The sequence below is a fragment of the Arthrobacter sp. Soil_C_60 genome (assembly GCF_057656375.1).
In genome coordinates this window covers 110,678-166,891 of the sequence record NZ_JBDGKM010000008.1, presented here as the reverse complement: position 1 = coordinate 166,891, position 56,214 = coordinate 110,678, and the positions used below count along the sequence as shown (strand labels likewise).

Here is a 56,214-nt window from a genome sequence, read left to right as displayed (position 1 = left end):
GCACCGCCCGGAGACCACCTTCGGCAACGTCAACGCCGATGTGCTTGAGCACTTCAGCCCCGGTTTCCGCCGCACGGACTTCGTGGAGATCATCCAGAACTCCGCCTGGCCCGAATAGGTAGCGCCTTCCGTTCCGATCCGTCTTAGTGCCAGCGGCCACCCGCCGGCACTAGGATCGGACGAGAAGATGGAGGGCCAGCAATCAGGGAGGAGCGTGCCATGGCATCGTCACCAGTGGCCGCTGGCCTCCCCGGCCCAAAATCCGCTGGTCTCGCCCTCGCCCGGGTCAGCCTTGAACCGGGCGGCGTTGCCCTTGTCCCCCACCGGCCCCGCGCTCCGCGGCCTGAGGAGGTGGAACTCAAGGTGACGCTGTGCGGACTCTCAGGCGCCGACGTCGTTGTTTACCATGCCGATCCGGCGTTTGACTGGGTCCGTTCCGGCACGGTGCTCGGGCACGAAGCCGTGGGAGTGGTATCCGCCGTCGGCCTGCTGGTGCCGGAATGGCCGGCCCCGGGGACGCGCGTTGTTCCGGTATCCATGCTCAGCTGCGGCGACTGTGAAGAATGCCTGGCCGACCGGCCGCAACAGTGCGTCCGCCCCAGCACCCTAGGGCTCAACCGTGACGGAACGGCAGCGCGGACCGCCCTGGTTCCATGGCAGAATCTGCTGGCGGTGCCGGAGGGCCTCCCGGATACGACGGCGGTGCTCGCCGAGCCCACGTCCGTCGCCTGGCGTGCCGCCGCCACCGTAGGACAGATCCGTCCCGGTGACCGCGTGGCGGTTTCAACTACGCGGGCCGTTGGGCTGCTTGCTGCCCTGATTGCCCGGAGCCTGGGCGCCGACGTCGTGATGGTGGGGCGGCCCGGTCCCCACCATGAGCAGCGCCAGGAACTTGCCGCGAGCCTCGGCCTGCGCAGCACCACCGAACCCGAGCCGGAGAGCGTTGATGTCTGGATCGAGGCATCCGGTTCGGGCAAACAGTTGGCTTCCGCGGTGGAGGTGCTGCGGCCGGGCGGAAAACTTGTGCTCGTGGCCATGTATGCCACGGGTGCCCGGCAGACGGTGAACACGGTGGTCGGCAAGGAGCTCACCGTGCTGACGAGTTATGCTTCCACCCGCTCGGACTTTGACGACGCGCTCGCGTTCCTGTCCACCATGCCGGACCTCGGCGACCGCCTGGTCACCGTCTATCCGCTGGGGCAGGCCGTGGAGGCCCTGCGCCTGACGGCAGAAGGGGCGCCTGACGATCACGGCCGTCCGTTGGTCAAAGCGGTGCTCCGGATGAACGGCTGATGCCAAACCGCCTGGTCAAGCCGATGTCCGCCGGACGAAATTGACACGCGCATGTGACCCGTGACATATTTCTCTGCGTGAACCTGTCAGACAGCTGGACAGCAGGACAGCCCATTGTCCGAGTCGGTGCCGCCGAGGCCGTACTGCGCTCCCTCCGCGCCGCCATCGAAGAAGGCAAGCTTCCGGTGGGCACCAAGCTCAGCTCCGAGGCCGCGCTGGCCCAGCAGTACGCCGTCAGCCGCTCCGTGATCCGCGAGGCGCTGCGGTCCTGCGCGTCTCTGGGCCTGACTGTGACGCGGACCGGCAAGGGCACCTTCGTGATCTCGGACCGCGTGGCCTCGGACCTCACCCTCGGCCAGTACTCCGCCCGGGAACTGACCGAGGCCCGCCCGCACATCGAAGTTCCGGCCGCAGGGCTGGCCGCCGAACGCCGGAGCGACGAGGAGCTCGCGTTCCTGCGGGACGTCGTCCAGGCGATGTGCACCGAGGACGACCCGGAAGCCTGGGTCAGCCTCGATGCCAGCTTCCATTCCGCCATCGCCCGCGCCAGCGGCAACCGCGTATTCGAGTCGGTGGTGGCGGACATCCGCGATGCGCTGGCCCACCAGTCCGAGACGCTGAACATGGTGGCCGGCCGCCAGCAGAAATCCGATGTGGAGCACCGCCGCATCCTCGATGCCATCGAAGCCGGTTCCGCCGAGGAAGCCAGCGCCGCCATGCGCGAGCATCTGGCCGCGGTGGGTGTGGCACTGGACCGCCTGCTGAACGCCAGCTGATTCACCCAGGCGGTTCCCGCCTCGCTTATTTTCACCCCCCATCCCAACAGAAAGCCGCCATGCTGCCCTTGATGTCCCAGGTTGAACCCGGCCAGCCCTGCTCGGTGCCCCGGCCAAACCATGTCCCGCTCGCGGAGCAGACCCGCGACGGACTGGTGGAAAGCGTCCACTACGGTTCCGTCATCGCCCTGGACTACGACGGCGGCACCCGTCTTTCCGCCGGGGACCCCCTGGCCCTGTTCTACCCGCGCTCCTCGCTCAAGCCGCTGCAGGCCATGGCCATGGTCCGCGCCGGCCTGGACCTGCCGCCGGAACTGCTGGCGCTGGCCGCGGCGAGCCACTCCGGCTCCCGGGAGCACCAGGACGGGGCAATGCGCATCCTCCAACTGCACGGCCTCACCGACGCGGCGCTTGAGAATACGGTTGATCTGCCCTACGGGGATGCGGAACGGCAGAGCTGGCTCCGCGCCGGCGGCGAAGCGACGCAGCTGGCCCAGAACTGCTCGGGCAAACACGCCGCTATGGCGGCTACCTGCGTGATCAACGGCTGGCCGGTAGCCGGGTATCTCGATCCGGAACATCCGCTGCAGATGGCGATTGCCGCCGTCGTTCTTGAGCTGACCGGCGAGGAATCCCCGCTGACCAGCACGGACGGTTGCGGCACGCCGCTCTTTGCCCTGAGCCTGCGGGGAATGGCCCGCGCGTTTGGCCGGATTGCCTCCGCGGCGCCGGGCACGGCCGAGGCCGCCGTGGCCAACGCGATGATGGCGCACCCGGAACAGGTCGCGGGTGCCGGCCGGGATGTGACCGCGCTGATGCGGCTGGTTCCCGGCTTGCTGGCCAAGGACGGTTTTGAGGGCCTGCAGTTGGTGGGGCTCCGCGATGGCCGCGCCGTCGCCGTCAAAATCTCGGATGGCTCCGACCGCGCCCGCATGCCGGTCACCCTCCAGGCGCTGGCGGCCCTGGATCTCGACGCCGGCCTGCTGCAAACTCTTGCCCCCGCGCCCGTCCTTGGCGGCGGGCGTCCGGTGGGAGAGCTCCGCGCCATTGATTTCAGCATCTCGAACTAAGGAAAAAGGAAAACAGTGACAGCTTCGTCATTCCGTACCGACCACGATCTGCTGGGCTACCGGGACATTCCCGCGGACGCCTACTGGGGCGTCCACACCCTGCGGGCGCTGGAGAACTTCCCCATCACAGGCCAGCCGCTCTCCAGCAACGCCCACCTGGTCAAGGGCCTTGCGGCCGTCAAGCTCGCGGCAGCGCGCACCAACGAAGAACTGGGACTGCTCGATAGCGTCCGTGCCAACGCCATTGCCCAGGCCTGCCAGGAAATCATCGACGGCAAGCTGCACGAGCAGTTCGTCGTCGACGTTGTGCAGGGCGGTGCCGGCACCTCCTCGAACATGAACGCCAACGAGGTCATCGCCAACCGCTCGCTGGAAATCCTCGGCCAGGCCAAGGGCGACTACTCGCAGCTGCACCCGAACGACCACGTGAACCTGAGCCAGTCCACCAACGACGTGTACCCCACCGCGGTCCGGGTGGCCACCATCAACAGCGTGCGCAGCCTGCTGGACGCCCTGGCCACGATGGAAGAAGCCTTCGCCGACAAGGCCGCGGAGTTCCGCACTGTGGTCAAGATGGGGCGTACCCAGCTGCAGGACGCCGTCCCCATGACCCTGGGCCAGGAATTCGGCACCTACGCGGTCACCGTCGGCGAAGACCGGGAACGCCTCGCCGAAGCCACGCTGCTGATCCACGAGATCAACCTCGGCGCTACCGCCATCGGCACCGGGCTGAACGCCCCGGCCGGCTACAGCGAAGCGGCCTGCCGCCACCTGGCAGAAGTGACCGGCCTGCCCCTGGTCACCTCGGTGGACCTGATCGAGGCAACGCAGGACGTGGGCGCCTTCGTCCATCTCTCCGGCGTGCTCAAGCGGGTTGCCGTGAAGCTTTCCAAGATCTGCAACGACCTGCGGCTGCTCTCTTCCGGCCCGCGCGCCGGGTTCGGCGAGATCAATCTGCCGGCGGTGCAGTCCGGCTCCTCCATCATGCCCGGCAAGATCAACCCGGTGATTCCCGAGGTGGTCAGCCAGGTGGCGTACGAGGTGGTCGGCAACGACGTCACCATCACGATGGCCGCCGAATCCGGCCAGCTGCAGCTCAACGCGTTCGAGCCAATCATCGTGCACAGCCTGGACAAGAGCATTTCCCACCTCGAGGCCGCCTGCCGGACCCTGACCGAGCGTTGCATCCGCGGCATCACGGCCAATACCGAACGGCTCCGGCTCACCGTGCAGCAGTCCATCGGCCTGGTCACCGCCCTGAACCCGCGGCTCGGCTATGCCGCCGCCACGGCCATTGCCCAGGAAGCGCAGGCCACCGGCCGCGGCGTGGCCGAACTGGTCCTCGAGCACCAGCTGCTCACCGGCGCCGAACTCGACGAGCTGCTCTCGCCCGAGCGGCTCGCCAACCTCAGCAACTAAGTCCCCTCCCCCGCAGTATCCGCAACAGCAACCCGTCCCCCATCCAGAAGGACAACTATGACTCCCCCACCCCAGGGACTCCAGAACGCCAAACCCGTTCAGACCGACCACGCCTCCGACACTGCACTGCATGCCGAGGACCAGGGTTACCACAAGGGCCTCAAACCCCGGCAGATCCAGATGATCGCCATCGGCGGCGCCATCGGCACCGGCCTGTTCATGGGCGCCGGCGGCCGGCTGGCCGACGCCGGCCCCGCCCTGGTACTGATCTACGCCATCTGCGGCTTCTTCGCCTTCCTGATCCTGCGTGCCCTGGGCGAACTGATCATGCACCGGCCGTCGTCGGGCTCCTTTGTCTCTTACGCCCGCGAATTCTTCGGCGAAAAGGCCGCCTTCGCCACCGGCTGGCTGTACTGGCTCAACTGGGTCATGACGGCCATCGTCGACGTCACGGCCGTGGCCCTGTACATGAACTTCTTCGCCAAATACTGGGCGCCCATCGGCGACGTGCCGCAGTGGGTCTTCGCGCTCGGCGCCCTGGTGCTGGTGCTGGGCCTGAACCTGGTCTCCGTCAAGGTCTTCGGCGAGCTGGAATTCTGGTTCGCGCTGATCAAGGTCGTCTCCCTGGTCGCCTTCCTGCTGGTGGGCATCTACTTCGTCATCTTCGGCACTCCGCTGGAAGGCCATGAGGTCGGCTTCAGCCTGATCTCCGGCAACGGGGGCATCTTCCCCAACGGCCTGATGCCGGCCATCGTGGTCATCCAGGGCGTGGTTTTCGCCTACGCCTCTATCGAGCTCATCGGCACTGCCGCCGGCGAGACCAAGAACCCCGAAAAGGTCATCCCGCGGGCCATCAACACCGTAATCCTGCGCATCGCGGTGTTCTATGTCGGCTCGCTCGTGCTGCTCTCCCTGCTGCTGCCGTACACCGCCTACAAGGCCGGCGAAAGCCCGTTCGTGACGTTCTTCGGCACCATCGGCGTGGCCGGCGTCGACGCCATCATGAACCTCGTGGTGCTCACCGCCGCGCTCTCCTCGCTGAACGCCGGCCTCTACTCCACCGGCCGCATCATGCGCTCCATGTCCGTCTCCGGCTCGGCTCCCAAGTTCGCCGGCCGGATGAACAAGTCCGGCGTACCGTACGGCGGCATCGCCCTCACCGCCGTGGTCGCGCTGCTGGGTGTCGCGCTCAATGCGATCGTGCCGGCGAAGGCCTTCGAGATCGTCCTCAACGCTGCCGCCATCGGCATCATCAGCGCCTGGGGCATGATCATCCTGTGCCAGCTGAAGCTGGGCCACTGGGCGAATAAGGGCCTGCTCTCCCGGCCAGCCTTCCGGCTCCCCGGCGCGCCGTTCACCGGCTACCTGACACTGGCGTTCCTCGCCGCCGTGCTGGTGCTGATGGCGTTCGACTCCCCGGTAGGAACCTGGACGGTGGCCTCGCTGGTCATCATCATCCCGGCGCTCATCTTGGGCTGGTACCGCTGCCGCGACAACATCTACGCCATTGCCGCACGGCGCGAAGAGGAAGAGGCGCGGTCGCGGGCCGGCTCCGTTCCCTCCGACGTCTGACGTCTGTTCCACACGCGGATCCAAGGTCCGGTAGCAGTACCCACCCGGGTATCGCTGCCGGACCTTCGCCTTGCGTGCCTGGCTAAGAAATCCTCCGAGGGCATCTGCTGGCGTCCATTGTGCGGGCCGGCAGTCTAGGGTCGTTCCGGTCCGGCCGGCACGGGAGTGAGGGCAATGTAATCGACGCCCGGCAGCCCTTGGTGCAGTGCGGCTATCAGCCGGCGCTCGAGTTGGTGGTAGCCGTCGATCGTCATCGCTGCATCCAGTTGGACGGCTGCGCTGACATTCAGCCGGTGTCCGTTCCAGCGCAGGCGCAGGTCGGGCAGTTTCTGCACGGCATCGTCCGCCAGCAAAATTCTTTCGGCTCGGTCCACGAGATCAGGATCTATACCGTCGAGCAGCCGGCGGCCGATGTCGCGGGCCGTGCCCCAGAGCAGGATGACAATCGCGATCGTGATGATGAGCCCAACGATCGGATCCGCCAGCGGGAAGCCGAGCCAGACCGCGATCACGCCCACGACCACGGCCAGCGAGGTAAAGCCGTCCGTTCTGGCATGGATTCCGTCCGCTACAAGGGCAGCCGACCCGATGTTGCGGCCGACTTTGATCCGGTACATCGCCACCAGTTCATTGCCTGCGAAACCGACCAGTCCGGCGGCAAGCACCCAACCAAGATTCTGCAGCGGTTGCGGATTCAATAACCGGTCGACGGACTGCCAGCCCGCACCGAGGGCGGACAGTGCAATCATGGCCACGATGAACAGTCCCGCAAGATCCTCGGCCCGGCCGTAGCCGAAGGTATAGCGGCGGGTCGCCTTGCGGCGCCCCAGGATGAACGCGATCCACAACGGGATGGCGGTCAGCGCATCCGAGAAGTTATGGATGGTGTCGGCCAGCAGTGCCACGGAACCGCTGATGACGACGACGGCCAGTTGCAGCAGGGCTGTGACGCCCAGCCCCGCCAAGCTGACCTTGACCGCCCGGATGCCCCGCGCGCTGGACTCCAGTGCGTCGTCGATGGAATCGGCGGCGTCATGGCTGTGCGGCACAAAGAGGTCGTGAAAGAAGTCCCGGATACCGGTCGGATGATGATGGCCTTGGTCTGGCTGCCCATGTTGATGGCTGGCAGCATGGCCCCGGGCGGTGCGAGTCATGACGCCTCCGCCGGCCTGATCCGGTGATGGCGGGGCGCATCGCCCAATGCATGCTCGGCCTGGAAAATTGCATCCGCGACGAGCTGCCGGGCGTGTTCGTTCGCGAGGCGGTAGAACACTCGGGTCCCGTCCTGGCGGGCAGCCACGATCCGGGCCATCCGAAGTTTCGCCAGATGCTGGGAAACGGCTGCCGGTGACTTGCTGACGGTCTCCGCCAGCTCATTGACGGACAGTTCCTTGTCGCGGAGGGCAAGGATGATCCGAACCCTCGTAGCATCCGCCAGCATGGAGAACACCTCCACAGCCAGCTCAACATACTGGCTGTCCACACCAAGCCCGCACATCTGCTTATCTTCATTCATACGCAGATACTTACACATAGCCGGGGTAACAGCAACGCCCCTTCATGCCGGCAGTCGTTCTTCAAGGGGCATAATCGAAAGGTGCGGCCGGAGACCGGCCGGTGAGCCGGCTGGAATCTGCGGGAGGGCCTTTGCGCGAGAAACTGTGGACCAGGAATTTCGTGCTGGCCATCGGTACCAACCTGTTCATCTACATGGTCTTCTACCTGCTGATGACCTCGATGGCGCTGTATGCGCTGGAACGGTTCCAGGCGGCGGACAGCGCGGCCGGCTTCGCCTCCAGCGCGTTCATCGTCGGGGCCATGGTGTCGCGGTTCTTCGCCGGCATGCTGCTGGACAGGGTGGGCCGGCGCCGGATCCTGCTGCTTGCCCTGCTGGTGTTCGTTGCGGTGTCAGTACTGTACATCCCCGCAGGATCGCTCCAGTTGCTGCTCGTGCTGCGCCTGGTACACGGCGCCGCCTTCGGGCTGGCGCACACTGCCGTGACCACCGGAGCGCAGGCGCTGATTCCGCAGGCCCGGCGCAGCGAGGGCACCGGCTACTTCGCTTCCTCGACAACCATCGCTACCGCCCTGGGTCCGTTCCTGGCCGTGCTGCTCGCCGACGGCGCGGACTTCCAGTCCGTGTTCTGGTTCAGCGCCGGCTGCTCGGCGGCCGCCTTCGCCGTCGCCCTGGCCCTGCGCCTGCCCGAGAACGACGACGACGGCGACTCCATGGATACAGAACCGGACTCGGAGGGCCGAGCGGCCCGTGTGCTGGCCGCCGTCATCGAACCACGGGCGCTGCCGGTGGCCAGCATCGTGCTGGTGGCTGGGCTGGCCTACTCGGGCGTGCTGTCCTTCCTGACCTCGTACGCGGCAGCGAGCGGCGACCCCTCAGCCGCTGGCCTGTATTTCCTGGTCTTCGCCGCGGCGGTGCTGGTCTCGCGGCTGTCCGTGGGGCGGCTCCATGACCGCAGAGGCGACAACATTGTCATGTATCCGTCGCTGCTGATCTTCGCGATCGGGCTGGCAGTGCTGGCGGCCGGGTCCTCGCCGGCGACGGTTACCGCGGCCGGGATCCTGACCGGATTCGGCTTCGGCACCCTGGTCCCGTGCAGCCAGGCGATCGTGGTCAACTCCGTGCCGGCACGGCGGCTGGGCACCGCCATCGCCACCTATTACCTGATGTTCGACGTCGGCACCGGCTTCGGCCCGGTCCTGCTGGGCCTGCTGATTCCTCTCGCCGGATACCAGGGCATGTACGTGGCCACGGGTGTCATCATGGTCGCCTGCATCGGGCTGTACTTCGCAGTGCACGGCCGCCGGACTCCGAGCGAAGCGACGCGTGTGTAGGCAACGTCTCTGTTCGCTGGTTGCAAGAGGCGTTCTCCCTGACGGTGGCCCGGCGTAAAGTCTGAAGACATGAGCGAACATGTTGGCCATAACCATGGCGAAACGGAAGTACCGGACGATTTTTGGGAATCCTTCTACGCCGAACGGGACCAGATCTGGAGCGGCAACCCGAACGCGATGCTGGTCCGCGAGGCGGCGGACCTGCAGCCGGGCAACGCCTTGGAATTGGGCTGCGGAGAAGGTGCGGATGCCATTTGGCTGGCAGCCCAGGGCTGGCAGGTTACCGGCATCGACGTCTCCGGTCTCGCCCTGGAGCGGGCGGCAAAGCATGCCGAGGACGCCGGCGTGGCGGAGAAGATCCAATGGCTGAAGCGGGATCTGTCCAGTTGGGAGCCGGAGGCCCAGTACGATCTGGTTTCGGCCCAGTTCCTGCACTCACCGGTCGAGCTGCCCCGTAACACCATCCTCGCGGCGGCGGCCCGCGCGGTCGCGCCCGGCGGCGCCTTGCTGGTGGTCGGGCACGAGTCCTTCCCGTCTTGGTCCAAGCATCCCGAACCCCACGAACCGCTGCCCACCGCCGCGGAGCTTGCGGTGGAACTCGGGCTCAACGCCCCGGATTGGTCGTTGGAAACGGTCGACTCGGTGGTCCGCGATATCACCGGGCCGGAAGGACAGATCGGCACGCTGACGGACAGCGTGCTGCTGGCTCGCCGCGCTGTATAAACATCTGCCCGCCGAATAGAACACGCTTAACGACGGCGGCACCCGGCCACGTTCTACCCTTGGCCGGGTGCCGCTCATCAGGAGCTGAGATTTAGCCCCAGGGGATGGCGCCGAGCAGGATGCCCACGGCGAGCATCACCAGCGAGACCACTGCGGCACGCCAGAGCACCTTCTTGTGGTGGTCGCCCAGCTCAACGCTTGCCAGCGAAACCAGCAGCAGGATCGCCGGAACCAGCGGGCTCTGCATGTGCACCGGCTGCCCGGTGATGGAAGCGCGGGCCATCTCCGCCGGGGTGATGCCGAAGTGGCTGGCAGTTTCACTCAGCACCGGCAGCACACCGAAGTAGAACGCGTCATTGCTCATGAAGAAGGTCATCGGGATGCTGAGCAGTCCGGTGATCACGGCCATGAACGGGCCCATCGAGTCGGGGATAATGTCGACCAGCCAGGCAGCCATGGCATCTACCATGCCGGTACCGTTCAGCACGCCGGTCAGCACGCCGGCGGCCATGACCATGGACACCACGGCCAGCACGCTCTGGGCATGGGCCACCAGTTGTGTCGCCTGGTCCTTGACCTTGGGGAAGTTCACCAGCAGGGCGATCGCGGCGCCAACCATGAAGACAAAGGCCAGCGGCACGATGTCCAGCACGAGCACCACCATGACAGCGGTGGTCAGGGCCAGGTTGAACCAGAACAGCTTGGGGCGCAGCGTGGCTCGGTTAGGATCCAGCGCGGAACCGGTCAGCGACGCGTCCGCAGTATCTACCTGTTCCGGCGCGTCCAGCACGGCAACGGAACCGCCGCCACCCTGACCGCTTGAAGAACCAACGACGGCGCTGCCACCGTTGCCGCCGAAACCGCCGCGTCCGTTGCCGGCACCCGTGCCGGCCGAAGCGGAACCGCCGCCGGCAGAACCGGCCGGAGCGCCGCCGTCGTTGTTTGCACTGCCCTTGGCATTGCCGCCGGCGTTCCAGAACTCCGGCTTGGCGTCGGCCAGGCGCTTGCGCTCGTGCAGGCCGAGCGTCCAGGCGAAGACCATGACTACCAGGATGCCGGCGATCAGGGACGGGATCATGGGGACAAAAACATCGGTAGGCGAGACGTCCAAGGCGGCGGCGGCGCGTGCCGTGGGACCGCCCCAGGGGACGATGTTCATGGTGCCGTTGGCCAGGCCGGCCACACAGGTGAGCACAACCGGGCTCAGGCCTAGTCGCAGGTAGATCGGCAGCATCGCCGCGGTGGTGAGGATGAAGGTGGTGGAACCGTCGCCGTCCAGCGACACGACGGCGGCCAGCACGGCCGTGCCCAGGACCACCTTGGCCGGGTCATTGCCCAGCGTGCGCAGGATGAAGCGCACCAGCGGATCGAACAGGCCGACGTCGATCATCAATCCGAAGAAGATGATGGCGAACATCAGCAGGGCGGCCGTGGAAGTCAGGGACTTCATCGACTCCAGGACCATCTCGCCGATGCCGAGCCCGGCGCCGGCGAAGAGGCCAAAGATGGTGGGGACCAGGATGAGCGCCAACACCGGTGTCAGCTTCTTGGTCATGATCAGTGCCATAAAGACCGCGATCATCGCGAATCCGAGGAATACCAGCACAACAACTCCTTAAAACAGCAGGCCGGGGTGCGTGTGACCGGCCTTACAAACTGTAGGGTGGGCCGGATCACGGATGGCGGTTTAGCCCACTTGAGGTGCATACTGCTTATTGCGCACGTTTTGCTCATTTAGCTCACAGGCCTGCCGATCTGCCGGATCCGCGGGCGCTACATCCGCCGGATCCACAGGAGGAATGATGGAATCCTCCCCCACACGCACCCTGCGGCCGGGCTTTTCGGCCCGCATGCTGCTGATGCAGCTGGCCGTGGTGGCGCTGGTGGTGCTGCTCTCGGCCGTGGTCTACGGCTGGCTGACGTATGAGCGGCTCGGCGACGAAGCCGAAGACCAGGCGCTGGCCGTCGCGCGCACCGTGGCGGCCTCGGGCGATGTGCGCTCGGGCGTCTCCGCCCTGGCCGATGCCGGCCCGGAAGAACTCGCCGCCGAGGTGCTGGCCGACGGGGAGCTGCAGCCGCTGGCCGAGGACGTACGGCTGCGGACCGGCGCGCTGTTCGTGGTGATTACCGACGACGCCGGGCTGCGGCTCTCACACCCGGATCCGGATCTGCTGGGACAGCGGGTCAGCACCGATCCGAGCGAAGCGCTGAGCGGGCGCGAGGTCACGGTGCAGGAGCAGGGCACGCTGGGCCATTCCGCCCGGGCCAAGGTGCCGGTCTACGCGCCTGGATCCGACGGGGTGGTCGGGGAGGTCAGCGTGGGCTTCTCCAGCAAGGACATTCTCGAAGGCCTCGGCGGCAGCATCCTGCCCATCGCCCTCACCGCCGCCGGGGCACTGGGCCTGGGTACGCTGGCTTCGCTGGTCCTGGGGCGGCGGCTGAAGCGGCTGACCCTCGGCCTGGAGCCTGAGGAGATCGCGGCCCTGACCCAGGACCAGGAGGCGGTGCTGCGCGGCGTGGACGAAGGCGTTATCGGCGTCTCCGCGGACCGCCGCATCACGGTGTTCAACCGCGAGGCCAAGCGGCTTCTCGGGTTGGATATCGGTACCGAAATCGTTGGCTTGCCGCTGGATGAAGCCAGCCTTCCGCCGTCGTTCTCCACGCTGTTGGCGGCAGCGATGCCGCAGTCCCCCACGGTGGAACAGGTGGTCGGGTCCCGGGTGCTGATCCTGACCGCCCGCGCCGTGCAGCCCAGCCGCAAACCGGGCCGCCGCGGCTACCGCCCGTGGGCCGCCGCAGAAGGGGGCGCAGCCCAGGGGTCCGCCGCGCCGGAGCTCGGTTGGGTGATCATGCTGCGCGACCGGACCGAGCTGCAGTCCCTCACCCGCCAGCTCGACGCCGTCGGCGCGCTCACCACGGCCCTGCGTGCGCAGCGGCACGAATTCGCCAACCGGCTGCACACGGTCTCGGGCCTGCTGGGCATCGGCGACTATGCCGCGGCGCAGAACTACATGGGCTCGATCATGAAAACCGGTCCGCTGAACTACCCGGCCGAGCAGTCCGAGCTGCTGCGCGACCCGTACCTGCAGGCGTTCATCGGCGCCAAGAGCGTGGAAGCTGCCGAACGCGGCGTCACGCTGCGGATCGGACCCGAAACCCTGATCCGCGGCCGCATCACCGACCCGCAGGACGTCACCACGGTGATCGGCAACCTGATCGACAACGCGGTGCGGGCGGCGGTGCACGGCAGCAACCCCGAGCGCTGGGCAGAGGTCGAACTGCTGGATGAGCTCACCGAGGACGGCGGCGTGCTGCACCTGGTGGTCGCGGACTCGGGCGACGGCCTGGCGGAGCCGGCGCAGGAAACCGCGTCAAAGAACGACGGCGGCGGCGCAGCCTTCGAGCGCATCTTCACCGAGGGCTTCTCCACCGCCGAAACCGCCGGAGACAGCCTGCAGGATGTGCACGGCCAGGGCTTCGGCCTGCCGCTGAGCAGGCAGTTGGCCCGTCGCCGCGGCGGCGACGTCTGGGTGGCCGAACCCGGCCAGCCCGGCGGCCCCGGCGCGGTCTTCTGCGCCAGACTGCCCGGAACAGTTGCCCCGAAGGAACCAGGAGAGATGCATGACGAATGACCTGCAGGTGCTCATTGTCGACGACGACTTCCACGTTGGCCGCCTGCACGCCAGCTACGTCGAGGCGGTCCCCGGCTTCACCGCACTGCCGCCGGCCGGCACCGCGGAGCAGGCGCTGCGCGTGGTGCACGCCCGGGAACCGGACCTCATCCTGCTGGATGTGTACCTGCCCGATGCCCTCGGCCTGGACCTGCTGCGGACCCTGGACGTTGACGTCATCATGCTGACGGCCGCTGCCGATGCCGCCTCGGTTCGCAAGGCGCTGCGCCGCGGCGCGCTCGGCTACCTGATCAAGCCCTTCACCGCCGACCAGCTGACCCGGAAGCTGCGCGCCTATGCCCGCTACCGCCGGCTGCTCGCCAACCAAAGCGCCGTGGACCAAGACACGGTGGAACGCGCCCTGCATGCCCTCCATCCCGGCGAGGCCCCGGGGTCGGGCCGGGCCCGCTCGGCCACGGAGACGTCGGTGCTGGAAGCACTGGAGCCCGGAACGCAGAAATCCGCCACGGACGTGGCCCGGCAGGTAGGCATCTCGCGCGCTACCGCCCAACGCTACCTTTCCGCGCTGGCCGACGACGGCGCCGTCGAAATCCATCTTCGCTATGGCAGCACCGGACGCCCCGAACACCGCTATGGGCCGGTGGGACCATAACCCGAACCGCCGGGCGGCGCTTTATGGGCGCGGAGCCTTCTGGTTCCCCGCGCACAGCGAGGCCCCCTGCCGTTGGTGGCAGGAGGCCTCGCTGTTCTTTTGTTTGGTCAGATCCGGATCAGAGGATGTTGTTCATCATGTTCCAGCCCCAGCCGATCTTCTTCCTCGGTGCCATGCTGCCCTGACCCTCGCCTGCGTAGAGGAACAAGTCCCCTGCGCGGTCCCGGGTCACCAGATCAGCCTTGCCGTCACCGTTGAAGTCACCGGGTCCGACGATCATGGTCATGTTGTTCCAACCACCCCAGCCGATCTTCTTCTTCGGCTCGTAGCTGCCCTTCCCATCGCCAATGTAGAGGTACAGGTCTCCTCGGCGGTCCCGGGTCACCAGGTCAGCCTTGTCGTCGCCGCTGAAGTCACCCGGCCCGACGATCTTGGTCATGCTATTCCAGCCCCAGCCGATCTTCTGCTTCGAGGCATACCAGCCGTTACCGTGGCCGGCGTAGAGCCACAGATCGCCTGCCTTGTCGCGGGCAATCAAGTCGTTCTCGTTGTCGCCGTTGAAGTCGCCCGGTCCGACGATGCTGGTCATGATGTTCCAGCCCCATCCGATCTGCTTCTTCGGTTCGAACCAGCCGGTTCCCTTGCCGGCGTAGTGCCAGAGCTTGCCGGCCTTGTCGCGGGCCACCATGTCAGCCTTGCCATCACCATCGGTATCGCCGGTACTGATCAGGCTGGTCATGCTGTTCCAACCCCATCCGACCTGCTTCCGCGCTTCGTAGCCGCCGTTGTTCTTGCCCACGTAGAGCCAGAGCTTGCCGGAGCGGTCCGTGGTGATCAGATCGGCCTTGCCGTCAGAGGTGAAATCGTTGCTCGACGACTCCTGAGCGGGAGTCTCCTCGCCCGGCTCCTCACCCGGCGTCTCGTCGACAGGCTCCTCACCCGGTGTCTCGTCGACTGGCTCCTCACCCGGCTCCTCAATCGGCGGTTCCTCGGTCGCGGCAGTGGTCCAGGTTCCGATCGCGCTGGTGTTGCCTGCATCATCGATCGCTACGGCCCGCAGCGTCTGGCCTGCGGAGAGCTGCACCGGTGCCGCATAGAGGGTGCTGGCCTTGCTCGGCTCAGTTCCATCGAGGGTGTAGAAGATGGCCGCATTCCCATCCGCAGCCAAGGTAACTGCGGTACCCGCAGCCATCTCACCCTCCGGGGTGCCGGTGAGTGCCGGTGCCGTCTTGTCCAGCGTGAAGGTTTCCGTCACGACCTCGGACGGAATGCCGAAGTTGAAAGCAATGAACTTCAGCGTGGTCACTCCCTCATTCGTGATGGCGATCGGCTCCGTGTACAAGGTGCTGTCCTCGGTCGGATCCGTGCCGTCGGTGGTGAAGAAGATCTCCGCGGTGTCCGGGGTCGCCGACAGCGTTACCAGTTGGTCGGCGGCGAACAGTCCTCCGGCCGTCGCGGCGGTTGCCGTCGGCGCCTCCGGCGGAGTTGCATCAGTCATCTTGCCCTGGACCACGAACTCGTCGGTCTCGCCCAGTACCTCCGGGGTCGACAGCTCGCCGCCGTCGGCCTCGGTCACCTGCTCGACCTTGAAGAAGTTCGTATCGTACGGGCTGCCGACGACGGCGTGCGGCGTGTTGCCGTCGCCGAGGTAGCCTGCCGGAGCACCCTCGTCCCACCGCAGGAACGGCCCGATCTTGGCCTCCAGCAGATGGGAGAAGTCGCCCGTGCCGTTCAGCGCGCCGAGGTCCTCGGTGTAGTTGATGTTGCCATCGACGTCCGCCACGAGTTCCAGTACACCGTACGGATGCGTGAACTTGTAGGTGGCGCCGGGCTCGAAGACGCCGTCACCGCGGACCCGGATCCGGCCGAAGGCCACCTGGTCCCCGTCCCGCACCATGTCGGCTCCGAAGGCTGCTTCCGATGCCAGCGTCAGCTGGACCTCTTCGCCCCCGACATCGAGCACGGACTCCGAAGCGAACCAGAAGGCCTCGCCCGGGAAGTTGTCCGGGAAGGAGGCCGGTGACGCCGGATCAGGCCGCTCTTCGACGACCGGGCACAGCGGGTCTTCCAGGCACAGGTCCAGCTGGACCGGTTCCTGGCCTTCCCAGCCGTTGTCCCGCAGCCATTCAGGGAAGCCATGCTCTTCGCTCGTCGGGCCAACTTCCTGCAGGTTGTGGATCTTGAACGGGAAGGACCGGATTTCGCCCGCGGTCCCCGTAGCGGGGTCCACGGCAACGGCGCGGATATTGGTGGAATTCCCGATCTGCATCGGTTCCGTGTATTCCCAGGTGTTGCCGAGCGGCTCCCCGTCCGCAGAGAACGACGGCGTGGAGCCGTCCGTGGTGTAGTAGATTTCCGGGGCTACAGCGGGATTGTTGGTGTTTCCGCTCAACGTCACCATCTGCGGCCCGGCCAGCGGGCCGGCTGCGGCATCGGGTGTTGCGTCCAGCCACGGCCGGGTGGCGTCCAGCTCGTACACCTCGGTGTAGATCTCCGTGGTCTCATTAGTCGCCGGATCGATCGAGATGTACTTCAGTGTGTTGGTCCCGGGGGTAGCCAATTCTACGGCTACTTCCGAGACAGCGGCTCCGGCTTCCGGCACATACTCGGTACCGTTGACCGTCCCGTCCGCGTTGACGGCGGGATCCGAACCATCCGTGGTGTAGATGATCTTCCCTTCGGGGAAGGACGAATGGATCTTCACGGTCTGGGCGGAGTTGTAAAGGCCGCCTGGCTTGTCCACGCCCGCTTCGATCGTCGCGATCTTGCCCTGGACGGCGAAGAGGTTGGTCTCTGCTGTGCCGCCGGACGGCCCTGAAACCCGGAAGAAGTTCGTATCGTGGGGGCTGCCCACCACCTCGTGTTCCACGTTCGGGTCGCCGATGAATCCCTCCGGGGCAGGCAGCCCCACCTCCGGGTCCCAACGCAGGAACGGGCCGATGCGGCCTTCCGAGGGCTCATCCCAGGAACACGGTTGCTGCAGGCAGCCGATGTCTTCGGTGAAGCGGATCCGGCCGCGGTCATCGGCTGTCAGGACGTCCACACCGTACGGGTGCGTGAAAGTGTACTGCTGGCCGGGTTCGCCGTCTTCGAGCCGGATGCGCAGCCGGGCGAAGCCGTTCTGCTGGCCGTCCGCGACGTCACCGGCTCCACTGAAGGCCGCTTCCTGGGCCATGATCAGCCGGGCCTCGGCCCCATCGGGCATGGTCAGGGACGCTTCACCCGACCACCAGAAGGATTCTTCCGGGAAGTTCCCCGGGACGGTCAGCGGCTGTGTCGGGTCGTAGTCGGTACCGATGACCGGGCAGTCCGCGGCGTCCACGCACAGTTCCAGCCGGATGGGAGCGAGTCCGCGCTCCGGATCGCCGCCGTCGCCGTACCAGTACGGATAGCCATTGTCAGGATTAACCGGCCCTACCCCGGCCGGGCCTTTCGGCAAGGCTGCCGGCAGCATGCCCGCGAGCGCGGACTGCGAAAGCCCTGCACCGCCCGCGGGAAGAGAGGCCGCCGACGCCGGCGGCAGAACGGACAGGCCCGAGAGCAGGACGGCGCCTGCCGCTGCCATCCCCACCGCCCGCCGTCGTTGTTTTCGGCCGTTTGGCGGCCTCAGCTTGATTTCAGGATCGGATGTCATGAGTTCCCCCTCGTGCACAGTTTCCTCGTCCAAGGCGCGATATCAGTGCGTGCCCCGCAACCAGCTTCCTGATTGGGCGTTGGGAAAAACCTATGAACGGTTAACCGACGGACTCGCGCAAGGCCAGGGCGGCCTGGACCAGCGCGGCATGGGTCAGGGCCTGCGGGAAGTTCCCCAGCTGGGCGTGGGTCTGCGGATCCATCTCCTCGGCGAAGAGGCCCACGTCATTCGCCAGCCCGAGCATTTCTTCGAACAGTTGCGCAGCTTCGGCGCGGCGGCCCGTTTCGGCGAGCGCCTGGACCAGCCAGAAGGAGCAGGGCAGGAAGGCACCCTCCGTCCCGGGCAGGCCGTCGCGTCCGGGCGGGTAGCGGTAAAGCAGGGGTCCGCCGGCGGACAGCTTGCGGCGGATGGCGTCCACGGTGCCGCGGGTCCGCTCCGAGCCCGGCTCCTCGATGCCCAGCAGCGGCAGGATCAGCACGGCCGCGTCGAGGTCGGTGGATCCGTAGCTGCGGGTATAGGTGTTCCCCTCCGGGTCGAAACCCCTGAGCCTGATCTCGGCGGCAAGCGCTTCCCGCGCTGCGTGCCACCGTTGCTGCTGCCGCTGCGAGACGCGGTGCGTCCGCCCGATATTCAGCGCGCGGTCGAGGGCGAGCCAGCCCATCATCTTGGAGTGCACGTGGTGCGCGGCGTCGTCGCGGATCTCCCAGATGCCCGCATCGGGTTCCTGCCACCGGCGCGCCACCAGATCAGCGAATCCGCGCATTGCCCGCCAGGTCTCGGAGTAGAGCTTGTGCCCTGCTTCCACCAGCACCCAGGCCCCATCAAGGACCCAGCCGTAACCGTCGAGCTGATGCTGAGTCGCGGCGCCGTTGCCTACGCGGACCGGCGTGCTTGCGGCGTAGCCCGGCCATCCTGCCAGGGTGCGTTCCGGCGGGACATGCCTGCCGGTCAGCGTGAGCATCGCGGGCAGCCGGGGCCGCTCCAGTCGGCTGGCATGCAGCAGCCAGCGCAGGAAACTGCGGGCTTCGCCGGCCTTCCCGACGCCCAGGAACGCACCAACCCCGATGCTGGCGTCCCGGGGCCAGGCGTAGCGGTAGTCCCAGTTGCGGATCCCGCCCGGAAACTCGGGCAGGGAGGTTGTCGGCGCGGCCACGGGAGCCCCGGAGGGCGAATAGGTCAGCAGCCGCAGCGTCAGCAGACTGCGCACCACCGCATCCCGGTACGGGGTTCCGCCGTCGATCTCCGCCGCCCACGCCCGCCACAGCTCCTCGTCCGCCGCCAGCAACTCCGCTGCCGCATCCGGTTCCACGTGCACCAGCGGTTCCCCGTACGCCACGGCCAGCACCAGAGTGACCGGATGGCCCGGGGTTACTAAGAACGACTCCGGGGTGCCGGGTTCGATCGATAGTTCCGGACCGCTGCCCAGACTCAGGGCCAGCTGGCCCCATTCGCAGACCAGGCTCGGGCCGGAACGGACCCGCGGCCGAACATGCCCTTCACCGAGGCGTGGATCAAACTCCACCACGGCTTGCACCGGCTGGCCCACAGCTGTCAGCCGCCGCACCAGCAGCGTGGCGGGCAGCAACCGGCCGCGCACTTCGGCCACCATGGCATCGGTGAGGATCAGCGTGCCCTCGCCCATCGCCCAGGTTGTTTCCAGCGTCGCCGTCTCCGGGCGGTAGCGGCGCTGGGTGGGGGCGACAGACGTGGCCGGGCCCAGCCGGAAAGTTCCTGCTTCGGGCCCGCCCACCAAACGCCCGAAGACGGGTTCGCCGTCGAAACTTGGAACGCACATCCAGTCGATCGCGCCGGCGCCGGACACGAGCGCGGCGGTCCGGGTATCGCCGATCAGCCCGTAGTCTCCAATGCCCGGTTGCCGGGCGTTCTCTGTGCCCCGCTCTCCCGTATCCATCAGCGGACCTGGAAGAGCAGCCCGAGCATGACGCCGTAGACCAGGTGCGCGGCCACCGCCACGGCCGGGGTCTGGATGCCGTAGTTGAGAGCCAACAGGCCCGGCGGTTCCAGGGCCGCCCGGCTAGACGGTCCTGCCCGGTGCGAGGCCATCCGCGGGTGGACGCCGGGCAGCAGCGGAAGCACTATTGTCAGGGCGACTGCTACGTGCAGCAGGCCCAGCAGTCCCCCGAGCCACCAGGTCGCCTGGCCCAGCAGCGCGAACGTGGCCGCGTAGCCCAACGCGAAGATCTGGCCGGCGGCGAGATGGATAAAGAAGCCTGCAACCCGCGCGTGGTCCGGATCCGGGGTGATCAGAGTCCCCAGCACCAAAGGCAGGTCGAGCCGGGTCAGGCCGGCCATCTGCGCGGCGATCATGACCATGGTGAGTGCACCCGTTGCGAGCAGTCCGAACACCGCCCAGCCTGCCCAGTCCATCCCGTCTCCGCCTCCCGACGCCGCCCGGCTGCCCGACGGCGTCCTGCCGACACGCCTGTTTCCCCGCCGGCATTCACCGAAGAGGATCTGGGTGGAAGTATGCGCGGCGAGGCTTATGGAAAGACTATGGCTCCCGGTCAGCCCCGGCAACGGCCGACGGCGGAACCTCCATCCAGGAAGTCCCGCCGGAGAGTCCGCAACACGGAAGCCGCTATTGCCCGCTGTCTAAAACGCGGACAGGAACACCGTCCCGGCGGATAGGTGAAGCGACCTTCCGCCGGTTGCGCAGTGCCTTGAAAGCGGGCAGGGCCACGGCGGCAGCAGCGGCAATGAACACCAATTGCATCAGCGTTCGCGGCAGCAGCGCGGTGGCAGGTTCCCCGCCGAAGTCGATTCCGGCAACAGCCGCATAGACGTTGGCCGGGAACATGACCACCAGCAGCAGCGTCAACCCCGCTCCCGCCCAGGGAGCAGTCCTTCGGTGCAGTAGTCCAAGGGCCGCAGCCAGCTCCAGCATGCCGGTCAGCGTAACCAGAAACCCGGGGTAAGGAAGCACCGGAGGCACCATCTCGATGAGGTCCGCGCGCATTCCGTTGAAGTGGGCCGTTCCGGTCAGGACCAGCATGGCGGCCAAGCCACCGCGCAGGCTCACCCGCCAGGATCGGAGGGGCTTGACGCCGAGAGTCCCGGCCAGCCGCAGCAGCAGTGTGACTGCCAACAGGGTGATGAGGGGTGCCATGGGAAGTCCTTCCATCGGACATCGTATCTATCTTGACACTGACTAGATTACTCGGATGATCGAACTTGTCAATGGCTAGATAGCAGCTAATCTAAGAGGATGGAAACCTCGAGCTACCACCATGGAGATTTGCGCCGTGCCATCATCGATGCCGCGCTGGAGGTGATCCGCGAGTCCAGCCCGGCCGCGGTCAGCCTCCGCGATCTGGCCCGGCGCGCCGGCGTCTCCCATGCCGCCCCGGCACACCATTTCGGCGACAAAGCCGGCCTCTTGACCGCCGTCGCCGTGCAAGGGTTCGGCCTGCTCGGCGACGTCCTGCATAAGGCTGCGGACCAGCCCGACGGATATCTGGCTGTTGGCGTCGCCTACGTGGGGTTCGCCGTCGAGCACCGCGCGCACTTCGAGGTAATGTTCCGGCCTGAGCTCTACCATACGGACGATCCGGAACTGCTCGAGGCCCAGGCCAGGGCATCGCTGATGCTTTACGAGGGTGCCGCGCCGTACGCGCAGGACGGCAGCACCACGCCTCGGGACGCTGCACTGGCGGCCTGGTCGCTGGTGCACGGATTCGCATCCCTGTGGCTCAGCGGAAACCTGCCTGCGGATCTGCCCGACGATCCACAGGACGCAGCGCGGAGAGTGGCGCGCGTCCTCTTCCCTCACAAACCCGGCGATAACGCCTGACGTACGGTCCGGCGGCATACTTTGGCACTAGTCTGGGCAGCATGGAATTCAGATACCTGGGCAACAGCGGCCTGAAAATATCCGAGATCACCTACGGTAACTGGCTTACCCACGGCTCGCAGGTGGAAAACGACACGGCCACCCGATGCGTTCGCGCGGCGTTGGACGCCGGCATCACCACCTTCGACACCGCGGACGTCTATGCCAACACCGCCGCGGAGGAAGTCCTCGGCGGCGCATTGAAGGGCGAGCGGCGGCAGTCGCTGGAGATCTTCACCAAGGTCTACTTCCCCACCGGGCCCAAGGGCCACAATGACACCGGACTGTCGCGCAAGCACATCATGGAGTCGATCGACGGCTCGCTGCGTCGGCTGCAGACGGACTACGTGGACCTCTACCAGGCCCACCGGTACGATGTCGAAACCCCGCTCGAGGAGACCATGCAGGCCTTCGCCGACGTGGTCCGCGCGGGCAAGACTCTGTATATCGGTGTCAGCGAGTGGAACGCCGAGCAGCTGCGCGCCGGGCACGCGCTCGCGAAGGACCTGGGCATCCAGCTGATCTCCAACCAGCCGCAGTACTCCATGCTGTGGCGGGTCATCGAGGGCGAAGTCATTCCCGCCTCCGAGGAGCTGGGCATCTCGCAGATCGTCTGGTCACCGATGGCCCAGGGAGTACTCAGCGGCAAGTACAAGCCCGGCGCCGAACCGCCCGCCGGCAGCCGCGCAACGGATGAGAAGGGCGGAGCGCAGATGATCGAGCGCTGGATGTCCGATGACGTACTCGAAGGCGTCCAGCAACTGGCGCCGCTGGCGGAGGAAGCCGGACTGACCATGGCCCAGCTGGCCATCGCCTGGGTCCTGCAGAATCCTAACGTCGCCTCGGCAATCATCGGAGCGTCCCGGCCGGAGCAGGTCGTCTCCAATGTCGCCGCTGCCGGCGTGCGTCTGGACGAAGCAGTGATGGGCAAGATCGACGACGTTATTGGCGGCCTCGCCGAGCGTGACCCGGCCAAGACCCGGTCCCCGAAGGAGCGGCTGGCCTGACTGCCCCTAGCGCGACTGGTTCTGCCGGTGGACCTCCTCAATAATCCTGACGACGGCGAGTGACTCCGCCGGGTCCACCGGCACCGGCGCGCCGGCGGTGATGCTGGCCGCCAGCTGCCGGTAGAACTCCGGATACGCCCCGCGCACCGCCTTGACCGGCCGCACGTCGCCGGGCACGCCGGTGGTACCCCAGGTCTCTTCCGGCTCCTCGCCGTACCCTGCCGCGGAAGGCAACATACCGCCGTCGAGCGCTGCCTCCTGCCCGTCCATCCCCCACTTCGTGAAGGCGGCCTTGGACCCGAGCACGTGGAAGCGTGGCGCAGGCAGCCCGGAGATCAGATTCATGGACAGCCGCGAGCGCACCCCGGATTCGTGCAGCAGTGAAACAAACGCGTCCTCGTCCGCTTCCGAGGCACTCGTGCCGGTATGCCGGGCCGTCTCGCCGTAGACCGTGGCCACGGGACCGAAGAGTTGCAGCGCCTGGTCGATCAGGTGCGAGCCGAGATCGGAGAGGATGCCGCCGCCCTCGGCGATCGCGGCCGTCGCCTTCCAAGCCCGCAGGCCCGCCGGCTTCCACCGCTCAAAACGCGACTCAAAGAGATGCACCTGGCCGAGTCCGCCGTCGTCGATCAGCTTTTTGAGGGTGAGGAAATCCGAGTCCCAGCGCCGGTTCTGGAAGACCGAAAGTACGATGCCGGCCTGCCGCGCCTTCTCGATCAGCGCCTCGCCTTCGGTGGAGGTGGGGACGAACGGTTTGTCCACCACCACGTTCAGCCCGAGTTCCAGCGCCGTGCCTGCGAGCGCGAAGTGGCTGGCCGGCGGGGTACCGATGACCACCAGGTCCAGGTCGGCGGCGCGGTCGAACAGCTCCGGCGTGCCGGCGAGGACTTCCGCACCCGGGTAGGTTGCCTGGGCAAGGGCGGCGCGCTCGGGGTTGCCGGTGACAATGAAGTCCAGCGAGTAGTTACCGCTCGCTTCAAGGAACGGCGTATGGAAGACCCGGCCGGAGAGGCCGAAGCCGATGACGGCGGTGCGGAGTGGTTTAGCGTCGGTCACGAGCGCCATCTTACGGGGAAAGGCCCTCCGTTAGCGCGGCTCGCGGGCCGTTGTGTAGGACGGCTCGCGCAGGGATCGGGTCCACCGGTAGGTGCCGGCGCCGGGCAGCGGATGCAGCAGCGGGTCGAACCGCCGGTCCGTGTCCTGCTGGGTTCGATCAAGCGCCAAGGACATGGTGGCGAACCGGGCCCATGGCCCGCGGAGTGCCGAATGGTAAAGCCCAAGCGTCCAGACGCGGTCACCGAGTGCCTGCCGGAAGGCCTCCGGTTTTGCGGGGAGCCTGAGCGCTGAGTCCAGCGTACGGGCCGCCAGCAGGACCGGCCCGCGGCTGCCTTGGTACGGCATCAAGGTGGTGAAGGCTGGCTCCGACGCGAATCTGTGCGGCGTTAGGATGAAACGGCTGGCTCCGAACATCCCCGTGGACGCGAGCAGCACATCGAAGGACCCTGAGTCTGCCGGCATCCTCAGGGCCAGCCCCACGATGTCCGGCAGCGGTCCGGGCAGGCCGATCGACCGCGACAGCCGGGCTTGGACCTGAACCGTACCGGGAGTATCAAGCCACGAAATACCGCTTCTCCGCCCGGGCGGAAGCCTGTCGACCGACCCGGTGAGGCTGATGCCTTCCGGGTGGATCGGGCGCCGCGGGCGAACGGCTTTGATTCCGCGGAACAGAAGCGCAAAGCCACGTCCCGCCGTCGTCGTTAGCTGTTCCATCTCCGGCTCCTTCCCATACCGCCGGCTGGCGCGTCGGATCCACCCTGTCGGGGTGAGTGAATCGAAATGTCCGTTGTGAGGAATATACGCGGCAAGTGCCCGGAGCGGCAGCTGGAACCGAAACCGGCCCCTTGCCAAATGCAGGCGGCTGGCTAGGCTGAAGGTCAGGGGGAAGCGCAGCGAGGCGTTCCCCGCTCCGGCCGATCGGATCTGTCTGCGGCCTAAGCCGCACGGTCCAGGAAGGTGGCTTGCTGGTGGATTCCCATGCCCCGGTAACCGCACGCGACATCATGACTACGCCGGTCATCAGCGTTGTCGCCGAAGCACTGATCGAAGACGTCGCCCAGATGCTGGGCCAACACCGCATCAGCGCCGTGCCGGTAGTGGACGATGAGCAGCATGTGGTCGGGCTGGTCAGCGAGTACGACCTGCTGGCAACGCCGGGCGTCACCGCGGCCCAGGTCATGACCAGCTCCGTGATCAGCGTGACCACGGATACCGCCATCTCGGACATCCGGCAGTTGCTGGTCAACCAGTGGATCGCGCGCGTTCCGGTGCTGGAGAACGGGCGCCTGGTCGGGATCGTCAGCCGCGCGGACATCGTGGCGCTGCTGGCGACCGAGTGGGTTTGCGGTGCCTGCGGCGAACCGGTCCGGGGCGAACACCCGCCCAAGGCCTGCCCCAAATGCGGGGCGGACAGCGAGAGGTTCGTCCTGCACGAGCAGCCGCCGGGCCCCTGAACCCGTCCCTGAGCTGACCAGATCCAGTAGATGGAGGTAAGCGATGACTGACCAGGCAGCCGCGGCAACAGCAGGGTCCCAGGCGGCAGGATCATTCCCCGGGGCTGAACCGCCCGAGGTGCTCATCGGGTACTACCGGGAAATGGTCCTGATCCGGAAGTTCGAGCTCACCGCGGACCAGATGTACAAGCGGGCCAAAATCGGCGGTTACTGCCACCTCAACCTCGGCGAGGAGGCCACCGTCGTCGGGCTCATGGCGGCACTGCAGGAGAAGGACTACCTCTTCACGAACTACCGGGACCACGGCTATGCCCTCTCCCGCGGAATGGATCCCGGGCGCGTCATGGCCGAACTCTTCGGTAAGTCCACTGGGGTGGCCAAGGGCCGCGGTGGTTCGATGCACTTGTTCGACACTCAGACGCGGCTGCTGGGCGGTTACGGCATTGTCGGCGGTCAACTCCCCCCGGCCACGGGCGCCGCGCTGGCGCTGACCTACCGTGGCAAGCCCGGGCCGGAGGCCGAAGCGGTGATGTGCCAGATGGGCGACGGCACTACCAACATCGGCGCCTTCCACGAGTCTCTCAACCTCGCTGCTGTCTGGCATCTGCCCATTGTCTACGTGGTGGTGAACAACCGGCTGGGCATGGGCACCACGGTGGAGGCGGCCTCGGGCGAGCCCCTGCTCTACAAACGCGGTGCTTCCTACCGGATCCCCGGCGAACGTGTGGACGGCAACGACGTCGTCGCGGTGCGGGAGGCGGCGAACACCGCGCTGGACCGCGCCCGGGTCGATCGCCAGCCGGGGCTGCTGGAGGTCATGAGCTACCGGTTGCGCGGCCACTCCGTGGTGGACCCGGCGCGCTACCGCTCGGCCGCCGAGGTCGAGGAGGCCCAGGCCGCGGATCCGGTGCCCGCGTTCCGGGCGCAGCTGCTCGCCGCGGACCTGTTGACCGAGGAGCAGGCGGTCCAGATCGAGGACGACTCCGCGGAGAAGGTTGCGTCCGCCGTCGCCTTTGCCGAATCCAGCCCGGCGCCCACACCCGACGAGCTTTTCGACTTCGCCTACGCCACCCCGGTGGCCAACGCGCCGCAGGCCTTGCCTGGCCAGCCGGCCGCGGCCCGGGAGCCGTTGCTATGACCATCAGCGGAGCCAGCACAGGAGACGGAATGCCCACCACCAGCTACCGGCAGGCCCTCAATGACACGCTCCGCGCGGAACTGACGCGGGACGAGAACGTGATCCTGCTTGGCGAGGAGATCGGCATCTTCGAAGGGTCCTACAAAATTACAGCCGGCCTCCTGAAGGAATTCGGTCCGGAACGGGTGAAAGACACTCCGATCGCCGAAGAGGGTTTTGTGGGAGCGGCCATCGGTGCCGCGATGCTGGGTATGCGCCCGGTGGTCGAGATCATGACGCTGAACTTCAGCCTGATCGCCATCGATCAGATCGTGAACCACGCCGCCAAAATCTACGGCATGTTCGGTGGCCAGACTCCGGTGCCCATGGTGATCCGGTTCCCGGGCGGCGGCGGCCAGCAGCTGGCGGCCACGCATTCGCAGAACCTGGAGGTCTGGTACGCGCATGTGCCGGGGCTGAAAGTGGTGGCCCCGGCCACTCCCGCCGATGCGAAGGCACTGCTCACCGCAGCCATCCGCGACGACGACCCGGTCATCTTCCTGGAGAACCTCTCCCTCTACAACACCAAGGGCGAAGTGCCCGACGGCGAGCAAATCGCCGAAATCGGCAAGGCGGCCGTGGTCAAGGAGGGCACCGATCTGACCGTCATCACCTACTCCCGCGGCACGGTCATCGCGTTGGAAACCGCCCGCCAGCTGGAGGACGAAGGCATCTCTGCCGAGGTGGTGGATCTGCGGAGTCTGCGGCCCCTGGATCGGGAAACATTCTGTGCCTCGGTGCGCAAGACCAGCCGGGCCGTCGTGCTGGAGGACGATTGGTTGAGCTACGGAATCGGCGCAGAGATCTCCGCTTCCCTTATGGAGGGCGCGTTCGATTATTTGGACGCCCCGGTCAGACGCGTGGCAGCCGCCGAAGTTCCGTTGCCGTACGCCAAAGCCCTGGAACTGGCGGCGCTGCCGGACGCCAGCGACCTGGTCCGGGTCATCCGCGAAGTCCTCGACGACACGAGTTTCTCCCGATAGGAGCCAGCCATGCCGGAAGTTTTCATGCCGCGCCTGTCCGACACCATGGAAGAAGGTGTTATCAGCCGCTGGCTCAAGAAGGAGGGCGACACGGTCCATCAGGGCGACGTGATCGGCGAGATCGACACGGACAAGGCCACCATGGACTTGGAGGTGTTCGAGGACGGCGTCCTGGAGAAGCTCCTCGTTCCCGAAGGCACCACCGTGGCCATCGGCGAACCGGTCGCCATCATCGGCGACGGGAGCGGAACCGGAGGCGGAACGGCTCCCGGCACTTCAACAACACAAAGTACGACGGCGGCCGAGGCACCGGCAGCACCCAGCGAACCTGCACCGCTCGCACCCGGCGCGCCCGTGGCGGGGCCAGAGCCGGCCAAACCCACACCGGCCGGCCGGGTCCTGACATCTCCCCTGGCCCGCCGGATCGCCGCCGAGCACGGCCTTGACCCAGCCACCATCACGGGCACCGGGCCAGGCGGCCGGATAGTCCGCGCCGACGTTGAGGCCGCTGTGGCTGCGGGCGAGGGGCGAACCGAGAAGGCGGACCAGGGCGCCCCGGCAGGACAACCTGGACAACCCGGCCCGGCAGGAGCGCCGCGGCCAGCAGCAGCGGCTGGCCAGACGGATACCGGTGCGGACTCCGTTGATGTGCCCCTGACACAGATGCGCAAGGCAACGGCCCGCCGACTGACCGAAAGCGCCAGCGCGCCTCACTTCTTCTTGACCAACGTGGTGGGCGTAGACCGACTGTTCGCTTTCCGGCAGGAAGTAAACCAGCGCTATGCGGACTCCGGAATCAAGGTCAGCGTGACCGATCTGCTGGTGCGGGCCTGCGCCGTCACCCTGCATGCGCACCCGCAGGTCAACTCGTCCTGGGCCGGAGATAAGATCCTGCAGCACCGCCGCACGCACATCGGCGTCGCCGTCGCCATCGACAACGGCCTCATTGTCCCCGTGGTGAGGGACGCGGATGCCAAACCCCTGGACGAACTCGCCGCCGAGACTCGTGAACTGGCGGAGAAGGCCCGTGCCGGCAAGCTCAAGCCCGATGAATTCAGCGGCGGCACGTTCACCATCAGCAACCTGGGCATGTTCGGAATCGATAACTTCACCGCAGTGATCAACCCGCCCGAGGCAGCCATCCTGGCAGTAGGTGCGGCTACCGAAGAACCCTTTGTGCAGGACGGGATGCTGCAGAGCAGACGGATCATGAAGCTGACCATGACCGCGGACCACCGCGTGCTGGACGGCGCCACCGCGGCGGCCTTCCTGCGGGACCTCAAACAGACGCTGGAGGAACCCCTGCGCATCGTCCTTTAGCAGTTATCCACAGTCTGGAAGTGCGGGATAGCGGTGCATTGTCGTAGAGGGGGAAGGTGGACGAACCAGACCACCCTTCACGACGAAAGGCACCAACGTGGGACGAAGCAAGAAGCGCCGCTCCAAAAACACCCGTCCGAATAAGCCTCGCCGCCAGATCCCAAGCCGCGAAGCCGAGATTGATGCGTTGACCCCGGCATATACCGATTGGATAGGTAAGGACGCAACGGATCAAGAGAGCCATTACGTTTTGGAGTTCGTCAAGATGGTTCTGGGTTTCCACCGGAAGCTCCAGCCAGGCTCCAGCTGCACTTCGTTCCGCGCGCTCCCGCTTGAAGCCGCCATTTGCTTGTGTGTTGATGAGATCGCCGAGGGAGATGATTTCCTCTTCATGCCGTTTGTGAGCTCGATGTCGCTGTATACCAACTTCTTGGAGCAGACTGGTCGTTGGACAGGAACCACCCGACAGTTGGAGGACCTGCGAAACTACTATCACCGGGCGCATATCGCATTCGAGGCCGTCGGACCGAGCCGCGGTTTCGAATGGTCCGAGCTGGACCCAACAGAACAGTTGGAGTTCCTCGAAGAAACGCCTCTCGCGGAGAAGGCACGAAACTTGCTCGCAGCCGTGGATGCACAATTGCACAGTGATTCCGTCCCCACTTGGCGCCAGGCATTTTGGGCATCAGTCACAGTGTTCGGTCAGGACGCTCCCGACGAAAACTCAGCACAAGTCAGGTTCAATATCCTTGCAAATCTGGGCCTCACCCCAACTCAAGGCTCAGCAGAACGATTGGCAGATATTCGGAATACCTTCAGCAACGGGGAAAATCCCGACCGTCTGGCTCTTCTCGAAACTCTCGTTTACGCATGCTTTGAAAATGAGTTCGGTCGCGACAGCTCTCCTTACAGCGACGAGCTTTCCGTAGGTCAGACTATCGGCCGCATCCTTGCACATGCGGCCGAAACGACAGGGTCGGTGTCCGGGCTGATTCTCACTAATCCGGGTGCGCTGATGCCGGGCGGTGCAACTCCGGAAACAGCGGAGTTCTACGCCGAGGTGGGACGGCGTCTGAAGTACCTCCAAGAGTTGGGTCTGGTCGTCATCGCACAGGACATCACCGTTCCAACCGCACTGCGGCGCTGCGTCCTCGACGTTTGGGAAGACACAGAACCTGACCGGCTGGCCGCCTGATGCCAACGCAAGAGCTTTCAGGTCTGTACCGACCTCGAGCATCAAACGCTCAGCGCGCACTGACGTGCTCGCCCAGTTGCTGGGTGATCTTGTGCGCCTCCTCAAGCAGAAGTTTCCCGAGGAATTCCTGCCGTTCCGGGCGGAACCGCTGCTCGATGCCGGTGAGGGACAGAGCCCACGCCGGGTTGCCTTGGCGGTCGAAAACGGCGGCGCCCATACCCCAACTGCCCTCAAGGATGAGTCCGGGATTCACCGTGTAGCCGTTGCGACGGGTCACTTCCAGGTTCGCCCGGATCCGTTCTGCGGTATGGGCCGGGCCGAAGCGCTCGACGCGCGCACCGCCGTCGTCAAGCAACCGATCCACCTCCTCTTCCCGGAGGAAGGCCATGATGGCCAGTCCGGCGGAAGCAACTCCCAGCGGGAAGCGGACGCCCTCATGCAAAACGAACGAACGCACCGGAAAGCTGCCTTCGACCCGGAGCAGACACACTGTCTCGTCGCCGCGCCTAATGGAAAGGAATGCACTCTCCCCGGTTTCGTCTGCCAACCGCTGCAGACTCTGCCGCGCCAGGTCCTCGATGGCGTACCGGTTGGCGGCGACAGCTCCGAGGACATAGACCTCGGGGCCCAAGTGCCAGGTGCCCGTCTCGGCATGATGATCCAGCAGCCCCTCGGCCGCCAATGAGTTGAGCAGCCGGTAGACCGTGGGCCGCGTCAGACCCGATGCCTCGACGATAGCCGGAAGCGCCGCACCTTCCTCAGGGGAGCGCCCGACAATGCGCAGCAGCTGGGCCACCCGCCCGACCACCTGTGCCCCTTGGACCGTTTTCTCTGTCATTTCACTCCTTGAATCCACAATATGGACACTCTACTGCAGCATGTCCACACTGTGAATACACCGAGAATACCCCTCTTGACGCCTCCACGCGCGCACCGCTAGCCTGCAGGTAAACCACCTGTCCACAACATGGACAGCAAGGCGTGCGAACGTCAGACACTCAACGAGGAGGAAGCATGTCCAAAGTGGCAGCAGGACCCACGGCGGCACTGGAAAGTGTGCTGCATGACGGAATGACCATCGCTGTGGGCGGTTTCGGGCTCAGCGGCATCCCGGCCGACCTGATCGACGCCGTCCGCGACTCCGGCGTCAAGGACCTCACCGTTGTCTCCAACAACATGGGCATCGACGGCAAGGGGCTGGGTGTGCTGATCGAGTCCGGCCAGGTCCGTAAAGTCCTCGCCTCCTACGTGGGTGAAAATAAGCTCTTCGCCGAGCAGTTCCTCGCCGGGACCCTGGAAGTGGAGTTCAACCCCCAGGGCACGCTGGCCGAGCGACTGCGCGCCGGCGGCGCCGGCATCCCCGCGTTCTACACCAAGACCGGTGTCGGCACCCAGATCGCCGAGGGCAAGCCGCACGAAGAGTTCGACGGCGAACTGTACGTCCAGGAACGCGGCATCGTCGCGGACCTGGCCCTGGTCCACGCGCACACCGCGGACACCGACGGCAACCTGATCTACCGCTACACCGCCCGCAACTTCAACCCGGTGGTAGCCACCGCCGGCCGCGTCACCATCGCCGAGGCCGAGGTCATCGTCGAACCCGGCCAGCTGGACCCCAACCACATCGTCACACCGGGCGTTTACGTCCAGCACCTCGTCCAGGCCAGCGGACGCAGCAAGGACATCGAAAAGCTCACCGTCCGCCCGCGGCCCGCCGCCGTCGGCGCCTGAGCAGACCACCGGACACGAACCTGAAGGAGAGAACCATGGCTTGGACACGAGACGAGATGGCCGCCATCGCTGCCACCGAACTGAACGACGGCGACTACGTCAACCTCGGAATCGGCATCCCCACCCTGGTGGCGAACAACCTGCCGGAAGGCGTGCGGGTGGTGCTGCAAAGCGAGAACGGCCTGCTCGGCATGGGTCCGTTCCCCTACGAGGGCGAGGAAGACGCGGACCTGATCAACGCCGGCAAGCAAACCGTCACCGTGTTGCCCGGCGGGTCGATCTTCGACTCGGCCACGTCCTTCGGCATGATCCGCGGCGGGCATGTGAAGGTCGCCATCCTCGGCGCCATGGAGGTCTCCGGCGCCGGCGACCTCGCCAACTGGACCATTCCGGGCAAGATGGTCAAGGGCATGGGCGGCGCCATGGATCTGGTGGCCGGCACTCCCCGCGTGGTGGTGCTGACCGACCACGTGGCCAAGGACGGCAAGCCCAAGATCGTCAAGGAATGCTCGCTGCCGCTCACCGGCGTCCGCGTAGTCAACCGCATCATCACCGACCTGGCCGATTTCGATATCAACAACGACGGCGGCAGCCCGGCACTGGTACTGACGCAACTGGCGCCCGGAATCACTCTCGACGAGGTCCGGGACAAGACCGAGGCACCCTTCAGGGTAGCCCCCGAGCTCGAGGCCGAACTGGCTGCAACCTTGGAAGGAGCACAGCGATGAGCCTGCACGAACAATTCGGCAAAGACATTCTGCTCACCGGCTGGGGGCACTCCCGGTTCGGCAAACTGACCGACGAGACACTGGAATCCCTGATCGTCCAAGTCTCCCGCGAAGCCATCGCTAACGCCGGGCTGGAACCGGGACAGATCGACGAGATCTACCTGGGCCAGTTTAACTCCGGCATGCTGCCGTTGGGCTTCGCCTCGTCGCTGGCCTTGCAGGTCTCCGACGAGCTGGCCAACGTCCCGGCAACACGTGTGGAAAACGCCTGCGCCTCCGGCTCCGCGGCCGTCCAGCAGGGCGCCAAGTCGCTGCTCGCCGGCACCGCGAAGAACGTGCTGGTCATCGGGGCCGAAAAGATGACCCAGGCCGGGCCCGACGTCGTCGGAGCGGCGCTGCTCGGCGCCGACTACGACATGGCCGGCAAGTCCTCCACCACCGGCTTCGCCGGGCTCTTCGCCGAGACCGCCAAGCACTACGAGAAACGCTACGGCCCGGCGGGGGACGTGCTCGGCTCGATCGCCGCGAAGAACCACCGCAACGGCGTGCTGAACCCCTACGCCCAGCTGCGCAAGGACCTCGGCGAAGAGTTCTGCCGGACCGTTTCGGATAAGAACCCGATGGTCGCCGACCCGCTACGCCGCACGGATTGCTCCCCAGTATCCGACGGCGCTGCCACCCTCGTTCTCACCAGCGGCCCCGCGCCGTCGTCGTCGGCCACTGCACCGGTCCGGCTCACCGGATTCGGCCAGGCCAATGACTTCATGCCCGTGGAAAAGCGCGATCCCACCGCGTTCGCCGGCAGCGTCGCAGCCTGGCAGCGCGCGCTGGCGATGGCCGGCACCGGATTGGACGGGCTGGACTTCGCCGAAGTACACGACTGCTTCACCATCGCCGAACTGATCATGTACGAAGTCATGGGCCTCACCCCGGCCGGCGAAGGCCGGCGCGCCATCGAAGAAGGCTGGGTTTACCGGGACGGCAAACTGCCCGTGAACCTCTCCGGCGGGCTCAAGGCGAAGGGCCACCCCGTCGGAGCCACCGGCGTCTCCCAGCACGTGGTCACGGCCATGCAGCTCAGCGGTACGGCCGGCGAAATGCAACTGCCCGGTGCGCGCCGCGCCGCCGTACACAACATGGGCGGCCTCGCCATCGCCAACTACGTCAGCGTGCTCGAAGCAGTCTAGTACCCGGCGCCGACCGGCTCTACATGCCGCGGCGAAGAGCCCGCCATCTCCAGCGCTGTGCGGGATGGCGGGCTCTTCGCTTCTCGTCGCTACTTGGAGACCTTGCCCATCCGGGCGGCGATGGGTGTGGTGAAGAGCGGTTTCGTCAGGAACCACGCGGCCGCGATAACCAGCAGGGAGAGCACGAAGATGATCAGCCCCCACCAGTCCACGACGTCCCGCGAGGTGTACATGTGGTTCAGGTTGCGCAGCGCCCCGGTAAAGAAGACCAGGAACACGTGCACGATGGTGAAGGCGACGAAGTAGAGCATCACGGGAAAATGGATCGCCCGGGCCCACTCCACCGGGTACGCCTTGTTGAGCCCGGTGGCCTGATCCGGCCACCAGGTGGAGATCCGGATACCGGAAATGATCGCCAGCGGCGCAGCAATGAACACGGTGATGAAGTACGTCATGACCTGCAGCGCATTGTAGTGCACCCACCCGTTCTCCGTGGGCCAGTCCAGGGAAACGTACTGGATGCCGGCCGAGAGCATGTTCGGGAAGATGTCCCAGCTGGTTGGCACAATGCGCATCCACTGCCCGGTGGCCAGCAGAAGGACGATGAAGACCAGCCCGTTGACCACCCAGAGCACGTCCAGGCTCTGGTGCAGCCACTGGGACAAAGAGACCTTCTTCGGGGTGTTGCCCTTCGGTGAGAAGAACGAGTCCTTCTTCGCCGTCCAGTAACCGGGAGGCTTGCGCTCGGTGCGCACCTGCAGGCCCGTCCGGACGATAAGCACGATAAAGAACATGTTGAAGAAGTGCTGCCAGCCCAACCACGCCGGCAACCCGACCGGGGCACTGTCCGGCTGGGACGCGTGGCCGTCGTAGGTCGCAATGAACTCCTGCACCGGCTCCATACTCCGCAGCCACCGGGCACAGAGCACCGCTACCACAGCTAACACCAGCACGACGGCGGTCACCAGCACCGGCTTCAGCCACGCCGGGCGTTCGCTCGCCTTGGTGGTTCCGCTGGACGGGGCGGGCCGGCCGGAGGTTGTAGGCGGAGTCGATCCGGAGCCGCTCCGGGCGGCGGCATCGGCGGTCGGTGTGGAAGTCGGTGTCGCGGGCGGCGTCGGTGCCGGTGATCCCATCCGCGAGCGATTCGGCACGGCAGCGTCACCTTGGACAGGAGCCGGGCTCTTGGCCGCTGCGGTTCCCTGCCCTTGGGTAGCGCCCATGCGCTGGCGGGTGCCGCCAGCAGCGACGGGTTTGGCTTCAGGGGATCCGGCCGGTGCCGGGGCTGCTCCCATCCGGGTCTTGCCCGCTGCCGTCGGAGCCGATTCCTGCCCGGCTGTCGATGGCACTGCACCCATACGCTGCTTCCGCACTGGAGCAACAGGCGGTGCATCGGTGGAGGCGGCCGGCTGGACGCCCATGCGCTGCTTGCGCACGGGAGCGGCACGTGGTTCATCGGCGGGTGCCGCATCCAGAGGTGCTGCAGTGGTGGAAGCGGCCGGTTGTGCACCCATGCGCTGCTTGCGCACCGGGGCCGGTGGCTGGGGCGTCTTCGGCGGCTCCGAGGCCTTGGCAGCCGGTCCCACGCCGCTGTCGATCTGCTTTTCCTGCGGCAAGGGCCGATAGCCGCCCATCCGCTGCTTCTTCGCTGGAGCGGCCGGTGCGGATTGCGTTCCCGGCGACGGCGCGGCAGCCGCATCCTGTGCAGGCGACGCCGCGCGCGGTGCCGCCTGCATTTCCGCGGCCGAGGCCTGGGCTGGTGTCTGACTCGCGCCCTGTTCCGGTGCCTGCGAGACTGGCGCCTTCGGTTCCGTCGAACTCTCAGTCGAGGCCGGCATCGTGCCCGCGGCGTCGACGTCGTTCGCCACCCCATCCTGCTGAACCTGCGGTGTCAGCGGCCGGTATCCGGCCATGCGCTGACGACGCGGAGCGCGGTCAGCCGCACTGTTCTCGTTGGTCATCGTGTCTCTCGCCTCCGGGACGGTCAATCAGGTGCAGCAGATCCGCGAGGACTCAGCCGCGGCGCGCGTTGATCTCGTCGATCAACTGGGGCACCACGGTGAAGACGTCGCCGACCACGCCGAAGTCGGCGATCTCGAAGATCGGTGCGTCCCCGTCCTTGTTAATGGCCACAATCGTCTTCGCGGTCTGCATGCCGGAGCGGTGCTGGATGGCGCCGGAGATCCCCAAGGCCACATATAGGTCCGGCGTCACCGAGACGCCGGTCTGCCCCACCTGGAACGACTGGGGCACGTAGCCCGAGTCCACGGCCGCACGGGATGCGCCGACCGCGGCGCCGAGACTGTCCGCGAGCTGCTCGACCAGGGCGAAGTTCTCCTTCGAGCCAAGTCCGCGCCCGCCGGAGACCACGGCCTGGGCGCCCCGCAGCGCCGGCCGGTCGGTCTGGGCCGGGGCGTCCAGGACCTGGTCGATCCGCGCTCCCGGGGCAGCGGCGGTGGACACCGGAACGGTCTTGACCTGCGGATCGGCTACTGCCTCGGCCCGCGCATCAATTGATCCCGGTCGAACTGTGACGATCATGAGACCGCCCTCGATCGTCGACTGTGTGGTGAAGTCACCGCCGAACACCGAGTGCTCTACGATGACCTCCTGCCCCTCTTCGTCGTAGCGCACCCCTACGGCGTCGGCGGCCACGGAGCCACCGGCGATGATCGCCAACCGTCCGGCGACAGTCTTGGAGTCATTGGTGTTCGACACCAGCACAGTTTGGGCGGAGTACTCCTTTATGGCGTCGGCCAGGGCCCCGACCTCCGCGGTGCCAAGCTCGGTGTTCGCCGTGTCGGATTCGGCCAGGTAGACATGGGCGGCGCCCAGCGAACCCAGCTGCGCCGCGAGTTCCGCGCCCTGCCCCGGCGGGGTCACCGCCACGGCCACCGGTGTGCCGATGGCTGCGGCCGCGCCGAGCAGGCCGGCCGCCGTCGGCTTCGACGCGCCGGCGGCGGTGGTTTCGATCAGTACCAGGATGTTTCCCATAATGTTTGCCCTTCCGGTCAATCAGGTCATCAAGTCAGGTGTGCGGTCAGATCAACCGCTGGGCGGCGAGGAACTCGGCCAACTGGCTGGCCGCCGTGCCGTCGTCGACGACCTTCGGACCGGCTTCCTTCGGCGGGCGCGCCTCGGCGGAGACCATCACCGAGCGAACCGGAGCCGCGTCCGGGCCGGCCTGGATGCCCAGCTCAGCCAGGGACCAGGTTTCCATCGGCTTCTTCTTGGCCTGCATGATGCCCTTGAAATTCGGAAAGCGCGCCTCCGCAGACTTCTCCGTGACAGAGATGGCCGCCGGCAGCCCGGAGCTGAGGCTCAGCGATCCGCCGTCGACCTGGGTTGTCCCGGAGACGCCCTCGGCGGTGATGGCCACCTCGTCGAGGCTGGGCAGCACCGGCCAGCCTAGAATCTCCGCGACCATCGCCGGGACCATTCCACCGCGGCCGTCGGTAGCTTCATTGCCGGCCACCAGCAGGTCCGGGGCGATCCGCTGCACCGCAGCCGCCAGCACCCGCGAGGTCTGGACCATGTCCGATCCGGCCAGCGCGGGGTCCGTGACCAACACAGCCGAATCCGCGCCCATCGACAGCAGTTTACGAAGCGTCTTAGTCGTATCTTCCAACCCCATGGAGAGCGCGACGATCTCGGCGTCGGAGTTCGCGTCCTTGAACTGCAGCGCGACTTCCAGAGCACGCTCGTTGATCTCATCCGGCACCGGCTCGGAGGCTTCCCGGTCCAGCATGCCGGTTTCCAGGTTGATCTTGCGGTCCGACCAAGTGTCCGGTACCTGCTTGGCCAACACGACAATCTTCATGACGGGCTCTCCTTACTCACGAGTTGGTCCGGTTTATCAGCAGTCTATCTGCCCCTGCCCGGCGCACTCGACGAGTTCCAGAGCGTGACCGCAACAAAACGACGCCGGCACTCAGATGGGTGGAAAACCCAGCCGAGTGCCGACGTCGTACGTAACTTTGTTGCAGGAAGCGCCGTTTACCGCGCGGACCAACCGCCGTCCATGGTGTAGCTGGCGCCCGTGACCATTGACGCATCGTCGCTGGCCAGCCAGGCCACCAGTGAGGCCACTTCCTCCGGCTCGACCAGGCGTTTGATGGCGCTTTCCGTCAGCATGATCTTCGCCAGCACCTCGGACTCGGGAATGCCGTGGACCCGCGCCTGGTCAGCAATCTGCTTTTCCACTAGCGGGGTGCGGACGTAGCCGGGGTTGACGCAGTTGCTGGTCACGCCGTACTCGCCGCCCTCCAAGGCAGTGACCTTGGACAGGCCTTCGAGCCCGTGCTTGGCGGTGACGTAGGCGGACTTGAACGGGGAAGCACGCAGCCCGTGCACGGAGGAAACGTTGATGATACGGCCGAATCCCTGTGCATACATCTTCGGCAGTGCCGCGCGGACCAACAGGAACGGGACCTCCAGCATCAGCGTCAGGATCCGCCGGAAGTCCTCCGGGTTGAAGTCCTGGATCGGGCTGACGTGCTGGATGCCGGCGTTGTTGACCAGGATGTCCACGCCGTCGAGCGCTTCGGTGAGCTGATCGTCGGTGACGGCCGACGGGTCCAGCAGGTCAGCTGCCCAGCTTGAGCCGCCGACTTCTCTGGCCACCGCCTCGGCGCCGGCCTGGTCCACGTCCGCGACGACCACGCGGGCGCCGCGGGCGGCGAGGGCATGCACCACAGCCAAGCCGATCCCGCTGGCGCCGCCGGTGACCAGGGCCCGCCTGCCCGCCAGTGGTTGGGCGGCGGGCTCGTTGGTCCGTTCGGTTTCGTTGGTCATGAAAGTTCCCTTACGTAGAGCAGGTTGATGCTTGTTGCGGGCGTGGACTGGCTCAGTTGGTGACGCGGGCCGTGTTCAGTCCATGCTTGCGGGCGTCGGCGTCGTCAATGTCGTGCAGGGACGCGCCCCGGGTTTCCTTCAGCGTGATCACCGCGACGGCGGTAATGGCACAGGCCACCGCCACGTAGATGGCTACTGGGACCCAGGAACCGAAGTCCTGCAGCAACGCGGTCGCGATGATCGGCGCCATCGAGCCGGCAACAATCGAGGTGACCTGGTAGCCCAGGGAGACGCCGGAGTAGCGCATGCGGGTGGGGAACATTTCTGCCATGATGGCCGGCTGGCCCGCGTACATCAACGCGTGGAAGCACAGGCCGATGGTCACGGCGGCGATGATGATAAACGGGTTCTGCGTATCGAACATCGGGAAGGCGAAGAACGCCCAACTGGCTCCGAGCACCGCACCGGCCAGGTAAACCGGCTTGCGGCCGAAGGCATCCGAGAGCCTGCCGACCTGCGGAATCACAATGAAGTGGATGACGTGCGCCACCAGCAGCGCCAGCAGCAACTGGCTCGTGTCGTACTCGTGCTCGGTCTTCAGGTACACGATGGTGAAACTGACGATGATGTAGTAGAGGATGTTCTCGGCGAAGCGCAGGCCCATGGCGCCGAAGATGCCCTTGGGGTACTTCTTCACAACCTCCATCACCCCGTAGCTGACGGCCTTGTCGGCTTCCACCTGGGCGCGGGCTTCCAGGAAGATCGGTGCCTCACTGACGTGGGTGCGGATGTAGTAGCCGATGATGACGATGAACGCGGACACCCAGAAGGCCACGCGCCAGCCCCAGCTGAGGAACTGGTCCGAGGGGAGGATCCAGGACATGCCCAGCAGCACCAGGGTGGCAAGCAGGTTGCCCACCGGAACGGCGGCCTGCGGCCAGCTGGACCAGAACCCGCGCGACTTGTTCGGGCTGTGTTCGGCCACGAGCAGGACGGCTCCGCCCCACTCGCCGCCCACGGCGAAGCCCTGGACGAAGCGCAGGATCACCAGCAGTGCCGGCGCCCAGTAGCCGATGGAGTTGAAGCCGGGCAGGCAGCCCATCAGGAACGTGGCCACGCCCACCATGATGATGGTGACCTGCAGGGTGTGCTTGCGGCCGAGCTTGTCGCCGATCTGGCCGAACACAATGCCGCCGAGTGGACGGGCGATGAAGCCCACTGCGTAGGTCAGGAAGGCCGCGATGATGCCGTCCAGCTCCGTGTCCGCATTGGGGAAGAAGAACTGGCCGAAGACCAGCGAGGCGGCGGTGGCGTAGAGGAAGAACTCGTACCACTCCACCACCGTGCCCACCATCGAGGCGGCCACAATCTTTTTCAGTCCCGATTTCTCCGTCTCCGGGGACGTCGGCTTGTTGACGCTCATCGGCGCACTCCTTTGTTCTGCAGGTGTCAGCGTTGACATCGGCGTTTGCGGGGTCCTGTGTTCCAGCACACAGGACGGCTCTACCGAGTATGGACACAGCCAATGCTGTGCATCAATGACCAGTTGCGCAGAGATGAAGTGCACAATTGCAGATATGAACCACCAGTCCCCCGGCACCGCCGCCGCGAACCCTCATGATCTGCTGATCCTGCTTGCCGTGGCGCGGACCGGAAGATTTACGACGGCGGCCGAGAGCCTGGGTTTGAACCACACCACCGTCTCGCGCCGGATCGCCGCGCTGGAGAAGAGCCTCGGCGGCCGGACGCTTGCGCGCACCGTGGGCGGCTGGGAGCTGACGGACCTGGGCCGCCGGGCCATGCGGGCCGCCGAAGACGTGGAGACCGCGGTGGCTGCCATACACGAAGGCGAGGAGGAAGCGGACCAGATCGCCGGCGTCGTACGCATTTCCGCCACCGATGGCTTCAGCGCGTTCATCATCGCGCCGGCGGTGGCTCAGCTACGCCGGAAGCACCCGAACCTCAGCGTGGAGATCGTCAACGTCACGCGACGGGCGCTGCAGCACCGCTCCGGCTTGGACCTGGAGGTGGTGGTCGGCGAACCGCAGGTGCACCGTGCCGAGGCCATCCGACTGGGCCACTACATGCTGGGAATGTATGCCTCGCGCCGCTACCTGGAGGACTTCGGCACGCCCGCCAGCGTCGCCGAACTGAGCGAGCACCGGCTGGTGTACTTCGTCGATTCGATGCTGCAGGTTGATGATCTGGATGCGCCGCGGCGGCTCGTTCCCGGCATGCTGGATTCGCTCAGTTCCACTAACGTTTTCGTCCACGTCGAGGCCACGCGGGCCGGTGCCGGGATCGGCTTCCTGCCCTGTTTCATGGCTGGCCGCCACCCGGATCTGGTCCGGCTGCTGCCCGAGGACTTCCAGGAACGACTCCCTTATTGGATGGTGCTGCGTCCGGACTCGCTGCGCCAGCCCGCCGTCGCTGCCGTAGCCGAGGCGCTGCGCCGCCGGACGGCCGCCGTCGAAGACGCCCTGCTGGGCCGCGAACCGCTGGATTACTGAGAACGACGGCGGGTGCGTCGCCGGCCGAAAATTCCCCTGATCCAGCCGAAGCCGACGCCGGCCTGCCAGCCGGCTCCGGTAGCGCAGGTGCAGCGGCGCGACTGCGGAACGTTACGCATCACTTGATCAACATGGTTGCCGCAGCCTGCCCACGTCGCCTTTCCACATTTTTGGCATGTCGCCGTCCGGCACATTCAAGACCCTCCATCATGTTTCGGCAGGTAGCCGCTTTACGTGCGGCACCCCTCATCATGCATACCCCCATGGGTAAGACGAAGCAACGAGATCGGCGCTTGCCTTATACCCCCATGGGTATTACGGTTGTCATTGAAGCGATACCCCCGGGGGTACCTCAGGAAGCGACGACAAGGAGACTAAATGCTGCTCGAGCGAATCTATGACCAGGACCTGGCCCAGGCCGGCTACTTCATCGGCTGCCAGCGCAAGGGTGAAGCCGTGGTGGTCGACGCCCGCCGCGACATCGAGGTTTACCTGGACCTGGCCAAGGCCAACGGGATGAAGATTGTGGCCGTGGCCGAGACGCATATCCATGCCGACTACCTCTCTGGGACCCGCGAACTGGCCGCGGCCACCGGCGCCGGCATTTACGTTTCCGGTGAAGGCGGGACGGACTGGCAGTACGGGTTCGACGCCGAACGCCTGCACGACGGCGACACGATCTCGATCGGAAACATCACGGCCCGGGCCCTGCACACTCCCGGACACACCCCCGAGCACCTCTCGTTCCTGGTCACCGACGGGGCATTCAGCGACCAGCCCGGCTACCTGCTCTCCGGCGACTTCGTCTTCGCCGGCGACCTGGGCCGCCCGGACCTGCTGGATGAGGCCACGGGCGGCATCGACACCCGCTTCGAGGGCGCGAAGCAGCTCTTCGCCAGCCTGCGGACCAAGTTCCTGGCGTTGCCGGACCACGTCCAGGTGCACCCGGGCCACGGTTCCGGCAGTGCCTGCGGCAAGGCTCTCGGCGCCATCCCGTCCACGACCGTCGGCTATGAGCGGCTGTACGCCTGGTGGGGCAAGTATCTGGAAGCCAACGACGAGCAGGGCTTCATCGATGAACTGCTCAACGGCCAGCCCGACGCGCACGCCTACTTCGGCCGGATGAAGCGCCAGAACCGCCTCGGCCCGGAGGTTCTGGGCAAACGCGGCCCGCTGCCCGAACTGGACAACCAGGCCGTCGCTGCGGACCTGGTCGCCGACAAGGTGACCTTTGTCGATACCCGCCCTAACGCGCAGGTCCATGAAGGAACTGTGGCTGGAGCCCTGAATATCCCGGCCGGGAACAAGGCCGCCAGCTTCGGCGCCTGGGCCTATGACCCGGAGACCGACGACCGCCCGCTGCTCCTGCTCGCCTCCGACCAGGACGCAGCACAGCAGATGTGGGACCATCTCGTGCGCGTGGGCATCGACAATGTTGCCGGCTACACAACGAGCCTGGACGGGCTGCCCATCGTGGTCCCGCCCCTGATCCAGCCAGAGGAACTCGACGGTTTCGACGCCGCCCTTGTCCTGGACGTGCGGAACAAGAGCGAGCACGCCGCCGGGCACATCCCCGGCTCCGAGCAGCTCAGCGCCGGCCGGGTGCTCTGGAACCTGGACCAGCTTCCAGCCGACGGCCCCATCGTGACCTATTGCCAGAGCGGGGTCCGCAACTCCGTCGCCGCAAGCACCCTGCGCCGCGCGGGCTACCACGTCGTCGAACTCGACGGCAGCTACGCCGCATGGGAAGCCCGGCAGAACACCGGAGAGAACATCCCGGCCCGCTAGCCATTGCACGCCAACAAATAAGAAGGCGACCTCGCGCAGTTTCGATCGCGCGGGGTCGCCTTCTCAGGCCTGCCGAGGTCAGGCCAGGGAGAGGAAGAGTTTTTCCAGTTCCTTCTTGTCGAGGGAGTTGTCCTGCTTGGCCAGGCACTGCTCCAGGCCGGTGGAAATAATCGCGAACCCTGCCTTGTCCAGCGCCTTCGAGACGGCGGCGAGCTGGGTGACCACGTCCTTGCAGTCGCGGCCCTCCTCGAGCATCCGCGTAACGGCGGCCAGCTGGCCCTGGGCGCGCTTGAGCCGGTTGATGACCGGGGTGAGTTCGGTGCTGTCGAGCTGCATGATGTTCTCCTCGAGGTGAAAGCCTTCCTCCATTTTATACCCCGTGGGGTTTATTGCATACCCCCGGGGGTATGTGGCAGACTTGTGGCGAAACACCCACCCCTTGAAAGGAAACTCCCCTTTGGCTTCCGAAACTTTGACCGTGACCGCCCTCGACGCGCCGACGCTGCGTGAATGGATGGGCAAGCACCAGGACCTGACCGTGATCGACGTCCGCTCCGCCGCCGAGTTCGAGACCATGCACATCCGCGGCTCCTACAACGTGCCGCTGCCGCTGCTTTCCGAGCACACCGACGAACTCGCCGAACGCCTCGGGGCGCGCGTTGTCCTGGTCTGCCAGTCGGGCGTCCGCGCCGAGCAGGCCCGCCAGCGTTTGAACAACGCCGGAATCGGCGCGGCCCGCGTGCTCACCGGCGGCGTGCCCGGCTTCGCTGCCGTTGGCGGCGACGTCGTCCGCGGCGCGCAGCGCTGGGACCTCGAACGCCAGGTCCGCATGGCAGCCGGCACCCTCGTCGTCGGCGGGTTGCTAGCGGGCAAATTCGTCTCCCCGAAGCTGCGCCTGATTGCCGGTGCCATCGGCACCGGCCTGACCTTCTCTGCGGCGACGAACACCTGCGCCATGGGCAAAGCCCTGTCCAAAATGCCGTGGAACAAGGCGGCAGCCGAGCCCACTGCCGACAGCGCCATCCGGCAGCTGCCGCGCACCTCGGCCTGCCCCCTCCCCTAAGCCGGTTCCCGCCCGGTCCCCACCCCGGGCGGGAACCCGCCGACCCGCTGCCCCAGAAGGACTGACCACATGACCGTTGCCCTCACAGCCACCCTGCTGCTCTCCGTAGTCATCGGGCTCTCCCTCGGCCTGCTCGGAGGCGGAGGCTCCATCCTCACGGTCCCCATCCTCACCTACGTCGCAGGCCTCGACCCCAAGGAAGCCATCGCGGCGTCGTTGTTTGTCGTCGGTGCCACCTCGGCATTCAGCGCCGTTGACCACGCCCGCAAAGGCCGGGTGAAGTGGCGCACCGGCCTGATCTTCGGCGCCGCAGGCATGGCCGGGGCGTTCGGTGGAGGCCTGCTCGGCGGGCACATCCCCGGCACCATCCTCATGATCGCGTTCGCCCTCATGATGGTCGCCACCTCCATCGCCATGATCCGCGGCCGAAGGAAAAAGACCGCCGCCGCCAACAACAGCGAACTGCCCGTCCTCAAAGTCGTCCTCGAAGGCCTTGTCGTTGGTCTGGTCACCGGACTCGTCGGCGCCGGCGGCGGTTTCCTCGTCGTCCCGGCCCTCGCCCTCCTCGGAGGCCTCGCCATGCCCGTCGCCGTGGGCACCTCGCTGGTCGTCATCGCCCTGAAATCCTTCGCCGGGCTCGGCGGCTACCTCACTACAGTCAGCCTCGATTGGGGCCTCGTCGCCGCCGTCACCGCGGCCGCGATCGTCGGCTCCGTCGCCGGCTCCCCCCTCGCCGGCCGCCTTCCTGAAGCGGCCATGCGCAAGGGCTTCGGGCTCTTCGTCCTGGCCATGGGCGTCTTCGTCCTTGTCCAGGAACTCCCGGCGCCGGCCAACGTCATCCTCGCCATCACCGCCGCCGCGCTGGCCCTGGCCGCGCTCACCTGCCGGTTCGCCATCCCTGCGTGCCCGCTCCGCAGAGCCGTCGTCCATCCCGCGCCCGCAGCAACCCCATGACGTCTGTTCGTCCCCACCGACCAGCCGGAGCGCACAGGCAATAGGGCTATTAAATGCACGACGGCGGAGCCCGGCAATCTGCCGCACCCCACCGTCGTTCTTTGCTACGGCTTTGCTCCAGCTTGGCTAGAGTTGGGCGCCGACCTTGAAGCCGCGTTCCTCGCCCGGTTCGCGGGTGTAGGAGAAGCCGTCGGCTCCGATGGTCACGGCCATTTCGGAGGCGTCGGTACGCTGGATGACCGGCTGGGGGTTGCCGTCCAGGTCCAGGACCAGGGAGGCCTCGGTGTACCAGGACGGCACTACCGGGTTACCCCACCAGTCGCGGCGCTGGTTGTCGTGGACGTCCCAGGTGACGGTGGGGTTGTCCGGGTCTCCGGTGTAGTAGTCCTGGGTGTAGATCTCGATGCGGTGGCCATCCGGATCCAGGATGTACAGGTAGAACGCGTTGGAGACGCCGTGGCGGCCGGGGCCGCGTTCGATCCGGTCGGAGATGCGCAGGGCGCCCATCTTGTCGCAGATCTGGATGATGTTGTGCTTTTCGTGCGTGGCGAAGGCAACGTGGTGCATGCGCGGGCCGTCGCCGCCGGTGAGGGCGGTGTCGTGGACGGTCTGCTTGCGGTGCATCCAGGCCGCGTAGGTGACGCCGTCGGAATCCTTGATGTCTTCGGAGACGCGGAAGCCCAGGTCCTCCAGGTACTTGCGCCCGCGGGGTACGTCCGGGGTGACCTGGTTGAAGTGGTCCAGGCGGACCAGTTCGCCGGCGCTGTAGAGGTCGTAGCGCTGCGTGAGTCTCTCGACGTGCTCCACGTCGTAGAAGAACTCGTACGGGAAACCCAGCGGGTCCTCCACGCGGACGGAGTCCCCGATGCCCTTGGAGAAGCCGTCCTTGCGGCGCTCGGTGCGGCAGCCGAGTTCCTTGTAGTACGCCTCGGCGGCGTCCACTTCGGCCGGGGACTTCACCCGGTAGGCAAACGATGCCACGGCGGCGACCGGGCCCTTGCGCAGCACCAGGTTGTGGTGGATGAACTCCTCGAAGGAGCGCAGGTAGATGGTGTTCTCGTCCTCTTCGGTCACGTGCAGGCCGAGGACGTCCACGTAGAACTCGCGGGACTTGGCCAGGTCCGTCACGACCAGATCCATGTACGCGCAGCGGACAATGTCCGGAGCAGGGACGCTGGGCTTGGGAATTTCGTTGCTCATGGTGGTTCCTTAGAATTTTTGGATTGGTGAGGGAGTGGGCGCATGGACCTGGGCCCACTCCCTTCGGGGGCTAATGCTAGCGACGGAGGTCTGGACTCGGCGTCAGCCCCGGTCAAGCGTCCGGAGCAAGCCGGACAAGCAATTAGGCGTCGCCGGTTTCCCGGCTGGCCTCAACGCCGAACTTGGGCGAGTGGGCCTCGTTGAGGGTGATCTGCACCGACTGCTGAGTGGTGTAGAAGTCGACCGAGCGGTAGCCGCCCTCGCGTCCGAGGCCCGAGGCCTTGACGCCGCCGAACGGGGTGCGCAGGTCGCGCACGTTGTTCGAGTTCAGCCACACCATGCCCGACTCGATGGCGTGCGCGAAGTTGTGCGCGCGCTTCAAGTTCGTGGTCCAGACGTAGGCTGCGAGGCCGTACTTGGTGTTGTTGGCGAGCTCGAGCGCCTCTTCGTCGGTGTCGAAGGGGGTGATCGCGACGACAGGCCCGAAGATTTCCTCCTGGAAGATCCGGGCATCGGGGGCGACGTCGGCGAACACGGTCGGTGCGACGTAGTTGCCCGTGGGGAAGCCGTCGGGACGACCGCCGCCGGCGAGGAGGCGGCCCTCGGACTTGCCGATCTCGATGTAGCTCATGACCTTGTCGAAGTGGTTGGGATGCACGAGCGAGCCGACCTCGGTCCCGGGATCGCTCGGGAGACCCACCACGATGTTCTTCGCGCGCTCGGCGAAGCGTGCCACGAAGTCGTCGTAGATGTCCCGCTGCACGAGCACGCGGCTGCCGGCGGTGCAACGCTCGCCGTTCAGACTGAACACACCGAAGACAGTGGCGTCGAGGGCGGCTTCGATGTCGGCGTCGGCGAAGACAACAGCCGGGCTCTTGCCGCCAAGCTCGAGCGAGAGGCTCTTGAACTGGGGGGCGGCCGCGGTCGAGATGGTGGCACCGGTCGAGCTGTCACCGGTGAACGAGACGATCGGCACATCCGGGTGCTTCACGAGGTAGTCGCCCGCGACGCCGCCGGAACCGAAGATCAGGTTGAAGACTCCCTCGGGCACGCCTGCCTCGCGGAAGATCTCGGGCCACAGCGCGGCGGAGAGCGGCGTGTAGCTGGCCGGCTTCATGACGACGGTGTTGCCAGTCGCAAGTGCCGGGGCGAGTTTCCACGACTCCTGCATGAAAGGCACGTTCCACGGCGTGATGAGCGCGGCGACGCCGATCGGCTTGCGGTTCACGTAGTTGATCTGGCGACCGGGCACCTTGAACGCGTTGTCTTCCTGCCCGACGATGAGGTCGGCGAAGAAGCGGAAGTTCTCGGCGGCGCGGCGGGCCTGGCCCTTGGCCTGGGTGATCGGCAGGCCGGAGTCGTAGCTCTCGAGGTAGGCGAGTTCGTCGTCGCGCGATTCGACGATATCGGCGATCTTGTGCAGCACTCGCGAGCGTTCGCGGGGCAGCATCTTCGGCCAGGGGCCTTCCTTGAAGGCATGCTTGGCGGCCGCGACGGCGAGGTCCACGTCTTCCGTCTGGCCGGACGCGGCCGTGGCGTAGGTCTGGTTGGATACCGGGTCCAGGACCTCGAAGGTCTCGCCGCCGATGGAGTCGACAAACTTGCCATCGATGTAGTGCTGGATGTGGTCGGGCAGGTTCTCCGGGACAAAGTGCTTGCTCACGGGCGTGATCCTTCCCCCCTCGTTCAAGGGGTTTCTTCCAAGGGCGAGAACGTTTCGGATTTGAAATCGTATACGATCCATGGTGACCGAAGACACGCGCTGCTGTCAATAGCTCACCCACGCGCATCTGCGCCATGAAGACGCTCGGCCCTTCCCGAGCCCCGGCACTGCGCTCAAGCTGACCGACTGGCTGCCGAAGGATCTTGAGGAGTCAGCTACCGACTGGTGCCGTTCCTTACCTCCCTCATGGTGCCGATGCTGGCCCTGTGAAACGGAAATAAGAAACCGGTGATCATTAGGTGCCCTGGGCCGATGCCAATCGACCCAGGGCACCTCGTCGCCTTAAGCGGCAACCAGACCGCTGACCTCGGCCGTCAGCTCCACCGAACGGAGCCGCTGCGCCGTCGTCGGCGATTGGTGCGCGACAATCAGTTCGTCGGCGTCGGCATGCTTGGCGAAGCCGTCCAGGTACTCCTTGACCGCTTCCGGCGTGCCGACCGCGGAGTACTTCACCATTTGCTCGATGTGCTGGCCCTGCGGGGACTCGAGGATCATGTCCGCTTCCTCGTCGGTGAACGTGCGGTCGCGGCCGAAGAGCAGCGAGACGCGGGAGCGCTTGGTGATGTGGAGCTGCGCCTGGGCATCTTCGTTGGAATCGGCGGCGATAACGTTCACGCCCGCGATCACGTACGGCTCGGCCAGCTGCTCGGAGGGCTGGAATTCGCGGCGGTACGCAGCCACCGCATCCCGCAGCGCGTTCGGCGCGAAGTGGGAGGCAAAGGAGTAGGGCAGGCCCAGCGCGGCGGCCAGCTTGGCGCCGAAGAGGGAGGACCCGAGAATGTACAGCGGCACATTGGTGCCCTTGCCCGGCGTCGCCTCCACGCCGGGAATGCGCGACTGCCCGATCAGGTAGCCCTGCAGTTCCTGTACGTCCTGCGGGAAGCTCTCGGCGCTCATCGGATCGCGGCGCATCGCGCGCATCGTGTTCTGGTCGCTGCCCGGCGCGCGGCCCAGGCCAAGATCAATCCGCCCCGGATGCAGCGTCTCCAGCGTGCCGAACTGCTCGGCGATGGTCAGCGGCGCGTGGTTGGGCAGCATGATGCCGCCGGCGCCAAGCCTGATGCTCTCCGTGTGCGCGGCAACATGGGCAATCAGCACGCTGGTCGCCGAGGACGCGATCGAGGACATGTTGTGGTGCTCGGCGTACCAGACGCGGCGGTAGCCCAGCTCTTCAGCCCGCTGCGCGAGGGCGACGCTGCCCTCGAGGCTGTCCCGCACCGTCTCGCCCTTGCCGATGGTTGCCAGATCGAGGATGGAGAGAGGAACAGTCACTGGTAAGCCAGCCTTTCGTCAGACGCGCATTTCCGGGCATGGTTGCCCGGGTACACCATGGACAACGACGGCGGTGCTCAGCTTATTTCTGCGGCTGCACTTGGGAGCGGCTCAGGGCGCTTTGGGAATCATGATCCACAGCAGGATGTACACGATTTCGCCGATGCCCACCAGGCCAAAGATCACGAACCCGATCCGTACAAGCAGCTTTGGAATTCCGAACCGGGCGGCGAGCGCGGCGCAAACGCCGGCGATCATCTTGCCACTGCGGGGCCGAACCAACGTAGAGTTCATGATTTCAGGCTACGCGCGTATTGCTATGCCGTGAACAATGGCCTTCCCAAGCAGCAGCCGGATCACCTCAGCGGTCCGCTCGTCGCTGTCGGTGACCGGCATTGAACGTACCTGTTTGCCGTTGCCGATCAGCACACCCTGGGGGTCGGAAAGCGCAGCTCCGTGCTCGAAGGTCAGCAGGAGACGCTCGGGACTGGGGAACAAGGCGCACACATAGCCCGCCTCGGCATCATGAAAACCAACAGCCTGCCACCCGCGGTACACCCGCTGCTCAAGGTCCGGTTCGGCGTCGAGCAGAATGGAGCGGACCCACAGGGCAAGTTCTGCCTGCTCCGGGTGGTACCGGCGCAGATAGTCCTCGGCATCTTCTGCTGCAGTCATCCCGTCTGCCTCCTTCGGAACTGCTTAATCGCAGCAGTTTAAGCCCGGATATGGATCCCAGTCGATGCTTGCGCGGGAGCCGGATCATTTTTATCAGGGCCACCGAGCAGCAGGACACTTACGTTGGCACAGACGATCAGCACGGTGCCGAGCCACTCGGTTGCCCCGAATGCCTGGCCCAACATGAGCATCCCGATTACCGCGGCGAAGACCGGGTTCACGCTCATCAGCAGTCCGAAGACGTGGGTGGATACGTGACGCAAGGCGATGAGGTCGGCTACGTAGGGCACCGCGGATGCCATGACGCCGGCAGTCGCTGCGCAGGCAATGGCGAAGAAGCTCGGCGGATTGTTCAGGAAGAGGATGATGCCCACCGGCACGAACAGCATCGCCGAGACTCCCGTCGCGGCCGCGGTTCCTTCGATCCCTGGAATGCGGTTTCCAATAGAGCGGTTTAGCAAAATGTACGATGCCCAACTGCACGCGGCAACGAGCGCGAGACCGATGCCAAGGTAGTCGGTCGAGGGCTCCGGCCAGCTAATGATCACAACGCCGGCCCCCGCAAAAAGGCCGGCGATTGCTGTGCCGACCTTCCGGGAGCTGAAGAGCGCAACGGCGAGCGGGCCGAGGAATTCGAGCGTAACGGCCAGGCCTAGTCCAATACGCTCAATGGCGGAATACAGGCTGAGGTTCATCGTGGCAAAAACCAGAGCCAGTAGCAGGACTGGCCACCACTGATGGCGCGTGAAATTGCGCAGGCGCGGCCTGACGGTCGGTAGCAACAGCGCAGCGGCGACAAACTGGCGCACCGCAACAACTCCCACCGGGCCGATCAGCGGAAAGCCGAGGGAAGCGACAGCGGCTCCAGTCTGGTTCGACAATGTGCTTCCGAGCAGGGTGAGCACGCCTGCCCACCCGCGCTTCTTCGTGCTGCCGTTTGCCTTCATATGGCCATCGTTCCCGTCAAGCAACAGTTCAAGAAATGCATCGACCGTGCGACTTATACACTGAGCGCATGAATGTTGAGATCCGTCACTTGCGCTGTTTGGTTGCCATCGCCGAAACGGGCAGCTTTACCGATGCAGCCATCGAACTTGGCGTCTCGCAGGCTTCCATCTCCCGCAATTTGGCCAGCCTTGAAGCCGAGCTCGGCGTCCGGCTTGTCGACCGCACAACGCGGTCGCTCCAACTGTCTCCGGCTGGCGAGAGGACGCTGATCCACGCCCGCCGCCTCCTCCTGGTCCTCGACGGCTTGGAACGGGACGCGCGGTCGGAGAAAGCGGTAGTCCGGCTGGGGTATGCCTGGTCCGCCCTTGGAAAGCACACCGTGGAGTTTCAACGCAGGTGGGCGACCGCCCATCCTGATACGGAACTCCAACTCATTCGCACCAATGCCGCCACCGCGGGTCTGGCCGAAGGGGTAGCAGACTTGGCCATTCTCCGGCGGGAGCCCGATCCCGAAGCCTTCGATATGACGCGCATCGGCTTCGAAAAGCGCTATTGCGCGATGGCTTCGGATGACCCGTTGGTTTCACGCCGGAGTGTGACCCTGGCCCAGGTCGCCGAGGGCACCGTTGCGCTCGACCTCCGCACGGGCAGCACGAACATTGAACTGTGGCCGGCAGAAGGGCGGCCCCAATCCACCATCAGCATCGGCAACATCGATGACTGGCTGACGGTCATCAGCAGCGGCCAAGCCCGCGGCATCACTGCCGAAGCCACCATGCACCAGTACCGCAGACCGGGGCTGACCTATCGCCTGGTACGGGACGCCCCCGCGCTGCCGGTCTATGCAGCTTGGCCGAAATCCCGCCCGTCGGGCGAGACAGGTGCCATCGTCAAACTGCTGACCGAGCTTTATAGCTAGCACAAGGACTTTCCGGGCTACCCATCCGCCCTCCCCCGCCAACGGTGTCCGTCAGAGCGGCAGTCCCGCACCGGCCTTGAGGTTCTTCATGACGATGGTGGAGGTCAGTTGCTCCACCGCAGGCAGCGCGGAGAGCTCTTCATCATAGAAGTGCTGGTAGGCAGACAGATCCGCCGCAACCACCTTGAGCAGGTAGTCGATGTCGCCGAAGAGCCGCTCCGCTTCAATGATGTGCGTATTGGCAATGACCTGGCGTTCGAACTCCGCCAAGGTGGCACGGTCCACTTGGCGCAAGGTGACAAACACGATGGCCTCAAAACCCAGGCCGACGGCGGACCGCTCGATGTCCGCCCGGTAGCCGCGGATCACGCCGGAGGACTCCAGCTCGCGCAGCCTGCGGTGGCAGGGCGCGACGGTCAGTCCGATGTCACTGGCGAGCGCAGTGGCAGTCCTTCGCCCATCCTGCTGGAGGCTGCGCAAAATACTTCTATCAATCTTGTCAACCACGCAAGAATCTTACTCCAGACCTGCAGTTCGGCAATAAAAAGGTAAGCACTTCTCACCGGATTTTTCATACGGTTATTCCAGTTAATCAGCCACCGCTTCGAGCAGGAGTTCCCCATGGATCAGCAGCTGTTTTTCGGCTTCGCCATTGTCGCCTTTACGCTGGCCTGCACCCCGGGAGCCGACTGGGCCTATTCGATTGCGGCAGGCCTGGGCCAGCGCAGTTTCGCCCCGGCAGTTGCCGGGCTGTGCAGCGGCTATGTTCTGCACACCCTGCTGGTCGCCGCCGGACTCGCTGCCCTCATCGCCAGCCAGCCATCCCTCCTTGGTTGGCTGACGGTAGCCGGCGCCGTCTATCTCGTCTGGCTGGGAATCAGCACGGCGCGGAGTTGGCGCGCCGCCAGTTTCAGCAGCGGAGGGGCGGACAACCCGCCCAGCACCAAAGGCCGGGTGGCAACATTTTTCCGCGGGATGGGGACCAGCGGCATTAACCCCAAGGGCCTGCTGCTTTATGTGGCGCTGGTACCGCAGTTCGTCAGCCCGCAGGCGTCCCTGCCCGCATCCATCCAGTCCGGCATCCTAGGCCTGTCCTTTGTCGCGGCTGCCGCCCTCGTTTACACCCTGGTCGCCTTGGCTGCCAGGAAGTTACTCGCCTCCCGTCCTGCCGCCGCCGGCCGGGTCACCTTGGCCAGCGGCACCATCATGATCGTCCTGGGCGGCGTTCTGCTGTGGGAGCAGGCCGGACCCTTGCTGGCCTTCTTCGCCTAGCCGCCACCCGCGATGCGGGGCCCTGCTAAGGCAGTCGCCGCCGTCGTTGTTTCCCGCCCTTCCCGACATAGCACGGCAATGGGACTGCATTGTCGGGGGAAGCTGGGCATGGTCCTGGCACTGGTCGGGCAGGCTGCGCCCGCGTAGCGTAAGGGCCAATGCCTGTACGGGATAGAAAATGGCGGCTGACCCGGCCTCGATCCCTGACAAGCGCTGCAGGAGGCAATGTGGAGCAACGGCGCACCATCACCATCCGGAACAATCCCGACCGCCGGCGTTACGAACTCCTGGACGGCGACGCCGTCATCGGCAAGGCCCTCTGGGTTCCTTATGAGGCGACGGACGGAGCGCAGCGGATTTTTTACCACACCGTTGTCGACGACGCCTACGCCGGACAGGGCCTGGCCTCCCAGTTGGCTCGCTACGCGCTGGACGACACCAGCAAAGCAGGCCTACCGATCATCCCGGTATGCCCCTACATCAAGAAGTGGCTGCACAAACATCCCGACTACAAGTCACAAACCGTGCTGGTACGCCCAGAGCACCTTGCCGCCGTACCCCGGCCAAAGGCGTAGTAACGGCGCCAAGTCGGCGCACTGCCAAGGCAGGCACCGCCGTCGTTGTTGGAATCGCCCCGTAGGGCGCCTACCAGGTGGCTTGGGTTGAGCCAGCGCTGTGGCTGCGGTCACAAACGGACAGGCGGAGTCGCTAGCATGGAGCAAACCGGGTAACCCACCCGCCTTGAGCCCGATCACGCCAAAGTCGTTCCGAACGGAGTCCTTCATGCCAGAGCCCGCCGCAGTGCCCCAGTTGACCGAACCGGTGAAACCAGCCGAACTGCTCTGCGACCGGCACCCCGCGGCCGACACCGCCTTCACCGTGATCGAACCGGATTTGAGCTCGACGGACCTGAGCTACGGCTGGCTGAAGGACCGTTCGGAGCAGGCCGCGGCTGCCTTCGCCGCCCTGGGCGTGAAGCCGGGAGACCGGGTGGCGACGCTGATGGGCAAGAGCGCGGATCTGGTCGCGGTGCTCCTGGGCCTCTGGCGGCTGGGCGCCGTGCACGTTCCGCTTTTCACCGCGTTCGCCACGCCTGCCATCGAGGTACGGCTGGCCCGCAGCGGCGCCGCCGTCGTCGTCGCCGATGCAGCCCAGTTGCAGAAGCTCAATGGACTGCGGGACAAGCTCGGATTGCAGGTGATCGTCGCCGGCGCCGATCCCGCAACAGCAAATAACGACGGCGGCGCGGCGCACCTCAGCGCGTTGCTCGACGCGCAGGGCACGGGCTTCCCCGCCGTCGAACGCTCGCTCGATGACCCACTGGTGGAGATCTTCACGTCCGGGACCACGGGCGAGCCCAAGGGCGTCCCGGTTCCGGTCAAGGCTCTGGAGGCATTCCACGCTTACCTGTGTTACGGGCTGGACGTGCGCGAGGACGATGTCTTCTGGAACGTGGCCGATCCGGGCTGGGCCTACGGGTTGTACTACGGGCTGCTGGCGCCGCTTTATGCCGGCCGGCGCAACCTCCTGCTGCGCAGCGGCTTCGATCCGGAACTCTGCTGGCAGATCCTGCGGGACTTCAAGGTCACCAACTTCGCCGCCGCACCCACCATCTTCCGGTCCATGCGCGCCGCACGCCCCGAAGGCATCGACGGGCTCGCCGTCCGCCGCGCCTCAAGTGCCGGCGAACCCCTGGATGCGGACACCATTGCCTGGTCCGCGAAGTATCTCGGTGCGGCGGTCCGTGACCACTACGGGCAGACCGAAATGGGCATGTGCATCATCAACTGCTGGGAGGAATCGGCCGCTCGCGAAGTCCGGCCGGGGTCCATGGGCTTTGCCATGCCCGGCTACACCAGCACCGTGCTGGAGATGGACTCGGACGAGGCCGCGGCTCCCGGTGTGAAGGGGCGAGTGGCGCTGGATGTTCCCGCCAGCCCGTTGTTCTGGTTCAACGGCTACACCAACGATCCGGCCAAAACCGCCGGGCGATTCAGCGCCGACGGCCGCTGGTACTACACCGGGGACACCGGGCAGTTGGACGAGGACGGCTACACCTATTTCTCCTCGCGCGACGACGACGTGATCATCATGGCCGGCTACCGGATCGGCCCGTTCGAGGTTGAGTCCGTCCTCGCCACGCATCCGCTGGTGCAGGAGAGCGCCGTGATCGGGGTGCCGGACGAGCTCCGGGGCGAACGGCTGGAGGCTTATGTGGTGCTCCGGGATCCTGCGCGGGCCTCGGATGAACTGGAGGCCGAGCTGCAGCAGCTGGTCAAGCAGCAGTACGCCGCGCACGCCTACCCGCGGACGGTCCACTTCGTCGACGAACTGCCGAAAACCCCCAGCGGCAAGCTGCAGCGGTTCGTGCTCCGCGCCCAGCACGCCAAGGAATAACGCCCGCGAATCCAGCGGCGCCCCGTCGTCGTCGTTAGTGGTCTTTACTTGAGCCAGGCGTGCGGCGCGGGGCGGCGCGTGCTGGGCAGCGAGTTGTTCAGCCGCCACTCGTGGATCCACTCGGGCAGGACCAGTTCCGCCGGCGGCTGGCCCGTCTCGGCGAAGATCTCTTCGTTGCTCACCGGGCCGTGTTTGGAGACCAGGCGGGCGCAGATGTAGGCGCGGGCGTAGATTTCGCCGCCGCTGACCATCCGCTGCTCGAAGAAGATGGCCCGCTCGTCGAACCCGATGATCTTCGATTCGATGGTGTATTTGGCGCCGAGGTTCAGCGGCTTGCGGAAGCTGATGGTCTCCCCGCCGACGATCGGGTTCCAGCCGTTGCGGCGCATCACGGCCCACATTCCGCTGCGGACCATCAGGTCGAACCGGCCCAGATCCATCAGCGAGAAATACATCCCGTTGTTGATGTGCAGGGCCATGTCCACGTCGGCGGGCAGCACACGCAGCGGCAGCGAGGAGGTGTCCCAGATGCCGAGTTTCGGCCGGCGGCGGGAGCGGAACAAATGGAAAAGGGTGCGCAAAAGCAGATGCATGACCCACATGCTACCCGCTGGTAACTTAGGCGGCGCGAACTTGGCCGCGGCTCTGTTGCGCCGGTCGCGCGCCGCGTAGGGTAAGGGCATCTGATTCCAGAGGAGGGCCGCCATGCGAGTCGCCGTGATCGGAGCTACCGGAAACGTGGGAACCGCGCTGTTGCGCCGCATGCAGCGGGCGAAAGCGGAGGACCATGACGCGCTGGAGATCGTCGGGATCGCCCGCCGTCTGCCGGAGATGCCCCGGGAACCGTACGACGGCGTCACCTGGCATTCCGTCGATGTCGCTGGAGATGCGGCGCGCGAACGGCTGGCCGAGGCACTCAACGGTTGCGACGCCGTCGTCCATTTGGCCTGGGTGCTCCAGCCCAACCATGACGAGCCCTTCATGCGCCGGATCAACGTGCACGGCACCGCGAACGCATTGGCGGCGGCGGCGGAGGCTGGAGTGCGGCACTTTGTCTGCGCCTCGTCGGTCGGCGCCTACAGCCCCGCGAACAAAAACCGGCCCGTGGACGAAAGCTGGCCGGCGCGCGGCATAGCCTCCTCGCACTACAGCCGTTTCAAGGGCGAGCAGGAGCTGCTGCTGGACGAATTCGAGCGGCGGCACCTGGAAATGCTGGTGGCGCGGCTGCGGCCCGGCCTCATTTTCCAGCACGACGCCGGCGCCCAGATTGGGCGCTACTTCCTCGGCCCGCTGATCCCCAAGTTCTTCCTGAACAAGCTCCGGATTCCGCTGCTGCCCATCCCCCAGGCGTTCAAATTCCAGGTGGTCCATGCCGACGATATCGCCGATG

General features: G+C 66.1%; 54 protein-coding genes (2 of these 54 only partly in view). 29 read left to right on the top strand and 25 right to left on the bottom strand.

Translation table 11 applies throughout. The annotated features are described in order from the left end of the window. The 6 genes from AC3A4M_RS16430 to AC3A4M_RS16405 form a co-directional block, all read left to right on the top strand. Positions 1-118 carry the 3' portion of an HD domain-containing protein gene (locus AC3A4M_RS16430; protein ID WP_498736973.1) on the top strand. The gene continues 521 nt to the left of window position 1, outside the view, so 118 of the gene's 639 nt are visible here — the last part of the coding sequence; its start codon lies beyond the left edge, outside the window; the stop codon is at positions 116-118. Between the two features lie 101 nt (positions 119-219). Further along, a complete protein-coding gene (locus AC3A4M_RS16425) occupies positions 220-1,293 on the top strand; it encodes a zinc-dependent alcohol dehydrogenase (protein WP_498736972.1) in 1,074 nt (357 codons plus the stop codon). A 77-nt stretch (positions 1,294-1,370) separates the two neighbouring features. After that, entirely contained in the window at positions 1,371-2,069 is a 699-nt protein-coding gene (locus tag AC3A4M_RS16420; RefSeq protein WP_498636487.1) for a FadR/GntR family transcriptional regulator, read from the top strand. 71 nt (positions 2,070-2,140) lie between these two features. Beyond that, on the top strand, positions 2,141-3,139 hold the full coding sequence (locus AC3A4M_RS16415) for an asparaginase (protein WP_498736970.1): 999 nt from the start codon (positions 2,141-2,143) through the stop codon (positions 3,137-3,139). Positions 3,140-3,154: 15 nt separating this feature from the next. Continuing rightward, the gene (locus tag AC3A4M_RS16410; RefSeq protein ID WP_498736968.1) at positions 3,155-4,558 is read left to right on the top strand and encodes an aspartate ammonia-lyase; all 1,404 of its coding nucleotides are present in this window, start codon (positions 3,155-3,157) and stop codon (positions 4,556-4,558) included. A gap of 57 nt (positions 4,559-4,615) precedes the next feature. Next, entirely contained in the window at positions 4,616-6,130 is a 1,515-nt protein-coding gene (locus tag AC3A4M_RS16405) for an amino acid permease (protein ID WP_498736966.1), read from the top strand. Between the two features lie 134 nt (positions 6,131-6,264). Here the strand turns inward: AC3A4M_RS16405 and AC3A4M_RS16400 are convergent, their stop codons facing one another. Both AC3A4M_RS16400 and AC3A4M_RS16395 read right to left on the bottom strand, forming a co-directional pair. Next, positions 6,265-7,284, bottom strand: a complete 1,020-nt coding sequence (locus tag AC3A4M_RS16400) for a cation diffusion facilitator family transporter (protein ID WP_498736964.1) — start codon at positions 7,282-7,284, stop codon at positions 6,265-6,267. Continuing rightward, positions 7,281-7,646 carry an ArsR/SmtB family transcription factor gene (locus AC3A4M_RS16395; protein ID WP_498736962.1) on the bottom strand — a complete coding sequence of 122 codons (366 nt, stop codon included), beginning with the start codon at positions 7,644-7,646 and terminating at the stop codon, positions 7,281-7,283. Before AC3A4M_RS16395 ends, AC3A4M_RS16400 begins: the two co-directional genes overlap by 4 nt. Before the next feature lie 131 nt (positions 7,647-7,777). Between AC3A4M_RS16395 and AC3A4M_RS16390 the strand changes: the two genes are divergently transcribed. Together AC3A4M_RS16390 and AC3A4M_RS16385 are read left to right on the top strand one after the other, a co-directional pair. Continuing rightward, positions 7,778-8,980 carry an MFS transporter gene (locus AC3A4M_RS16390; protein WP_498736960.1) on the top strand — a complete coding sequence of 401 codons (1,203 nt, stop codon included), beginning with the start codon at positions 7,778-7,780 and terminating at the stop codon, positions 8,978-8,980. A gap of 69 nt (positions 8,981-9,049) precedes the next feature. Then, complete coding sequence (locus AC3A4M_RS16385) at positions 9,050-9,703, top strand: SAM-dependent methyltransferase (protein ID WP_498736958.1); 654 nt, start codon at positions 9,050-9,052, stop codon at positions 9,701-9,703. A gap of 91 nt (positions 9,704-9,794) precedes the next feature. Here the strand turns inward: AC3A4M_RS16385 and AC3A4M_RS16380 are convergent, their stop codons facing one another. Continuing rightward, positions 9,795-11,309 (bottom strand): CitMHS family transporter, encoded by a 1,515-nt coding sequence (locus tag AC3A4M_RS16380; RefSeq protein WP_498736956.1) that lies wholly within the window; start codon positions 11,307-11,309, stop codon positions 9,795-9,797. Between the two features lie 193 nt (positions 11,310-11,502). Between AC3A4M_RS16380 and AC3A4M_RS16375 the strand changes: the two genes are divergently transcribed. Both AC3A4M_RS16375 and AC3A4M_RS16370 read left to right on the top strand, forming a co-directional pair. After that, entirely contained in the window at positions 11,503-13,335 is a 1,833-nt protein-coding gene (locus AC3A4M_RS16375) for a sensor histidine kinase (protein WP_498736954.1), read from the top strand. Further along, positions 13,325-13,987 carry a response regulator gene (locus AC3A4M_RS16370; RefSeq protein ID WP_498736952.1) on the top strand — a complete coding sequence of 221 codons (663 nt, stop codon included), beginning with the start codon at positions 13,325-13,327 and terminating at the stop codon, positions 13,985-13,987. The genes AC3A4M_RS16375 and AC3A4M_RS16370 overlap by 11 nt, the downstream gene beginning before the upstream one ends. A 118-nt stretch (positions 13,988-14,105) precedes the next feature. On the opposite strand, the gene AC3A4M_RS16365 is transcribed toward AC3A4M_RS16370, so the two are convergent. From AC3A4M_RS16365 to AC3A4M_RS16350, 4 genes are all read right to left on the bottom strand, one after another. Next, entirely contained in the window at positions 14,106-17,621 is a 3,516-nt protein-coding gene (locus tag AC3A4M_RS16365) for a chitobiase/beta-hexosaminidase C-terminal domain-containing protein (RefSeq protein WP_498736951.1), read from the bottom strand. Positions 17,622-17,721: 100 nt separating this feature from the next. After that, on the bottom strand, positions 17,722-19,533 hold the full coding sequence (locus AC3A4M_RS16360) for a glycoside hydrolase family 15 protein (RefSeq protein WP_498736949.1): 1,812 nt from the start codon (positions 19,531-19,533) through the stop codon (positions 17,722-17,724). Continuing rightward, positions 19,533-20,009, bottom strand: coding sequence for a hypothetical protein (locus AC3A4M_RS16355; RefSeq protein ID WP_498736947.1), 477 nt, complete (start codon positions 20,007-20,009; stop codon positions 19,533-19,535). The genes AC3A4M_RS16360 and AC3A4M_RS16355 overlap by 1 nt, the downstream gene beginning before the upstream one ends. Before the next feature lie 211 nt (positions 20,010-20,220). Further along, positions 20,221-20,748, bottom strand: coding sequence for a DoxX family protein (locus tag AC3A4M_RS16350; RefSeq protein WP_498736945.1), 528 nt, complete (start codon positions 20,746-20,748; stop codon positions 20,221-20,223). Positions 20,749-20,847: 99 nt separating this feature from the next. Here AC3A4M_RS16350 and AC3A4M_RS16345 point away from each other — a divergent pair, with 99 nt between their 5' ends. Beyond that, entirely contained in the window at positions 20,848-21,432 is a 585-nt protein-coding gene (locus tag AC3A4M_RS16345) for a TetR/AcrR family transcriptional regulator (RefSeq protein ID WP_498736944.1), read from the top strand. 41 nt (positions 21,433-21,473) lie between these two features. Then, positions 21,474-22,478: an aldo/keto reductase family protein gene (locus AC3A4M_RS16340; protein WP_498736943.1), complete on the top strand. Its 1,005-nt coding sequence runs from the start codon at positions 21,474-21,476 to the stop codon at positions 22,476-22,478. Positions 22,479-22,484: 6 nt separating this feature from the next. Here AC3A4M_RS16340 and AC3A4M_RS16335 read toward each other — a convergent pair whose 3' ends face one another. Both AC3A4M_RS16335 and AC3A4M_RS16330 read right to left on the bottom strand, forming a co-directional pair. Further along, on the bottom strand, positions 22,485-23,534 hold the full coding sequence (locus AC3A4M_RS16335) for a Gfo/Idh/MocA family protein (RefSeq protein WP_498736941.1): 1,050 nt from the start codon (positions 23,532-23,534) through the stop codon (positions 22,485-22,487). Positions 23,535-23,564: 30 nt separating this feature from the next. Then, positions 23,565-24,248: a hypothetical protein gene (locus AC3A4M_RS16330; RefSeq protein ID WP_498736939.1), complete on the bottom strand. Its 684-nt coding sequence runs from the start codon at positions 24,246-24,248 to the stop codon at positions 23,565-23,567. A gap of 254 nt (positions 24,249-24,502) precedes the next feature. Between AC3A4M_RS16330 and AC3A4M_RS16325 the strand changes: the two genes are divergently transcribed. The 5 genes from AC3A4M_RS16325 (at position 24,503) to AC3A4M_RS16305 (ending at position 29,663) form a co-directional block, all read left to right on the top strand. Beyond that, on the top strand, positions 24,503-24,988 hold the full coding sequence (locus AC3A4M_RS16325) for a CBS domain-containing protein (RefSeq protein ID WP_498736938.1): 486 nt from the start codon (positions 24,503-24,505) through the stop codon (positions 24,986-24,988). A gap of 43 nt (positions 24,989-25,031) precedes the next feature. After that, a complete protein-coding gene (pdhA, locus tag AC3A4M_RS16320) occupies positions 25,032-26,126 on the top strand; it encodes a pyruvate dehydrogenase (acetyl-transferring) E1 component subunit alpha (protein WP_498736937.1) in 1,095 nt (364 codons plus the stop codon). Between the two features lie 29 nt (positions 26,127-26,155). Beyond that, the gene (locus tag AC3A4M_RS16315; RefSeq protein ID WP_498736935.1) at positions 26,156-27,148 is read left to right on the top strand and encodes an alpha-ketoacid dehydrogenase subunit beta; all 993 of its coding nucleotides are present in this window, start codon (positions 26,156-26,158) and stop codon (positions 27,146-27,148) included. Between the two features lie 9 nt (positions 27,149-27,157). Further along, complete coding sequence (locus AC3A4M_RS16310) at positions 27,158-28,468, top strand: dihydrolipoamide acetyltransferase family protein (RefSeq protein ID WP_498736934.1); 1,311 nt, start codon at positions 27,158-27,160, stop codon at positions 28,466-28,468. A gap of 97 nt (positions 28,469-28,565) precedes the next feature. Next, on the top strand, positions 28,566-29,663 hold the full coding sequence (locus AC3A4M_RS16305) for a hypothetical protein (RefSeq protein WP_498736932.1): 1,098 nt from the start codon (positions 28,566-28,568) through the stop codon (positions 29,661-29,663). Positions 29,664-29,712: 49 nt separating this feature from the next. Here the strand turns inward: AC3A4M_RS16305 and AC3A4M_RS16300 are convergent, their stop codons facing one another. Beyond that, a complete protein-coding gene (locus AC3A4M_RS16300; RefSeq protein WP_498736931.1) occupies positions 29,713-30,501 on the bottom strand; it encodes an IclR family transcriptional regulator in 789 nt (262 codons plus the stop codon). 176 nt (positions 30,502-30,677) lie between these two features. On the opposite strand from AC3A4M_RS16300, the gene AC3A4M_RS16295 reads away from it, so the two are divergent. From AC3A4M_RS16295 to AC3A4M_RS16285, 3 genes are read left to right on the top strand one after another with little or no spacing between them, the layout of a single operon-like run. Then, complete coding sequence (locus tag AC3A4M_RS16295; RefSeq protein ID WP_498736930.1) at positions 30,678-31,394, top strand: CoA transferase subunit A; 717 nt, start codon at positions 30,678-30,680, stop codon at positions 31,392-31,394. A gap of 35 nt (positions 31,395-31,429) precedes the next feature. Continuing rightward, the gene (locus tag AC3A4M_RS16290) at positions 31,430-32,122 is read left to right on the top strand and encodes a CoA transferase subunit B (RefSeq protein WP_498736928.1); all 693 of its coding nucleotides are present in this window, start codon (positions 31,430-31,432) and stop codon (positions 32,120-32,122) included. Continuing rightward, positions 32,119-33,309, top strand: coding sequence for an acetyl-CoA acetyltransferase (locus tag AC3A4M_RS16285; RefSeq protein ID WP_498736927.1), 1,191 nt, complete (start codon positions 32,119-32,121; stop codon positions 33,307-33,309). Before AC3A4M_RS16290 ends, AC3A4M_RS16285 begins: the two co-directional genes overlap by 4 nt. Positions 33,310-33,398: 89 nt before the next feature. On the opposite strand, the gene AC3A4M_RS16280 is transcribed toward AC3A4M_RS16285, so the two are convergent. From AC3A4M_RS16280 to AC3A4M_RS16260, 5 genes are all read right to left on the bottom strand, one after another. Further along, the gene (locus tag AC3A4M_RS16280) at positions 33,399-35,270 is read right to left on the bottom strand and encodes a cytochrome b/b6 domain-containing protein (RefSeq protein WP_498736926.1); all 1,872 of its coding nucleotides are present in this window, start codon (positions 35,268-35,270) and stop codon (positions 33,399-33,401) included. 52 nt (positions 35,271-35,322) lie between these two features. Further along, positions 35,323-36,303 (bottom strand): electron transfer flavoprotein subunit alpha/FixB family protein, encoded by a 981-nt coding sequence (locus AC3A4M_RS16275; RefSeq protein WP_498736924.1) that lies wholly within the window; start codon positions 36,301-36,303, stop codon positions 35,323-35,325. Between the two features lie 46 nt (positions 36,304-36,349). Beyond that, the gene (locus tag AC3A4M_RS16270; protein ID WP_498736922.1) at positions 36,350-37,129 is read right to left on the bottom strand and encodes an electron transfer flavoprotein subunit beta/FixA family protein; all 780 of its coding nucleotides are present in this window, start codon (positions 37,127-37,129) and stop codon (positions 36,350-36,352) included. Between the two features lie 176 nt (positions 37,130-37,305). Continuing rightward, positions 37,306-38,103 carry a 3-hydroxybutyrate dehydrogenase gene (locus AC3A4M_RS16265; RefSeq protein ID WP_498736921.1) on the bottom strand — a complete coding sequence of 266 codons (798 nt, stop codon included), beginning with the start codon at positions 38,101-38,103 and terminating at the stop codon, positions 37,306-37,308. 52 nt (positions 38,104-38,155) lie between these two features. Then, a complete protein-coding gene (locus tag AC3A4M_RS16260) occupies positions 38,156-39,526 on the bottom strand; it encodes an MFS transporter (RefSeq protein WP_498736920.1) in 1,371 nt (456 codons plus the stop codon). Between the two features lie 154 nt (positions 39,527-39,680). Here AC3A4M_RS16260 and AC3A4M_RS16255 point away from each other — a divergent pair, with 154 nt between their 5' ends. Continuing rightward, the gene (locus tag AC3A4M_RS16255; RefSeq protein WP_498736919.1) at positions 39,681-40,613 is read left to right on the top strand and encodes a LysR family transcriptional regulator; all 933 of its coding nucleotides are present in this window, start codon (positions 39,681-39,683) and stop codon (positions 40,611-40,613) included. Here the strand turns inward: AC3A4M_RS16255 and AC3A4M_RS16250 are convergent. Beyond that, positions 40,607-40,807: a DUF8730 family Cys-rich protein gene (locus tag AC3A4M_RS16250; RefSeq protein ID WP_498736918.1), complete on the bottom strand. Its 201-nt coding sequence runs from the start codon at positions 40,805-40,807 to the stop codon at positions 40,607-40,609. The genes AC3A4M_RS16255 and AC3A4M_RS16250 overlap by 7 nt on opposite strands. A 184-nt stretch (positions 40,808-40,991) precedes the next feature. On the opposite strand from AC3A4M_RS16250, the gene AC3A4M_RS16245 reads away from it, so the two are divergent. Beyond that, positions 40,992-42,401, top strand: a complete 1,410-nt coding sequence (locus AC3A4M_RS16245) for an MBL fold metallo-hydrolase (protein ID WP_498736916.1) — start codon at positions 40,992-40,994, stop codon at positions 42,399-42,401. Between the two features lie 78 nt (positions 42,402-42,479). Here AC3A4M_RS16245 and AC3A4M_RS16240 read toward each other — a convergent pair whose 3' ends face one another. Further along, a complete protein-coding gene (locus AC3A4M_RS16240; RefSeq protein WP_264670963.1) occupies positions 42,480-42,737 on the bottom strand; it encodes a metal-sensitive transcriptional regulator in 258 nt (85 codons plus the stop codon). Between the two features lie 121 nt (positions 42,738-42,858). On the opposite strand from AC3A4M_RS16240, the gene AC3A4M_RS16235 reads away from it, so the two are divergent. Both AC3A4M_RS16235 and AC3A4M_RS16230 read left to right on the top strand, forming a co-directional pair. After that, the gene (locus AC3A4M_RS16235; RefSeq protein ID WP_498736915.1) at positions 42,859-43,464 is read left to right on the top strand and encodes a rhodanese-like domain-containing protein; all 606 of its coding nucleotides are present in this window, start codon (positions 42,859-42,861) and stop codon (positions 43,462-43,464) included. 69 nt (positions 43,465-43,533) lie between these two features. Further along, positions 43,534-44,418: a sulfite exporter TauE/SafE family protein gene (locus tag AC3A4M_RS16230; protein ID WP_498736914.1), complete on the top strand. Its 885-nt coding sequence runs from the start codon at positions 43,534-43,536 to the stop codon at positions 44,416-44,418. A 126-nt stretch (positions 44,419-44,544) separates the two neighbouring features. Here AC3A4M_RS16230 and hpaD read toward each other — a convergent pair whose 3' ends face one another. The 6 genes from hpaD to AC3A4M_RS16200 all read right to left on the bottom strand — a co-directional run bounded on the left by hpaD (position 44,545) and on the right by AC3A4M_RS16200 (position 50,193). After that, the gene (gene hpaD, locus AC3A4M_RS16225) at positions 44,545-45,618 is read right to left on the bottom strand and encodes a 3,4-dihydroxyphenylacetate 2,3-dioxygenase (protein ID WP_498729480.1); all 1,074 of its coding nucleotides are present in this window, start codon (positions 45,616-45,618) and stop codon (positions 44,545-44,547) included. 142 nt (positions 45,619-45,760) lie between these two features. Next, positions 45,761-47,281 carry a 5-carboxymethyl-2-hydroxymuconate semialdehyde dehydrogenase gene (gene hpaE, locus AC3A4M_RS16220; RefSeq protein ID WP_169998178.1) on the bottom strand — a complete coding sequence of 507 codons (1,521 nt, stop codon included), beginning with the start codon at positions 47,279-47,281 and terminating at the stop codon, positions 45,761-45,763. 342 nt (positions 47,282-47,623) lie between these two features. Then, positions 47,624-48,613: an LLM class flavin-dependent oxidoreductase gene (locus AC3A4M_RS16215; protein WP_498736912.1), complete on the bottom strand. Its 990-nt coding sequence runs from the start codon at positions 48,611-48,613 to the stop codon at positions 47,624-47,626. Between the two features lie 111 nt (positions 48,614-48,724). Further along, positions 48,725-48,907 (bottom strand): PspC domain-containing protein, encoded by a 183-nt coding sequence (locus AC3A4M_RS16210; protein WP_074700742.1) that lies wholly within the window; start codon positions 48,905-48,907, stop codon positions 48,725-48,727. 9 nt (positions 48,908-48,916) lie between these two features. After that, positions 48,917-49,288 carry a hypothetical protein gene (locus AC3A4M_RS16205; protein ID WP_498736911.1) on the bottom strand — a complete coding sequence of 124 codons (372 nt, stop codon included), beginning with the start codon at positions 49,286-49,288 and terminating at the stop codon, positions 48,917-48,919. 38 nt (positions 49,289-49,326) lie between these two features. Then, a complete protein-coding gene (locus AC3A4M_RS16200) occupies positions 49,327-50,193 on the bottom strand; it encodes an EamA family transporter (protein WP_498736909.1) in 867 nt (288 codons plus the stop codon). 110 nt (positions 50,194-50,303) lie between these two features. Between AC3A4M_RS16200 and AC3A4M_RS16195 the strand changes: the two genes are divergently transcribed. Then, positions 50,304-51,155: a LysR family transcriptional regulator gene (locus AC3A4M_RS16195; RefSeq protein ID WP_498736908.1), complete on the top strand. Its 852-nt coding sequence runs from the start codon at positions 50,304-50,306 to the stop codon at positions 51,153-51,155. Positions 51,156-51,206: 51 nt separating this feature from the next. On the opposite strand, the gene AC3A4M_RS16190 is transcribed toward AC3A4M_RS16195, so the two are convergent. Further along, entirely contained in the window at positions 51,207-51,662 is a 456-nt protein-coding gene (locus AC3A4M_RS16190; protein WP_264671073.1) for an Lrp/AsnC family transcriptional regulator, read from the bottom strand. Positions 51,663-51,776: 114 nt separating this feature from the next. On the opposite strand from AC3A4M_RS16190, the gene AC3A4M_RS16185 reads away from it, so the two are divergent. From AC3A4M_RS16185 to AC3A4M_RS16175, 3 genes are all read left to right on the top strand, one after another. Further along, positions 51,777-52,427 carry a LysE family translocator gene (locus tag AC3A4M_RS16185; protein WP_498736906.1) on the top strand — a complete coding sequence of 217 codons (651 nt, stop codon included), beginning with the start codon at positions 51,777-51,779 and terminating at the stop codon, positions 52,425-52,427. A gap of 227 nt (positions 52,428-52,654) precedes the next feature. Further along, the gene (locus tag AC3A4M_RS16180; RefSeq protein WP_498736905.1) at positions 52,655-53,002 is read left to right on the top strand and encodes a GNAT family N-acetyltransferase; all 348 of its coding nucleotides are present in this window, start codon (positions 52,655-52,657) and stop codon (positions 53,000-53,002) included. Between the two features lie 208 nt (positions 53,003-53,210). Then, complete coding sequence (locus AC3A4M_RS16175) at positions 53,211-54,824, top strand: AMP-binding protein (RefSeq protein WP_498736904.1); 1,614 nt, start codon at positions 53,211-53,213, stop codon at positions 54,822-54,824. A gap of 44 nt (positions 54,825-54,868) precedes the next feature. Here the strand turns inward: AC3A4M_RS16175 and AC3A4M_RS16170 are convergent, their stop codons facing one another. Continuing rightward, entirely contained in the window at positions 54,869-55,417 is a 549-nt protein-coding gene (locus tag AC3A4M_RS16170) for an acyl-CoA thioesterase (RefSeq protein WP_498736902.1), read from the bottom strand. 112 nt (positions 55,418-55,529) lie between these two features. Between AC3A4M_RS16170 and AC3A4M_RS16165 the strand changes: the two genes are divergently transcribed. Further along, positions 55,530-56,214: the 5' portion of an NAD-dependent epimerase/dehydratase family protein gene (locus AC3A4M_RS16165; RefSeq protein WP_498736900.1), read on the top strand. It continues 350 nt past the right edge of the window; the window shows 685 of its 1,035 coding nt (coding positions 1-685); its start codon is at positions 55,530-55,532; its stop codon lies off the right edge, out of view.

Bases quoted from the DNA above. Each gene is read 5' to 3' on its own strand.
- AC3A4M_RS16425 (WP_498736972.1), top strand. From the start codon at position 220: ATGGCATCGTCACCAGTGGCCGCTGGCCTCCCCGGCCCAAAATCCGCT.
- AC3A4M_RS16415 (WP_498736970.1), top strand. From the start codon at position 2,141: ATGTCCCAGGTTGAACCCGGCCAGCCCTGCTCGGTGCCCCGGCCAAAC.
- AC3A4M_RS16405 (WP_498736966.1), top strand. From the start codon at position 4,616: ATGACTCCCCCACCCCAGGGACTCCAGAACGCCAAACCCGTTCAGACC.
- AC3A4M_RS16400 (WP_498736964.1), bottom strand. From the start codon at position 7,284: ATGACTCGCACCGCCCGGGGCCATGCTGCCAGCCATCAACATGGGCAG.
- AC3A4M_RS16395 (WP_498736962.1), bottom strand. From the start codon at position 7,646: ATGAATGAAGATAAGCAGATGTGCGGGCTTGGTGTGGACAGCCAGTAT.
- AC3A4M_RS16385 (WP_498736958.1), top strand. From the start codon at position 9,050: ATGAGCGAACATGTTGGCCATAACCATGGCGAAACGGAAGTACCGGAC.
- AC3A4M_RS16375 (WP_498736954.1), top strand. From the start codon at position 11,503: ATGATGGAATCCTCCCCCACACGCACCCTGCGGCCGGGCTTTTCGGCC.
- AC3A4M_RS16370 (WP_498736952.1), top strand. From the start codon at position 13,325: ATGACGAATGACCTGCAGGTGCTCATTGTCGACGACGACTTCCACGTT.
- AC3A4M_RS16365 (WP_498736951.1), bottom strand. From the start codon at position 17,621: ATGACATCCGATCCTGAAATCAAGCTGAGGCCGCCAAACGGCCGAAAA.
- AC3A4M_RS16360 (WP_498736949.1), bottom strand. From the start codon at position 19,533: ATGGATACGGGAGAGCGGGGCACAGAGAACGCCCGGCAACCGGGCATT.
- AC3A4M_RS16355 (WP_498736947.1), bottom strand. From the start codon at position 20,009: ATGGACTGGGCAGGCTGGGCGGTGTTCGGACTGCTCGCAACGGGTGCA.
- AC3A4M_RS16350 (WP_498736945.1), bottom strand. From the start codon at position 20,748: ATGGCACCCCTCATCACCCTGTTGGCAGTCACACTGCTGCTGCGGCTG.
- AC3A4M_RS16345 (WP_498736944.1), top strand. From the start codon at position 20,848: ATGGAAACCTCGAGCTACCACCATGGAGATTTGCGCCGTGCCATCATC.
- AC3A4M_RS16340 (WP_498736943.1), top strand. From the start codon at position 21,474: ATGGAATTCAGATACCTGGGCAACAGCGGCCTGAAAATATCCGAGATC.
- AC3A4M_RS16330 (WP_498736939.1), bottom strand. From the start codon at position 24,248: ATGGAACAGCTAACGACGACGGCGGGACGTGGCTTTGCGCTTCTGTTC.
- pdhA (WP_498736937.1), top strand. From the start codon at position 25,032: ATGACTGACCAGGCAGCCGCGGCAACAGCAGGGTCCCAGGCGGCAGGA.
- AC3A4M_RS16315 (WP_498736935.1), top strand. From the start codon at position 26,156: ATGCCCACCACCAGCTACCGGCAGGCCCTCAATGACACGCTCCGCGCG.
- AC3A4M_RS16310 (WP_498736934.1), top strand. From the start codon at position 27,158: ATGCCGGAAGTTTTCATGCCGCGCCTGTCCGACACCATGGAAGAAGGT.
- AC3A4M_RS16300 (WP_498736931.1), bottom strand. From the start codon at position 30,501: ATGACAGAGAAAACGGTCCAAGGGGCACAGGTGGTCGGGCGGGTGGCC.
- AC3A4M_RS16295 (WP_498736930.1), top strand. From the start codon at position 30,678: ATGTCCAAAGTGGCAGCAGGACCCACGGCGGCACTGGAAAGTGTGCTG.
- AC3A4M_RS16290 (WP_498736928.1), top strand. From the start codon at position 31,430: ATGGCTTGGACACGAGACGAGATGGCCGCCATCGCTGCCACCGAACTG.
- AC3A4M_RS16285 (WP_498736927.1), top strand. From the start codon at position 32,119: ATGAGCCTGCACGAACAATTCGGCAAAGACATTCTGCTCACCGGCTGG.
- AC3A4M_RS16280 (WP_498736926.1), bottom strand. From the start codon at position 35,270: ATGACCAACGAGAACAGTGCGGCTGACCGCGCTCCGCGTCGTCAGCGC.
- AC3A4M_RS16275 (WP_498736924.1), bottom strand. From the start codon at position 36,303: ATGGGAAACATCCTGGTACTGATCGAAACCACCGCCGCCGGCGCGTCG.
- AC3A4M_RS16270 (WP_498736922.1), bottom strand. From the start codon at position 37,129: ATGAAGATTGTCGTGTTGGCCAAGCAGGTACCGGACACTTGGTCGGAC.
- AC3A4M_RS16265 (WP_498736921.1), bottom strand. From the start codon at position 38,103: ATGACCAACGAAACCGAACGGACCAACGAGCCCGCCGCCCAACCACTG.
- AC3A4M_RS16260 (WP_498736920.1), bottom strand. From the start codon at position 39,526: ATGAGCGTCAACAAGCCGACGTCCCCGGAGACGGAGAAATCGGGACTG.
- AC3A4M_RS16255 (WP_498736919.1), top strand. From the start codon at position 39,681: ATGAACCACCAGTCCCCCGGCACCGCCGCCGCGAACCCTCATGATCTG.
- AC3A4M_RS16250 (WP_498736918.1), bottom strand. From the start codon at position 40,807: ATGTGCCGGACGGCGACATGCCAAAAATGTGGAAAGGCGACGTGGGCA.
- AC3A4M_RS16245 (WP_498736916.1), top strand. From the start codon at position 40,992: ATGCTGCTCGAGCGAATCTATGACCAGGACCTGGCCCAGGCCGGCTAC.
- AC3A4M_RS16240 (WP_264670963.1), bottom strand. From the start codon at position 42,737: ATGCAGCTCGACAGCACCGAACTCACCCCGGTCATCAACCGGCTCAAG.
- AC3A4M_RS16230 (WP_498736914.1), top strand. From the start codon at position 43,534: ATGACCGTTGCCCTCACAGCCACCCTGCTGCTCTCCGTAGTCATCGGG.
- hpaD (WP_498729480.1), bottom strand. From the start codon at position 45,618: ATGAGCAACGAAATTCCCAAGCCCAGCGTCCCTGCTCCGGACATTGTC.
- AC3A4M_RS16210 (WP_074700742.1), bottom strand. From the start codon at position 48,907: ATGAACTCTACGTTGGTTCGGCCCCGCAGTGGCAAGATGATCGCCGGC.
- AC3A4M_RS16205 (WP_498736911.1), bottom strand. From the start codon at position 49,288: ATGACTGCAGCAGAAGATGCCGAGGACTATCTGCGCCGGTACCACCCG.
- AC3A4M_RS16195 (WP_498736908.1), top strand. From the start codon at position 50,304: ATGAATGTTGAGATCCGTCACTTGCGCTGTTTGGTTGCCATCGCCGAA.
- AC3A4M_RS16185 (WP_498736906.1), top strand. From the start codon at position 51,777: ATGGATCAGCAGCTGTTTTTCGGCTTCGCCATTGTCGCCTTTACGCTG.
- AC3A4M_RS16175 (WP_498736904.1), top strand. From the start codon at position 53,211: ATGCCAGAGCCCGCCGCAGTGCCCCAGTTGACCGAACCGGTGAAACCA.
- AC3A4M_RS16170 (WP_498736902.1), bottom strand. From the start codon at position 55,417: ATGCATCTGCTTTTGCGCACCCTTTTCCATTTGTTCCGCTCCCGCCGC.